This is a genomic window from Mycobacterium sp. ACS1612, from assembly GCF_001667505.1.
Lineage (GTDB): Bacteria > Actinomycetota > Actinomycetes > Mycobacteriales > Mycobacteriaceae > Mycobacterium.
In genome coordinates, this window is the sequence record NZ_LZHZ01000034.1 from 57,672 (window position 1) to 100,404 (window position 42,733).

Annotated in this window: 42 protein-coding genes and 2 pseudogenes (1 of these 44 running past the window's edge); 19 read left to right on the forward strand and 25 right to left on the reverse strand. The window is 64.6% G+C overall.

Annotated features, from left to right (window positions below; translation table 11 throughout):
- Both A5724_RS33125 and A5724_RS15085 read right to left on the reverse strand, forming a co-directional pair.
- Positions 1-58 (reverse strand): annotated as a pseudogene (locus A5724_RS33125) (helix-turn-helix domain-containing protein); its annotated part reaches 188 nt to the left of the window's first position; the annotation flags it as partial.
- A 10-nt stretch (positions 59-68) separates the two neighbouring features.
- Complete coding sequence (locus A5724_RS15085) at positions 69-251, reverse strand: helix-turn-helix domain-containing protein (RefSeq protein WP_232004850.1); 183 nt, start codon at positions 249-251, stop codon at positions 69-71.
- Positions 252-757: 506 nt separating this feature from the next.
- On the opposite strand from A5724_RS15085, the gene A5724_RS15090 reads away from it, so the two are divergent.
- Complete coding sequence (locus tag A5724_RS15090) at positions 758-1,006, forward strand: hypothetical protein (RefSeq protein WP_067803062.1); 249 nt, start codon at positions 758-760, stop codon at positions 1,004-1,006.
- Positions 1,007-2,068: 1,062 nt separating this feature from the next.
- Here the strand turns inward: A5724_RS15090 and A5724_RS15095 are convergent.
- Positions 2,069-2,785: a GAF and ANTAR domain-containing protein gene (locus A5724_RS15095; RefSeq protein ID WP_067803065.1), complete on the reverse strand. Its 717-nt coding sequence runs from the start codon at positions 2,783-2,785 to the stop codon at positions 2,069-2,071.
- A 249-nt stretch (positions 2,786-3,034) separates the two neighbouring features.
- On the opposite strand from A5724_RS15095, the gene A5724_RS15100 reads away from it, so the two are divergent.
- The gene (locus tag A5724_RS15100) at positions 3,035-3,310 is read left to right on the forward strand and encodes a hypothetical protein (RefSeq protein ID WP_156752292.1); all 276 of its coding nucleotides are present in this window, start codon (positions 3,035-3,037) and stop codon (positions 3,308-3,310) included.
- A gap of 832 nt (positions 3,311-4,142) precedes the next feature.
- Here the strand turns inward: A5724_RS15100 and A5724_RS15105 are convergent.
- The 4 genes from A5724_RS15105 to A5724_RS15120 all read right to left on the reverse strand — a co-directional run bounded on the left by A5724_RS15105 (position 4,143) and on the right by A5724_RS15120 (position 6,447).
- Positions 4,143-4,946, reverse strand: coding sequence for a transglutaminase family protein (locus A5724_RS15105; RefSeq protein ID WP_067803070.1), 804 nt, complete (start codon positions 4,944-4,946; stop codon positions 4,143-4,145).
- Between the two features lie 187 nt (positions 4,947-5,133).
- Positions 5,134-5,328, reverse strand: coding sequence for a hypothetical protein (locus tag A5724_RS15110; protein WP_067803073.1), 195 nt, complete (start codon positions 5,326-5,328; stop codon positions 5,134-5,136).
- Entirely contained in the window at positions 5,325-5,843 is a 519-nt protein-coding gene (locus tag A5724_RS15115) for a DUF5994 family protein (RefSeq protein WP_067803075.1), read from the reverse strand. Before A5724_RS15115 ends, A5724_RS15110 begins: the two co-directional genes overlap by 4 nt.
- Before the next feature lie 400 nt (positions 5,844-6,243).
- Positions 6,244-6,447 (reverse strand): cold-shock protein, encoded by a 204-nt coding sequence (locus A5724_RS15120; protein ID WP_067803077.1) that lies wholly within the window; start codon positions 6,445-6,447, stop codon positions 6,244-6,246.
- Between the two features lie 334 nt (positions 6,448-6,781).
- Here A5724_RS15120 and A5724_RS15130 point away from each other — a divergent pair, with 334 nt between their 5' ends.
- Positions 6,782-7,270, forward strand: a complete 489-nt coding sequence (locus A5724_RS15130; protein ID WP_232004851.1) for a DUF5994 family protein — start codon at positions 6,782-6,784, stop codon at positions 7,268-7,270.
- 455 nt (positions 7,271-7,725) lie between these two features.
- A pseudogene (locus tag A5724_RS33130) lies at positions 7,726-8,161 on the forward strand (long-chain fatty acid--CoA ligase); the annotation flags it as partial.
- An 88-nt stretch (positions 8,162-8,249) separates the two neighbouring features.
- Here A5724_RS33130 and A5724_RS15140 read toward each other — a convergent pair.
- Entirely contained in the window at positions 8,250-8,618 is a 369-nt protein-coding gene (locus tag A5724_RS15140; RefSeq protein ID WP_067803082.1) for a hypothetical protein, read from the reverse strand.
- Positions 8,619-9,045: 427 nt separating this feature from the next.
- Complete coding sequence (locus A5724_RS15145; RefSeq protein ID WP_067803084.1) at positions 9,046-9,522, reverse strand: MarR family winged helix-turn-helix transcriptional regulator; 477 nt, start codon at positions 9,520-9,522, stop codon at positions 9,046-9,048.
- A gap of 97 nt (positions 9,523-9,619) precedes the next feature.
- On the opposite strand from A5724_RS15145, the gene A5724_RS15150 reads away from it, so the two are divergent.
- Positions 9,620-10,234, forward strand: coding sequence for an NADPH-dependent F420 reductase (locus tag A5724_RS15150; protein WP_067803087.1), 615 nt, complete (start codon positions 9,620-9,622; stop codon positions 10,232-10,234).
- A 73-nt stretch (positions 10,235-10,307) separates the two neighbouring features.
- Positions 10,308-11,207, forward strand: coding sequence for a TIGR03619 family F420-dependent LLM class oxidoreductase (locus tag A5724_RS15155; protein WP_067803092.1), 900 nt, complete (start codon positions 10,308-10,310; stop codon positions 11,205-11,207).
- Between the two features lie 99 nt (positions 11,208-11,306).
- Here A5724_RS15155 and A5724_RS15160 read toward each other — a convergent pair whose 3' ends face one another.
- From A5724_RS15160 to A5724_RS15205, 10 genes are all read right to left on the reverse strand, one after another.
- A complete protein-coding gene (locus A5724_RS15160) occupies positions 11,307-11,651 on the reverse strand; it encodes a Fur family transcriptional regulator (RefSeq protein ID WP_067803095.1) in 345 nt (114 codons plus the stop codon).
- Positions 11,635-12,552, reverse strand: a complete 918-nt coding sequence (locus tag A5724_RS15165) for a metal ABC transporter permease (protein WP_232004852.1) — start codon at positions 12,550-12,552, stop codon at positions 11,635-11,637. The genes A5724_RS15160 and A5724_RS15165 overlap by 17 nt, the downstream gene beginning before the upstream one ends.
- A complete protein-coding gene (locus A5724_RS15170) occupies positions 12,549-13,415 on the reverse strand; it encodes a metal ABC transporter permease (RefSeq protein ID WP_067803098.1) in 867 nt (288 codons plus the stop codon). The genes A5724_RS15165 and A5724_RS15170 overlap by 4 nt, the downstream gene beginning before the upstream one ends.
- Positions 13,412-14,209 carry a metal ABC transporter ATP-binding protein gene (locus tag A5724_RS15175; RefSeq protein WP_082965038.1) on the reverse strand — a complete coding sequence of 266 codons (798 nt, stop codon included), beginning with the start codon at positions 14,207-14,209 and terminating at the stop codon, positions 13,412-13,414. Before A5724_RS15175 ends, A5724_RS15170 begins: the two co-directional genes overlap by 4 nt.
- Complete coding sequence (locus A5724_RS15180; RefSeq protein WP_232004853.1) at positions 14,210-15,151, reverse strand: metal ABC transporter solute-binding protein, Zn/Mn family; 942 nt, start codon at positions 15,149-15,151, stop codon at positions 14,210-14,212.
- Positions 15,152-15,367: 216 nt separating this feature from the next.
- A complete protein-coding gene (locus tag A5724_RS15185) occupies positions 15,368-15,769 on the reverse strand; it encodes a heme-binding protein (RefSeq protein ID WP_067803104.1) in 402 nt (133 codons plus the stop codon).
- 88 nt (positions 15,770-15,857) lie between these two features.
- On the reverse strand, positions 15,858-16,271 hold the full coding sequence (locus A5724_RS15190) for a DUF6319 family protein (protein ID WP_067803106.1): 414 nt from the start codon (positions 16,269-16,271) through the stop codon (positions 15,858-15,860).
- A gap of 119 nt (positions 16,272-16,390) precedes the next feature.
- Complete coding sequence (locus A5724_RS15195; RefSeq protein WP_067803108.1) at positions 16,391-19,285, reverse strand: RND family transporter; 2,895 nt, start codon at positions 19,283-19,285, stop codon at positions 16,391-16,393.
- Between the two features lie 21 nt (positions 19,286-19,306).
- The gene (locus A5724_RS15200) at positions 19,307-19,735 is read right to left on the reverse strand and encodes an MmpS family transport accessory protein (RefSeq protein ID WP_067803115.1); all 429 of its coding nucleotides are present in this window, start codon (positions 19,733-19,735) and stop codon (positions 19,307-19,309) included.
- Positions 19,736-20,356: a TetR/AcrR family transcriptional regulator gene (locus tag A5724_RS15205; RefSeq protein ID WP_082965039.1), complete on the reverse strand. Its 621-nt coding sequence runs from the start codon at positions 20,354-20,356 to the stop codon at positions 19,736-19,738.
- 148 nt (positions 20,357-20,504) lie between these two features.
- On the opposite strand from A5724_RS15205, the gene A5724_RS15210 reads away from it, so the two are divergent.
- On the forward strand, positions 20,505-21,224 hold the full coding sequence (locus tag A5724_RS15210; RefSeq protein WP_067803119.1) for a carbonic anhydrase: 720 nt from the start codon (positions 20,505-20,507) through the stop codon (positions 21,222-21,224).
- Between the two features lie 3 nt (positions 21,225-21,227).
- Here the strand turns inward: A5724_RS15210 and A5724_RS15215 are convergent, their stop codons facing one another.
- Entirely contained in the window at positions 21,228-22,889 is a 1,662-nt protein-coding gene (locus tag A5724_RS15215) for an acetolactate synthase large subunit (protein ID WP_067803126.1), read from the reverse strand.
- A gap of 571 nt (positions 22,890-23,460) precedes the next feature.
- Here A5724_RS15215 and A5724_RS34605 point away from each other — a divergent pair.
- The 3 genes from A5724_RS34605 to A5724_RS15230 all read left to right on the forward strand — a co-directional run bounded on the left by A5724_RS34605 (position 23,461) and on the right by A5724_RS15230 (position 24,875).
- Positions 23,461-23,721, forward strand: a complete 261-nt coding sequence (locus tag A5724_RS34605; RefSeq protein ID WP_067803129.1) for a hypothetical protein — start codon at positions 23,461-23,463, stop codon at positions 23,719-23,721.
- Positions 23,722-23,820: 99 nt separating this feature from the next.
- A complete protein-coding gene (locus A5724_RS15225; RefSeq protein WP_067803132.1) occupies positions 23,821-24,114 on the forward strand; it encodes a putative quinol monooxygenase in 294 nt (97 codons plus the stop codon).
- 86 nt (positions 24,115-24,200) lie between these two features.
- Positions 24,201-24,875 carry a DUF5995 family protein gene (locus A5724_RS15230; protein ID WP_067803135.1) on the forward strand — a complete coding sequence of 225 codons (675 nt, stop codon included), beginning with the start codon at positions 24,201-24,203 and terminating at the stop codon, positions 24,873-24,875.
- Here A5724_RS15230 and A5724_RS15235 read toward each other — a convergent pair.
- The 4 genes from A5724_RS15235 to A5724_RS15250 all read right to left on the reverse strand — a co-directional run bounded on the left by A5724_RS15235 (position 24,868) and on the right by A5724_RS15250 (position 30,068).
- On the reverse strand, positions 24,868-27,135 hold the full coding sequence (locus A5724_RS15235; RefSeq protein WP_067803138.1) for an FdhF/YdeP family oxidoreductase: 2,268 nt from the start codon (positions 27,133-27,135) through the stop codon (positions 24,868-24,870). The genes A5724_RS15230 and A5724_RS15235 overlap by 8 nt on opposite strands.
- A gap of 131 nt (positions 27,136-27,266) precedes the next feature.
- Positions 27,267-28,691 (reverse strand): NAD(P)(+) transhydrogenase (Re/Si-specific) subunit beta, encoded by a 1,425-nt coding sequence (locus A5724_RS15240; RefSeq protein WP_067803140.1) that lies wholly within the window; start codon positions 28,689-28,691, stop codon positions 27,267-27,269.
- On the reverse strand, positions 28,688-28,987 hold the full coding sequence (locus tag A5724_RS15245) for an NAD(P) transhydrogenase subunit alpha (RefSeq protein WP_067803142.1): 300 nt from the start codon (positions 28,985-28,987) through the stop codon (positions 28,688-28,690). The genes A5724_RS15240 and A5724_RS15245 overlap by 4 nt, the downstream gene beginning before the upstream one ends.
- A gap of 1 nt (position 28,988) precedes the next feature.
- The gene (locus A5724_RS15250; protein WP_067803146.1) at positions 28,989-30,068 is read right to left on the reverse strand and encodes a Re/Si-specific NAD(P)(+) transhydrogenase subunit alpha; all 1,080 of its coding nucleotides are present in this window, start codon (positions 30,066-30,068) and stop codon (positions 28,989-28,991) included.
- Between the two features lie 183 nt (positions 30,069-30,251).
- On the opposite strand from A5724_RS15250, the gene A5724_RS15255 reads away from it, so the two are divergent.
- Entirely contained in the window at positions 30,252-31,271 is a 1,020-nt protein-coding gene (locus tag A5724_RS15255; RefSeq protein WP_067803149.1) for a 2-dehydropantoate 2-reductase, read from the forward strand.
- A 13-nt stretch (positions 31,272-31,284) separates the two neighbouring features.
- Positions 31,285-32,706: a pyruvate kinase gene (gene pyk / locus A5724_RS15260; RefSeq protein ID WP_067803199.1), complete on the forward strand. Its 1,422-nt coding sequence runs from the start codon at positions 31,285-31,287 to the stop codon at positions 32,704-32,706.
- A gap of 95 nt (positions 32,707-32,801) precedes the next feature.
- Here the strand turns inward: pyk and A5724_RS15265 are convergent, their stop codons facing one another.
- Positions 32,802-33,263, reverse strand: coding sequence for a PAS domain S-box protein (locus A5724_RS15265; RefSeq protein ID WP_156752294.1), 462 nt, complete (start codon positions 33,261-33,263; stop codon positions 32,802-32,804).
- 104 nt (positions 33,264-33,367) lie between these two features.
- On the opposite strand from A5724_RS15265, the gene A5724_RS15270 reads away from it, so the two are divergent.
- The 7 genes from A5724_RS15270 to A5724_RS15300 all read left to right on the forward strand — a co-directional run bounded on the left by A5724_RS15270 (position 33,368) and on the right by A5724_RS15300 (position 42,636).
- Positions 33,368-34,300 carry a LysR family transcriptional regulator gene (locus tag A5724_RS15270; protein ID WP_067803152.1) on the forward strand — a complete coding sequence of 311 codons (933 nt, stop codon included), beginning with the start codon at positions 33,368-33,370 and terminating at the stop codon, positions 34,298-34,300.
- 151 nt (positions 34,301-34,451) lie between these two features.
- The gene (gene oxc, locus A5724_RS15275; protein WP_067803155.1) at positions 34,452-36,194 is read left to right on the forward strand and encodes an oxalyl-CoA decarboxylase; all 1,743 of its coding nucleotides are present in this window, start codon (positions 34,452-34,454) and stop codon (positions 36,192-36,194) included.
- Between the two features lie 46 nt (positions 36,195-36,240).
- Positions 36,241-37,497, forward strand: coding sequence for a formyl-CoA transferase (gene frc / locus A5724_RS15280; protein ID WP_067803158.1), 1,257 nt, complete (start codon positions 36,241-36,243; stop codon positions 37,495-37,497).
- 75 nt (positions 37,498-37,572) lie between these two features.
- Positions 37,573-38,031: a formate dehydrogenase subunit gamma gene (locus tag A5724_RS15285; protein ID WP_067803161.1), complete on the forward strand. Its 459-nt coding sequence runs from the start codon at positions 37,573-37,575 to the stop codon at positions 38,029-38,031.
- Entirely contained in the window at positions 38,028-39,602 is a 1,575-nt protein-coding gene (locus tag A5724_RS15290; RefSeq protein WP_067803163.1) for an NADH-quinone oxidoreductase subunit NuoF, read from the forward strand. Before A5724_RS15285 ends, A5724_RS15290 begins: the two co-directional genes overlap by 4 nt.
- Positions 39,599-42,421 carry a formate dehydrogenase subunit alpha gene (gene fdhF, locus A5724_RS15295; RefSeq protein ID WP_067803165.1) on the forward strand — a complete coding sequence of 941 codons (2,823 nt, stop codon included), beginning with the start codon at positions 39,599-39,601 and terminating at the stop codon, positions 42,419-42,421. The genes A5724_RS15290 and fdhF overlap by 4 nt, the downstream gene beginning before the upstream one ends.
- Before the next feature lie 2 nt (positions 42,422-42,423).
- A complete protein-coding gene (locus A5724_RS15300) occupies positions 42,424-42,636 on the forward strand; it encodes a formate dehydrogenase subunit delta (protein WP_067803168.1) in 213 nt (70 codons plus the stop codon).
- Positions 42,637-42,733: the final 97 nt, after the last annotated feature.

Here is a 42,733-nt window from a genome sequence, read left to right on the forward strand (position 1 = left end):
GCTGGTAATTGTAAAACGTCTGTCGACTGATCTGATGCTCACGGCAGAGCGCTAGTAGACTGAGCCCTTCATGACGCCATCAGCTCACGCAGCCCGGCGGTCACGATGTACACCCGGCCGCCTAGCCGTCGAACCGGCAGCTCGCCGGAGGCCACGAGGCGATACGCTGCAGCCCGGCTGATTTCCAACAGCTGCGCCGCCCGAGGTACCGCGAGCAGAAGTGGGAACTCGTTGAACACGTTGTCTTCCAATTTGATTCACCACCTTCGAAGTGGATCGCCTGGCAGATGCGCAGCAGGCGCGGTGTGAGGTTGTCGCTCAACAAGCTCTGAGCCGGATGGGCGTCGGTCGCCTAGGTCGAATCGAGGCTGCCAACACAACTGTAATTCTCCGCAGTGACAACTCCGTACGGTGTTTTCGCGCTGCGTTCTACCGTATCCGCCTGGCCCGTCACGCCCGTCGACTGGACGGACGATCGCGCAGTCGAGAGCGCTGACTCATTGCTCCTTCATTCATTAACCACTCCGTCGACAAGCACCATCACAGCTCCTCGCCTCCACAGTGTCACCGCATCTCAAAACCATTGTCTTCGTTGCACTTACACGGAACCGTTCCATCTTGTCTCACCCCTACCACACTCCGAAATTTCCGTCTGGCACATTTGTACAGGGGTGCGAGAATGGTTGTGGCACAGCAGGTGCCGCAACCTCGGTCGCCGGATTCGGTGCGCCGGGGTCACCATGCGTTAGGTGCAACAGTGTTGACGATCTCCAAGCTCAAGCGGTGGTCGATCAACTACTACATCGACACCGCCCAGAGCGCCGAAACGGCCACCCGGGATCTCGCACGGGTCGTGGGCGGTTTGGGAGACTACTCCGAGCGCGAGACCCGTACCCCGACATGGCTGCTGGCCGGTGAGACCCACAGTGTCGCGAAACTGGTCGGGCCCAGCGACATCAGCAGGCCGGGGGACAGGCCGCCCCGGCCGTGGTGGCTCGCTGGATAGGTCGTCGTCTCACTCCGATGGGCGGGGCCGGGCGACATGGAACAGCTTGTCGCAGTCGCTACACTCCCACAGTCGCGTCCTGCCGGCCCGGGAGTCGTCTACTGGATAGGTGTTCGCGCTGCCTCAGCGAGCGCATCTCGGCGCCGACTGATCCACCATCAAATTATCGGCCCATCCGACATCCCGTTCGTGCTGCGCAACGCCGGCCCGCTACCCGCTGCTGTTCGAGGGAACGGATCGGGTGGCGGACCGACTGGGGGCGGCGTTCCGCGGGCCAGGCTCGCTGCTGAACTCTCAGGGTCACCCCGTCGAACGCCTCCACGCCGAACCGGGACGTGACCAACCCCAGCGCCGACGCTGACGGGCGCATTCCCACCGTAAGCGAGCTGGAAACGCCGAAACACGTCCACGCGCGTCGTCTCATCGCGGATCAGTCCGCGCAATTCGGTTAACGCCCATCGTCGACGCGACCGACACGTCGAGAGGACTCTTGGTGCCCATTGAGATTTCGCCGCTACCCCCGACCGGCGCTGTCGCGTCGAGTAGATCATCGACTGCTTGACGCAGTAGCCACCCCTACGGCGCGCGAACCGGTGGCGTGCTGAAATTGCAGGCTTAATGCCTCGCCGCACGCTGACGTGGTATCCGCTCTGTGGGTCCGCCGCCAGATCAGCGCCCACGATAGACATTGCCCGTTGCCCTGACCACCTTTGGAAATCCAATACGGCGACTAGTGGCCGAGGAGGACGCAATCGAGCCCACGGAGGTTGGCTCTATTCAATGCGCGTACAAGGCCCGAAGGACCTAGCTAGGGTTTTTGTTGTCGGGCTCTAGAAGATGGGCTGAGACAGTATCGCTGGTCCATCCGACCAGGAGCCGTGAAAGCGGCGGCAACATTGTGCACCGCCGCGACCAAGTTGACTGCGCTTTGCTCAGTCCACCGGCCGCGGTGGTGCCACCTGCGGCGTCAGGCGAAGAAGATACGCATGCGCTGGGTGCCTATCTCTTATCTCCGGCAGTTCGCACGCTGTGGCCAGGCCAATCACCGGTCAGCGTGGAGTATCAGGCGATCGAAGTCCGATGGAGGCGGTGATCTGGTCCGCGGGCGACGACCTCTGCTGCGACGTCAGCTACCCGTGTATTGGAGTTTTGGGAAACTCTGACCAACAACTCGAACGCTCGCACTGGATCGACATCGAATCGTTCCATGATCATGCCTTTGGCTTGACCGATGGTGTCTCGGCGGGCCAGTGCCGACCGAAACTCAAGCTCCTTGTTGTGAGCTATGAGCGCAGTCGCGGCGTGGGTGGCGATTATCGCGGCCAATGCTTCGGCTTGCATGGTGAAGGCGTTGCGTTTAAGGCCGAACAAATTCATGGCGGCGCGGCGCGGCCCGTGGGTGTAGAGCTGAAACGATAGGACACTGTGAACCCCGGCTGCGACAGCGGACTTACCGAAACGGGGCCACCTGGGATCGTTACTGAGGTCGTCGCATCGCACCAATGTTTCGCCGTCCATCGCGTCCACACAGGGGCCTTCGTGGAAGTCCTGCTGGAAGGCGTCGATTCTTGGAGGCAGCGGCGAGGTCGCTGCCACTGACTCGAACCCGTCAGGGGCTGAAAACATCAGGATATCCGCGCTGTCGATGCCGGGAATAAGGCGCACGGCGGCCTGCGTCACGCCCGAGAGGGTGACGTCCAAATCTGTTGAGCCAGCGTATTTTTCGGTGATATTACTCATCGTCTGGCGAAGCATGTCCGCGAACTGGTTGTCGACCATGGGTGGCCGCCTATCACTTGCGAGTGAAGCGAGGCGGGCAGGGGCGGTCCCGTAGATGGGACCTTGATACAAGTTCGCAACGCACGGCTATCTGCCGTCCCCATGCTGAGCCTACTCCGGCCGTGGACAACCGTTGGCCGAAGCGGCAAACCCGATTCATCGACAAACTCGATTGACCGGCGCCGTTGGCAGGAGAATCCTGGGGGTAGTCGCCGGACGCAGCCAACCCATCAGGCGAGGTGGAGGGTAATGAGTTCTGAACATGCAACAGAGCAGGTGCCGCTGGCAGAGGTCCAGGAGGGCGACACGATCCAGGATCCCCAGTCCGGTCAGTGGTTCACCGTCACCCGAACGGCGGATGGCACAACCACTGTCACCAATAAGCACTCAGATGGCGATACGACGGTCATCGAGGGATATCGCGTCTACTACGGCGACGAACGACAAGGTGAGCAGGTCGATTCCCGATGCGTCATCGATTCCCGGTCCACGACAGGCCTCATCACCCGCCAGGTGCGAGAGTGATCGCGAGCGCCCACGCGACCGGTTAGACCCTGCCGAGTAGGCGTCTGAGCCGACCCCGATTGGTCAACGGATTGCTGAACGAGAATTCTGTGAGACCGTCGAGACCAGGCCAGTCATGCGTGACACAAGCTTTCACCGGCACGGACCGTTCGGTGTGCTCGCTTTCAGTTGCCGTTCATTCGGCGAGAACGAGCCAGATCCGACCGGAATCGGCCAGTCGCCACGAAATGTCAGTCACAGCCATATCGCCTGTGTTGCAAGAAGTCTCGATATTGCATGAGGGTTTTGCGCGGATTGCAGTTTGGTCATCCATAGTATGCGGCCTGGAGTGCGCGGCTGCCCAGCGATGGGGCACTTGGACCGTGGACGCGCGTGGATGCCTCCCGCTCAGAGGCTGCCATTGTGGTGATCGGTGCGGCCGGCGCCCCCAAGGCCATGCCGCTGCGCGAACGGCCGCAGCCGAGCCTTGACCGCTCCCGACGCACCGCACAACCGGCCGCTATCAGGAAAGGCCCACTGTAGGCGGGACAATGGGCTGACCCGCCACCCGCTCAACGATAGAGTGCTCGCCACTCCGCTCGTAGCCGCGCGACTTCTTCTGTGATCGCCAATGAAACGGACTTGCACCGTGGACGGCTACCGCAGTTCTTAGCTTGGAGTGGCCCTGGATCGTCTCTCTTACCAATTCGGACGATGTAGGTCGGGTGTACGCAAAGGTGCCGGCGTCACCATTGAATTTCCCTGTAACCGAGCATCCTGACTTGCGATCGAGCCGCTCGATGCCGCCAACCTACACCCTTGTCCATCGCGCGGTCGGCACCCGGCGGTGTTGTCAGCCGATCGAGGTCAGTTGGTCGATCGAGTCTTTCGGAAGGTCTCCGTCAACGACTGCCGTCACCTCGAACTTGCTCAGATTGATTGCGCCCTTGTGGTTGTCGAGGAACGCGGTATCGGCGGCGTCACGCCCGGTGGCGATGCGCACAAGCGTCTGTCGCGGCGCCAGCAGCGTGGCGTCGACCACCCGCCACCGTCCCTCGACGAAAGCCTCGGCCACCGCATGGAAGTCCATCGGAGACAACCCCGGCGCATAAACGGAGACAAGTCGGGCCGGCACGTTCACCGCGCGCAGCAGCGCCACCACCAGGTGGGCGAAGTCGCGGCACACTCCTTCGCCTGCGAGGAGCGTGTCAACGGCGCCGTCGATGGGGTCGCTGGATCCGGGCACGTAATTCAGCCGAGTGCCAACCCATGAGGACACCTTCTCTAACAGAGTCGTCGAGTCGATGTACTGACCGAATTCGGTAGCTGCGAAGCCGAAGAACTTGTCGGCCTCGGCGTACCGGCTCGGGCGCAGGTACATCGACAAGTCGTACGCGGTCACCGGCGCCGGATCCGTCCGTCCCACAATGGTGGAACTGTATTCGACCTTCAGCACACCCGCCTGCACGTCCAGCTTGTGGATCCGGTTTCCGTGCGCGCCGCTGATTTCCTGAGGCGCCACGCTTGTGCCGTCCAAGTCGAATGTCAACGCCTCGGCGACGGCGGCACCGGGGTGCGGTGCCACCGCGATCTGGAATTCCAACGTCGATGCTGCAGTGACCTCGACCTCGAGTTGCGCGGCGACCTCTCGCCTCATGTGCTGTGTCACCGGTTCCGTGCGGTTGACTGCTTCTCGGGACGGTCCGAGAACATCGGAAACTCAACGGGTTCCGAATCATGCTCGGGGTTCGAGGCCGACTCCGGTTCTTCAGGATGTGAAAACAGATCGTTCGATGTCATAAGGATCCTCAAATTGGGCTCAGATTGGCGTTCGTCGACGTCGGCTAGACCCAGAACTTTGTCTTGAACCTTTTCTGGTCGCCTTCGACGTCGGTCCACTGCCCGGCCGCGTAGCTGTAGGGCTGTCTGACGCCGGTGCGGAGGACGTCGAGACTGCCGTCGTGATGCTTGATGTAGACGTCACCGAAACGCATGAACTGGTCGGTGCCGCCACCGGCGAGCGTCACTTTGACCGTCATGAACGAACACCCCTCGCCCGGTGACGAAATGTCGGGCGGCGATAGTCGTCAGAGGCTTTTCCGTCGTGCGCCCCGATCGCGAGCAGGTCGGCGACCGGCGTAGCGTCGTTCGGTGCAGCCGCGGTCATCATCGCCTCGTGCGCGATATCCGGATCAGTATGTGGAGGCACCACCAGCAGCAGGATCTTCTCGCGGTTCAGCCCCAGTACTTGGAGGGTATTGGCCGGCTGTATCCGGTAGCCGTCGAGTCGGACGGCTCGCCCGCCGGTGATCAGTCGCTTCGGCATCTTCGCCCATTCGGCCAGGTTGTACAGGACGCGGTCCACTGTGCCGAGGCGCACCGAAAGCACCGCCAGCAGATCCGGCAGCTCAGCTGTCAGATCATCCGTTAGCGGCCACCACGCCCCGTCCACATGCCCGGATATCGGCGCCTTGGGCTTCAACCGCAACCGCGGTGTGTGTTCTGGTCCTGCGTGCCGCCCGTTGGAGTCGGACCGGCTTTCGTGTCGTGTCATGACGACACTCCCGTCTTGACCGCAGTACGGCCATCCACTCGAGTCGGCAACGGCGCGATCTGAACTGTCGCGCACCACATACCACCGACTCTTTGCATCACATCCAGAGTGGACATGATGCCAGCTCTACTCAATGAAAGCCGTGGTGTCTCAATGCGGCTGACGATGGAGCACGCCAGTAATCGACGATGAACCCGCGCCGCTTGGCACGCTTCCGCGCTCGCTTCTCTTTCAGCGACTTACCGAATTTCTTGATCATCGTTTGTCGGGGAGACTTATCAGCCATGTTTACCCCTAAAAGCGGAGCCTGAATGGCCCCGACTTTTTCAGTCTACGCCCAGTCACCGAAAGCAATGTGGGCTGGCGGAAAATCCACCAGCCCACATTCGCTAGACGTCGTTTAGAGGGCAGCCACTCCGACTGCCTGCGGGCCCCTGGCCCCCTGCTCGATGTTGAACTCAACCCGCTGGTTCTCCTCGAGCGATTTGAATCCGCTCCCCTGGATGGCCGAGTAATGGACGAACACATCGTCTGCGCCACCGTCGGGGGCGATGAAGCCGAAGCCCTTGTCGCCGTTAAACCATTTCACAGTTCCCTGTGTCATACTTTTCAACTTCTCTCATTCTGAACGAATGCCGACGGCATCCGTGGCAACCTTAGCATGATTAGCGTGAGAAATATCTTCGGTTGCGCTGCAACGCTTTTCAATATTCTGTGGACCCGATCTAACTGTTGGGTGCTCGGTCGGCGAGTCCCGGGTGTAGCCTCAAGGTGAACCGTTTCGTCGTCAGCGGTGATCCTCGTCCGGAACCCGGCCGAACCGATCAGCGTGCGATCCGATTCGTAAACCGACCCCTCGTCGGCCTCGAAATAAAGGAAATCTCCTTGGATCACACGCGCTGTCATCTCAACTCGGTTGTGCGCCAAGCGGTCCGGGCGTGACCGGCGGCATCGACGGGCGGCGCTTGCGCAGTCCTGTGCGCTTCACCCTGGCGTTCACACTCGGCAGCGGCTTGGACGGAGCGTGGTGGCCTCACACGGTCTCGATCGCGCGCGAACTCGCCGACCTGACCGACGCTCTGCAGGAACCACTGGGCAAGGTGCTCGATATTGCCGTCAACTGGTCGCCGTTGCAGGGTGTCGCCAATTTGGACCTACTCAATCGTCGCGGCATCCCGGCGGCCCACGGCGGCGACAACCGCCAGCTGCGCCTGATGACCTTCACCGGTAGCAGCGCCAGCGCCGATCTACTCGTCGTGCCCTGCGGGACGAGCATGGCCCTGGCGGTCATGCTGCTGCGCCAGGCCGCCGATCTCCCCATCCGGTACGCGCACCAGTACACGTCGGCGTACGCAACCGCCGGCGCCATCGTCCAGGCCGCCCGAGCCCAGCATGCACCGCCGCGTCAACACCTGGCATCGACGTAAGCCCATTCGATGTAGGCCAAGGGTCCGTCACGAGATCGATCAAGCAGCGGCGCGTGCAGTCGAGGATGACAGGATCCTCAGCCCAGCGAGCTCAACGCGTCATTCAATGACGGATAGACACCGAAAAGCTGATCCAGCCCGGACCGCCGATGTCGACCGCCGCGGATTACACGTCGCTAGGGGTAAAGGGCTCGGAGCTTGTCGGCTGCCGCTACCTGGCGCGGTGTCGAGGAGTTGACCGCGGATCGCCAGCCATGCATCGGCCAGAAAATGCGCCCGCAATTGTGCTGCCATCGCGTTGTGGATGACGTCGCGGAAGCGATACCTGAGCTGTTGGGCGGCTAGGCATTGCGCGTGTACGGCAACAGTGAGTTCATCTGACCGAGCCGCAATGAGCGGCCAATCAGCCATCCCCGCAGTCGAATCAGAAGGAGCGTCGATCACCCAAGGCCTGCCCCGCGGCGATCATCCCCGTCTACGGGATGGCCGAGACAACGGTGGCCATGTCGTTCTCCGAGTGTGGCGGCGGCATGGTCGTCGACGAGGTGGACGCCGACCTGCTGGCGGTCCTGCACCGCGCAGTGCCCGCGACCAGAGGGCACACCCGCCGAATCGTGTCTCTCGGCAAGCCGCTGCGCGGCCTCGAATTACGTGTCGTCGACGAGGACGGTTCGACGCGCGGCTGTCCCGGGAAACCTTCGCGGTCGCCGTAGAAAGCAAAGAGTACGACGATCTCCTCGACGTGCGCCGCATCCAGCACAGGGGGCCCACGAAGTGTTCGCCGAAGTCGATGTCCGGCCCCGCAACGTGACGGTGTTGTGGCCCGGCCTGATTCCCGAGACACCCTCGGGCAAGCTGCGGCGCACGCACGCGATGTCGTTGGTGAACTGATTGCGCCTTCGAGCCGAGCGCGTCAAGCTCCCCACGGTGCGGCCATGCGAGTCACCAGTCCAGACAGCGGACCCGCGACGGCAGTCTTCTAAGAAGTATTCGGAGCGCGCCCGGGGTCGTCGACACCTTTGACTGTCCATGCCGACACGTCAGACAGGCGGATGCGAAGCGAGTCGTGCTGCACTACCTCGCCCGCGACGTAGCACTTTGCTCTGCGCAGATGGACGAACACCCGGTCCTGCTCCGCGTCGAGTGCCGCAAGTCGTTCAGTGATGTCGCCGGCATCGTTTCTGGTGAAAAAGTGAGCGACGTAATTGCCGAAGTACGAACCCGGGACTGTAATTCCGGTTGCGATGCCCCAGGGCAGGTACAGAGTCAATTCGATGCTCGTGCGATCGGATTCCTCGTCGAGGTGTCGAAGGATCGCGTCTACGCCGACGCCGCTGTGAGAGGCCATAACCGGATCGTAAAACCGCTTCGCCCGCGCCGGTAGGGTCCCTCCGTCGACGATGGGTCCGCGTCCAGAGCGGTGAGCAGGGTCTGAGCGCATCGTGTGAACGCCCGCGGCGCATCCGTAGCGTCATCTTAATCTGCGCCCACCGGCCAGAATTGTGAACGGATTTGTGAACGAAACGCTGCGAGACAGGGGAGAGTCAACCACTCGCGGCGGAACGCGTAAGACCGTCCACCCCGTGTGAACGGCACGTATGCGACGAACGCGCTTGGATGCAACGCCGGGTCACTAGCTCATAACCCAGAGGTCGCAGGTTCGAATCCTGTCCCCGCTACTAAGTGGAACGGCCCCCGGAGATCACTCCGGGGGCCGCTTTCATGTCAGATGCGTGGCGACGTACCTGCTCGCGAATCTTGTTGGTAGAAAACGGCTATGCGGGTTCGTCTTCGGCGGGGGCGTCGCTGGTCAGGTGACGCAGCACTCTTTCATTGAGGGCGGTCAGCATGTCGAGCTCAGCCGGAGTGAGCAGGTCGATGAAGTTCCGGCGGACGTCGTCCACATGCCCCGGCGCCGCCTTCTCGATGGCGGCGCGGCCGGCAGGCAGCAGGCGGACCATGGTGCTGCGGGCGTCGTCGGGGTTGGGCTCGCGGCCGATCAGACCATCCTTCTGCATGCGCCGCACCTGGTGCGACACACGGCTTTTCTCCCAGCCTAAGGTGGTGCACAACTCGTGTGCCGGCATGCGGTCGCCCTCGCTGCTCGAGAGCACCGCCAGGATCTCGTAGTCCGCCCCGGACAGGCCCGATTTCTGCAGGCTCCGGTTCAGGTGCACGTCGAGCTCATGATGCGCGTGCTTGAAGGCCCGCCAGGCCCGGTCTTCACGGGGGCTCAGCCATTTCGGTTCCATCAGCCTCCACACTCCCACCGGTTTGGTTGACGCATCAACAAAACGAGCTTAGGGTGAGGAGTCAACCTTTTGCCCCTCAGTTTAGACAGGACACCCCATGAGCAGCATCAGCATCATCGGCACCGGCAACATGGCGCGCGCCATCGGCGCGCTGGCGGTAGCGGGAGGCAACACCGTCGAGGTCATCGGGCGCGACCCGTCGAAGGCCGCCGACCTCGCCAGCGAGCTGGGCCCCAGCGCCACGGCACGAGAGTTCGGCGCCGTCCCCGCCGGCGACATCGTCATCGTGGCCCTGCTGTACGCCGACGTCGTTCCGGTTGTCGCCCAGTACGGCGATGCCCTGGCAGGCAAGGTCATCGTCGACATCAGCAACCCCTTCAATCCCGCTGCCGACGGGTTGGCCATCCCCGATGGCACCTCGATCGCGCAGCAAGTTGCCGAGGCCGCCCCCGCCAGCGCCAGCGTGGTGAAGGCGTTCAACACAATCTTCGGTGTTGTCCTGGCCAAGGGCAGACCCCTCGATGTCTTCATCGCAGGCGACGATGCCCAGGCCAAGGCGGGCGTGGCGGAGTTCATCGCGAGCCTGGAGTTGCGCCCATTGGACGTCGGCGGTTTGCACATGGCGCACTGGCTGGAAGGAACGGGCCTGGTCGTGATGGGCCTCGCCCGCTACGGCGTAGGCAATTACGACTTCGCGCTAAGCGCCGCCTGAGTTCCCCCGTATGCAGGCCACGGGCGACATGCCGCCGCGGAATGGTTGATAGATCACCGAAAGGATTTTCGTGATGAAGCTTGGCTTCGCACTTCCCATCGTCGGCCCCGCAGTCAGCAGCGCCGCTGGCTTGAGCGCGTTCTGCCGCGGACTCGAGGACCTTGGCTACGACACGCTGTGGGTGGGCGATCGCCTGGTCACGCCCGTCAATATGCACAGCACTTACCCGGGCAAGGAGCAGCCCTACCCGCCGCAGATGACCCGCTACCTCGATCCGGTGCTGCTGTGGACGGTCGCCGCGACGGCCACCAATCGGGTGCGGCTGAACGCCAGCACGCTCAGCACGTTCTACTACGAGCCGGTGCACCTGGCCCGACTGCTGACCACGCTCGACGTGCTCAGCGATGGCCGCCTCGACGTGGGCGTGGGAATCGGATGGATGAAGGACGAACACGACATCGCCCGCAGCGCCAACTGGCGCCGGCGCGGGCAGATGCTCGACGACCTACTGGCGTTCCTGCACGAGTGGTGGACGACCACCCCGGTGTCCTGGGAAAGCGAGTTCTTCTCGCTGCCGCCGGTCCATGCCGACCTGCGCCCGGTCCAGGCTGGGGGTCCGCCCATCTGGATCGGCGGTGCCAGCGAGGCCGCGATGCGCCGGGTCGGCCGCAGCGGTACCGGCTGGCTCGGGGTCGAGGGGCTGCAGGACGAGGTCACCGACCACTTGTGGTCGATTGCGCGCGGTGCGGCGACGGACGCGGGTCGCGATCCGGATGCGCTGAAGTCGGTCATGCGGATCAACCTCGATGCGGGCACGTCCGTCGACTCTGTTGTCGACAAGCTCGAGCGCCTCGCCGGCTCCGGTGCTGACGAGGCGATCATCGATGCCTTCGCGATGTTCTCCGCCCTCGACCAGATGCTCGACTTCGCCGGCCAGGTAGTCGCGCGATGGAGTGATCAAAGGAAAGCTTGACGGCAAGGTAGCGGTGATCACGGGCGGATCAAGCGGTCTGGCGCTGGGCGGTGCCAAGTTGTTGGTTGACGGCGGCACGACGGCAGTCTGAGCACGCAGTCATTGACACGTTGGGCAGGTGCCGTACAGGTCAACGTGATGGGTGACATCGCGGTAGCCGTGCTCACCGGCTAATCGCACACAGATGTGCTCGATGTCGTCGGCGGTGAATCCGACGGCACGGCCACACCGCCGACACACCAGATAGTGCTGGTGCCCGGGCGCGGTGAGTAGGCGGTAGAGCAGTTCACCGTCCTCACTGCGCTGGGCTTCTGCCAAGTTCTCCTCGGCGAGGTTGCGCAGGATGCGGTACACCGACGAGAGTCCGACCCGCAGATTGTGATGAGTCCTGATGTCGGCGTGCACCTGTTGGACGGTGCGAAACGTCTCAGTTCGGCCGAGCACCTCGAGGACCGCCTGGCGTTTGGGTGTTCGTCGCCGGCCTTGCGGGGAAGCCATTGCGGCGCTCCTTGATCATGGTGAGGACGGCGGTCAGGCCGTAGATCGCGGCGGCGGTGGCCATGATCATGAAGCTGGCCGGAGCTTTAGGAACGGCGTAGGCCAGACCGATGCCGATCCACAGTGACGCCGCGGAAAGCATTGCCGCAAGCCAGAATCCGCGCCAGGGCCGGGTGGTCAGCCTGCCGGCTGCGGCCGCCGGTGCGGCCAATAGCCCGAGCACGAGCAGCGACCCGATGGCGGGGGTGGCGGTCGCTACGGTCGCGCCGACCACAGCCAGGTACAGTGCGGCCAACGCTCGGGTCGGCACCCCGGCGGATCGCGCGACGACGGGGTCGATGGTGGAGAACAGCAGCGGTCGCGCCATCACCAGCAGCGCGACAATCACCACGATCCCGATTTCGACAGTCATGGCGGTCGCAGCGCTGCTGAGCCCAAAGATGCTGCCGAACAAGACATTGACGTTCGCCACGCCGTTGCGCGTACTGCCGTGAACGGTGTAGTAGGTCAAGAACAGCACGCCAAGCCCCAGCGTCCAGGCGAAGAAGGACCCGATCCCGACGTCGTCGGCACCCCGGTGGCCGCCGTAGCCCAGCGCCAGGCCCGCGCCGATCGTGGCGACGAAAAGCCCCGCGCGCAAGTCGAAGCCGACGGCGAGAGCCGCCATCGCGCCGGTGTACGCGACGTGGCCGAGGGCGTCACCGGCAAACACCTGTCCGCGCAGCACCAGGAAGTAACCCGCCAATCCGCACAGCACCGCCACCGCGGTGCCGGCGATCAACGCGCGCTCGATGAAGGGGTGGCTCAACATGTGCGCCAGCCCGGCCACCGGCCCAGCTGCGATCACGGTGGCAGTAACGTCGCGCGATAGCCCGCGGCGGCCAGGTAGACGGCGAATGCGAATGTGGCGACCCAGAATCCGATCGGATACGGAGTGAAGAACGCGCAGCCGATGCCAACCCACGTCACCGCCAGTGCGATGAGCACCGAAGCCGTCATGCCCCAACCGGGGTGGGCTGTGAGGTGAAATGCCGCGGCGGCGGGTGCCACCAGCAGCGCGAAAACCAGTAAGCTGCCGGTGATCTGGCTGGCGCCCGCCGCAGCGACACCGAGCACCATCAGGAACGCCGCGCTGACGAGGCGGGTTGGAATGCCGTTCGCCGAGGCGGTTTCGGGGTCGATCGACGCCCACATCAACGGACGGCCGACCGCCGTCATGGCGACCAGGCAGGCCAACGCCGCGGCGAGGAGCACGCGAAACTGCGCGGTGCTCACGCCGGTGATGGTGCCGAACAGCAAGTTCGTCAGCCCCGACAAAAAGCCGTGGTAGAGGCTGACGAACAACAATCCGGTGGCCAACGCGAGTGCCTGCACGGTGCCGATGACCGCCGGTTGTTCGGTGAACCCGGCCAGACCGCCGGCCCGGGCCAACGGCGGCAGCATCGCGATCGCCGCGGCAGCCACGACGCAGGCCGCCAGGTAGCCGTAGCCGGTGGCCATGCCCAGCCAAGCGGCGGCCGCCGCGCCGGGGAAACCGGCGACTGCAAGGGTGTGTCCGGCGAACGCTTCTCGGCGCAGCACCATCATCCAGCCGACGACGCCGGCCAACACGGCTATCACGGTGCCTGACCAGAGCGCTGTGACCATGAACGGGTACGCGGTCATCTGCCGCAGATCGTCGAGCAGATTCCAACTGGGTTGCGGGTTCATCGGACGTAGCCGCCATGGCCCGGCGGAACGTCGGGCTGGCCCACCACGAACATTCGGCCCGTCCGGTCGCGCAGCACGTCGATCGGCATGCCGTACAGCGACGTCAGTTGGTCCGCAGTCAGGATCTGTTCGGGGGAGCCACCGACGGCCATCCCGCGCGCGATATACACGACGCGGTCGAGGTAGGGCAGGATCGGATTGACGTCGTGGGCAACCGTGATCACGGCCACCCCGTCGCGACGGCAGATGTCGCGCACCAACGCGCTGATCGCCGCTTGGTTTGGCACGTCGAGGCTGTCCAGCGGTTCGTCGAGTAGCAACAACTCAGGTTGTCGTACCAGTGCCTGGGCCAGCAGCAGTCGTTGTTGTTCGCCGCCCGAACAGCGGCCGATGGGCCGACGTGCATACTCGCCGGCGCCCACCGATTCGACCACCTGCTCCACTCGGTGACGTCGCGTGGCGGTGCGCCACGGCATCGGCGTACCCCATCGTGCGCCGTCGAATCCCATTCCTACGACGTCGATTCCGCGGATCCGCAGGCTGGCGTCGAACGGTCGTCGTTGCGCCACATAGCCGATCCGGCTATTGCGCCTGCCGGGATGCGCACCAAGGACTTCGATGGTCCCGCGCGCCGGCGTCAACCCGAGCAGCACCTTCAGCAGAGTCGACTTGCCTGCGCCATTGGGCCCGAGAACGGCGACGAATTCGCCTGGGGCCACCTCGAGGTCGACGCCCGACCAGATGGTACGGCCGCCGACCGCAGCGGCGGCGTCGCGCAATCGCACCGTGGTCATTTACTTCCCCGTGGCCGCGTGCAGCGCATCCGACAATTGAGACAACTGGGCAGACTGCCAGTCCTGGAACGACGCAGTGGCCGGCGACAGCGTCTCGGTCACTGCGGTGACGGGAATGCCTTGCTTCTTCGCCTCGTCGACCTGGGCCGCCACGTCAGGGGTGCTGTTCTGAGTGTTGAACACATACACCTTGATCGCCTTGGTCGAGATCTGTTGGTCCACAGTCGATTTGTCGGCTGGCGACGGGTCAGTGCCCTCGCTGATCGCTTTGAGGAAATCCGCCGGGGTGATCAGGTCGAGGCCCAACGCATCCGACAGCGGTGAGAAGATCGACTCGCTGGCTCCCACTGGAGTGCCCGCGTACTTGGTTTTGATCGTGGCGACCAGGTCGTGGTAGGCCTTCAAACCTTGGTCGAGGAACTGCTGACGCTGGGTGTCGAAGTAACCGGCATCGGTAGGGTCGGCCTTTTTGTACGCCGCGGTGATCGCGTCGACGACCTTGGCGACTGAATCGGGGGAGTACCACTGATGGGGATTGCCCCCGTCGGGCACCCCGACCACGTCGCCGACGCGCAGCACGGCGCGGTCGGCGGTCGGGTTGGCGGCAAGCAGTTTGTCGGCCCAACTGTCGTAGCCGATTCCGTTGTCGATGAACACCTTTGCGTCAGCGACAGTGCGGGCGTCAGCGGGAGAGGGTTCGTAGTCGTGCGGATCGGTATCGGGATTGGTGATGATGCTGGTTTCTTGGACATGGTCGCCGCCCAGCTGGGCCGCGATGCTGCCCCACGCGTTAATTGTCGCTACCACAGCGATTTTCGCCGTCGATGCGGGCGATGTGCTGGCTCCGCCGGACGACGAATTCGTCGACCCGTCGCCGCAGGCCGACAGCGTCAGCGCCGCTGCGGCGATTGCACCAAACCGGACCATGCGTGGACCTGCCACCGTGACTCCTCACCTTAATGAAAACGATTTCCATTATCGGTTGGAACCTAGCAGCACGGGTCAGGGACCGGAAACCCTCCGGTCCGCACTCTCAGTTGACTGGCAGGATCGAGGCCGTTAGAGGCTCAGCAACGCGCCGAGGCTACGGTTTTTGACGAATTCGGGTCAGATCCCATCAGAAACCGCAGTCTCGGCGTCGGCGGCCGATGGCTGGCGTCAGTCGAGACACCGGAGCGCCGCGGCGGCGCAGGATTCGTCGTCGGCGGCACTGGCACCGCTGACACCGACTCCGCCGACTATCGCGCCGGCGTGCGCGATGGGAAGGCCGCCGCCGAAGATGACGAGTCGACCACCGGCGTTGGCGTGCAATCCGAACAGCTCACCGCCCGGGGCGGCAAGAGTGGCGAGTTCCGAGGTGGCGATGCGGTTCGCGACCGCGGTGTACGCCTTGTCGATCGCGAGAATCGGCCCCGCGATCTCCGCGCCGTCCATCCTGCCGAACGCGACGAGGTTTCCGCCCGCGTCGACCACGGCGGCGGACACCAGGATCGAGCGTCGTTCGGCTTCGGCGTGAGCGGCGGCGATCATGCGGAGCGCAGTCGCCAAGTCAACGGTCATGCTTTGCATCACCGAGCCAACATAGCGTGATGACGGCGTCCGTGATGACGCCGTCATCCAGGCGATCCGCCTTGCGTAAGCGCCTATTTCAGTCCAAGTCGGCGAGTGCCTTGCGGGCGGCTTCCAATTCGGCCTCGAGCGCGGCGACCTTGGCGGCCTGCTGAGCTCGTGCCTCTTCGATGACCTGATCGATGGGAACGGAGAGGTCCTCGTGAAGTTCCTTGGCTGCCCGCGACACCGCAGCGGCCGCGACCGCGAGGTCGCGCGCGAGGTAAGTGCCGCCCTGCTTGAGTTCGGCGTGCCATTCGCCGTCGGCGGTCCCGGTGACGGTCAAAGTCAGCTCGAGAGTCTTGGCCTTCTTCCCGGCCGCCTTCTTCGCCGGGGCCTTCTTCGGCTTGTCCTCGGCGGGAGGGACAGCGGAGAGTCCGGGCGTGCTCACGGCCGGCGGGGGAGTGTCGGAGTCGACGGACAGCGCTTCGGGTGCAAGAGTGTCTACGGTCATCGTTGCGGCGATCTCCTTGTCGAAACATCGCCCGCAGTCCGCGGGCTGGCCTTCAGATTCATTAGAACATATGTTCGACGCCCTGGCCAACTCGCCACGCGGTTTCAGCGCTGCAGTGTCTATTTGATTGGGCCCGTTGGATTTTCGTCACCGCCGCCGACGCTCACCGGCGTGTCGGCCGGATTTCGCGGTTGCGGCCACGGCGAGGGTTTCGGCCGCATCCGCACGACCTGCGGCCACCAGAACCACGGGCCCATCATGGCCGCGATCGACGGCGTCATGAACGACCGGATGATCAGCGTGTCGAACAGCAAACCGAGGCCGATCGTGGTGCCCACCTGCCCCGCCACCACGAGATCGCTGACCATCATCGTCATCATGGTGAATGCGAATACCAGGCCCGCTGAGGTGACTACCGCGCCGGTGCCCGCCATCGACCGGATGATGCCCGTCTTGATGCCCGCGTGGATTTCCTCTTTGAACCGCGACACCAACAACAGGTTGTAATCGGAGCCCACCGCCAGCAGGATGATCACCGACATCGCCAGCACCAGCCAGTGCAGGGGAGTCCCGAGGATGTGCTCCCAGATCAACACGGACAACCCGAACGATGTGCCCAGCGACATCAGCACCGTGCCGACGATGACTGCCGAGGCGATCACCGCCCGGGTCAACAACAGCATGATGATGAAAATCAGGCAGAGCGACGCGATTCCGGCGATCAGCAGATCCCAGTTGGCGCCTTCCTGCATGTCCTTGTAGGTCGAGGCGGTGCCCGCCATGTAAATCTTCGAGCCTTCCAGCGGCGTGCCCTTGATGGCCTCGAACGCGGCGCTCTTGATCTTCGGGATCAGCGCGATGCCCTCCGGGGTCGCGGGATCTCCTTCGTGAGAAATGATGAACCGCACCGACTTTCCGTCGGGGGAGACGAACATCTTGAGGCCGCGTTTGAAGTCGGCGTTGTCGAAGACCTCCGGCGGCAGATAGAACGAGTCGTCGTTCTTGGATGCGTCGAACGCCTGGCCCATGGCGTTCTGGTTCTCCTGCATCGCCTTCATCTGGTCCTGCTGGCTCTTCTGGCTCTGATACATGGTCAGCGTGATGTGCTGCATGCTCTTCATGCTTTCGATCTGCGCGGGCATGATCGCGATCAGCTGCGGCATCAGCGTGTCCAGCTTCTCCAGGTCCGGCATCAGGTTCTTGATGTCGTCGGTCATGGTGTCGATGCCGTCGAGGGTGTCGAAGATGGACCGCATCGACCAGCAGATCGGGATGTCGTAGCAGTGTGGTTCCCAGTACAGGTAGTTGCGGATAGGCCGGAAGAAATCGTCGAAATCGGCGATGTGGTCCCGCAATTCCTCGATGTCGACCGTGGTCGTCTGCATCTTGGTGACCATGCTGTGCGTGGTGGCCGCCATCTGCACGGTGATGTTCTGCATCCGTTCCATCGTGTCGATGGAGGTCTGCATGTCATCGGCCTGCGTGAGCATGTTGGCCATGACCTTGTCCATGTAGTCCTGGTTCATCTGCTGGGTGGTGCCCTGCGCGCTGATCATGAACGGAATCGAGGTGTGTTCGATGGGCACGCCGCGCGGCCGGGTGATCGCCTGCACCCTGCCGACCCCCTGGGTGTGGGCGATTGCCCGCGCAATCCGCTCGATCACCAGCATGTCCGCCGGGTTGCGCACATCGTGATCGGTCTCGACCATCAGCAGTTCCGGATTCATCCGGGCTTGCGGGAAATGCCGGTCCGCGGCCGCGTAGCCGATATTGGCCGGGATGTCGGGCGGAAGGTAATTGCGGTCGTTGTACCCGGGCCGGTATGACGGCAGCGCGAGCAGCCCGATCAGCGCCAGCGCCACCGACGCCGCGAGAATCGGTCCCGGCCAACGCACCACGGCGGTACCGACCCGCCGCCAGGTCCGGGTGTCCGTCTTGCGCTTCGGGTCGAACAGGCCGAACCGGCTGCAGATGGTCAGCAGCGCGGGCGCCATCGTCAGCGCGGCGAAGGTCGCGACCAGCATGCCGATCGCCAACGGAATTCCCAACGACTGGAAGTACGGCAGCCGCGTGAAGTGCAGGCAGAACGTCGCACCGGCGATCGTCAGCCCGGAGCCCAGAATCACGTGCGCGGTGCCGTGATACATGGTGTAGAAGGCGGTTTCGCGGTCCTCACCGTTGTTGCGCGCCTCGTGGTAGCGCCCGAGCAGGAAGATCGCGTAGTCCGTACTCGCCGCAATCGCCAACGTGGTGAGCAGGTTGACCGCGAATGTGGACAAGCCGATCAAGTCGTAATACGCCAGCGCGGCAACGATTCCCCTGGCGGCGGACAGCTCGATGAACATCATCACCAGGACGAGCAGCACGGTGACGATCGACCGGTAGACCAGCAACAGCATCACGAAGATCACGCCCATGGTGATGGCGGTGATCAGCTTCACGCTCTTGTCGCCGGCGTGGTGCTGATCGGTCGACAGCGGCGTGGCACCCGTGACATATGTTTTGAGTCCCGCTGGCGGCGTTGACTTGTCGATGATGTCGCGCACGGCCTGCACCGACTCGTTCGCCAGGCTCTCGCCCTGGTTGCCCGCGAGATAGACCTGGACGTAGGCGGCTCTGTTGTCGGCGCTCTGTGCGCCGGAGGCGGTTAGCGGATCGCCCCAGAAATCCTGGACGTGCTGGACGTGCGTCTTGTCGGCCTCGAGCTTGTCGATTAGCCCGGCGTAATACTTGTGCGCGGCATCGCCGAGTGGCTGGTCGCTCTCGAGGATGATCATCGCCGAGCTGTTGGAGCTGAACTCGTTGAAATTCTGACCGATCCGCTCCATCGCCTGCATCGACGGGGCGTCCTTCGGGGCGAACGAGACGGCGTGCGCCTCGCCGACCACCTCCAGTTGCGGGACCGCCACGTTGACGAGCACCACGAGCGCGATCCAGCCCAACAAGATCGGCACGCAGAACAGCCTGATGAAGCGCGGGATCATCGGATGCGCCCCGACATGCCTATTGCTCATTCGGCGACCTCGCTGGCTCGGTCATGCGGATTTCACCAAGCAGAACGTCTGGGCGTTCACACCGTCAGTGGTCCTCTCGTCCTTGACCACGCCGTCCACGCTGATGCGGCAACCGATGGTGCCGCCGTCACTCTGCGCGATGATGTTCGGGCTGGCCGCGGGCGCGGTGGTGGTCAGGGTCAGCTCCCACGGCAGCGGGGCGTTCAGTGCCTTCTGCGGTTGGGCGTCAAGATCGAGGTAGTTGATCGTGGCGATGCTGCCGTCGCCGAAGATCTCGTACTTGACGACTTTGGGGTTGAACGGTTCGGGGTCGTTGACCAGGCCTGCACCCGGCTTCGTCAGTACGGTCTGGCCGAAGAAGCCGCGGAAGCGGTCGACCACGAACACCGCGACCGCCACCACCAGCACGATGACCAGCACGACCCAGAAACGCTTGGCGACACGCAGCATCTACCGGCGCTCCATCTCCGGGTCTCCGTCCCACGCAGGCATTTCGAAGCGATCAAGCCATCGCTCGATGAAGGCCGTGGCCTCATCGTGCCCGCGCGTGATGCCAAGGCCCTTCTCGTGCAGGACCATTCGCGCCAAACCGCCCATGATCATGGTCATGACGACTGGCGGGAACTGTTCGAGATCGAGCCCGCGCGCCTTCAGCGCCAAGGTGACGACGCCCTCCTGCAGATCCCGAAATCGCATGGCGTACGCCACGATCTCGCTGCGAATCGCCTTGCGGTGATTGGCCATCGCCAAGAACTCGGTGAACAACTGCGCGTCGAGCGTCTCGTTGAGCTGCCACAGGGCATGCACCGGTTGCGCCTCGGCGATCGCCTCACGCTGGTGCGCCATGTTCTCCTCGGCCTTGTCGCGCAGCACCGCGACGAACAGGTCGTCCATGCTGGGGAAGTAGTAGTGCACCAGGGCCGGCTTGACGCCGGCCTTCGCCGCGACGCGGCGCGACGTCGCCGCCGCATAGCCTTCGTCGAGCATGATTTGGGCGGTTGCCTCGATCAGCGCAGCCCGCGTCACCTCACGTCGGACGCGGGGTCGCTCGTCAGCAGCTGTGCTGGACACCAAGGCAGACTAAGTGCTGAGCGGCCGCCCAACAAGCGTTTCGTCGGGAATCTGCTCTCCGACTCCTGCCAGAGCCCTGTGCCATTGAGCGAATATCGTATGCAATCCGTTGGTTCCGAGTGACCGTTCGGACCAACCAAGGAGTCGCATGACCCTTTCTCGCGAGCATTCCCGCCGAAACCTCCTTCTCGCAGCTGCGACAGGCGCGGGAGCCCTGGCCGTCAGCTCGTGTTCCGCTCCGGCGAAAGGCGGTGCCACGGCCAAAGCGGCCGTCGAACCGCTGGCCACCGACCCCGACCACGCGCTGCAGCTCCTCACCGAAGGCAACCGGCGCTTCGTCGACAACCACGCCGAACATGTCGACGACAGCCTGGCGCGGCGCATGGCCGTGCGCACGAGTCAGCGACCCTTCGCGACCATCCTCAGTTGTGTGGATTCCCGCGTGCCTGTCGAGCTCGTTTTCGACCGCGGCTTCGGGGACCTCGTCGTCGTCCGGTCTGCCGGGGAAGTGTTGGACCACTCGGTGATCGGGAGCCTTGAGTTCGGCGCGGCCGAACTCAACACGCCGCTGCTGATGGTGCTCGGTCACCAACGATGTGGCGCATTGACGGCCGCTGTCGACGCCTTTGACAAGAAGTCGACCGAACAGGGTGACCTCGGCTACCTCGTCGAGGCGCTGGCCCCCGCGGTCCGCCAGGTCTCCGGGCAGCCCGGCGACCGAGTGACCAACGCCGTTCGTGCCAACGTGACGTTGACCCTTGCCCAGCTTCGGCGGTCGCCGCTGCTGGGCCAACTGGAGAAGCAGGGCAAGCTGAAGATGGTCGGCGGTTACTACGCACTCGATACGGGCAAGGTCGACATGATCTGACTGTCAGGACAACGACTCGTCCAACTCGCCCAGCGAGGCGATCAGGGCGCTGTTGGCCGAGTAGTCGACGGGGCACGCGATGACGGTGACGGTGTCGTCGGCGAGCGCCGCGCGCAAAGTCGGCAGCAGCTCGTCGGCCGCCGAGATGCGGTAGCCCTTCGCGCCGAAACTTTCGGCATAGGCGACGAAGTCGGGATTGTCGAAATGGGTGTCGACGTTGTGGCCGATCTCGAGGTCCATCTTCCAGCTGATCAGGCCGTAGGCGTTGTCGTCCCAGATGAGGATCACCATTGGCGTGCGCAGCCGCAGCGCGGTTTCGATCTCCTGTGAGTTCATCAGGAACGCGCCATCGCCGGTCGCGACGAGAATCTTCGCCTCTGGGCGGGCGATCTTCGCCGCGATCGCCCCTGGCAGCGTCCACGCCATGGTCGAGAGCCCGTTGGAGATCAGGCACGTGTTCGGCTCGTACGTCGGATAGAGCCGGGCCATCCACATCTTCAGCGCACCCGTGTCGACAAGCGCAATGTCATTGCGCCGCAACGCTGCTCGCGTATCGGCGACGATGCGGGCCGGAGCCAGCGGAAACCTGTCATCGGCGCGCCCGCGTTCGAGTTCACCGGAGAGCAGCTCGCGGATCCGTTCGTGACCGGACAGCGACGGATGCTCGCGCGTCACCCGTTCCGCCAGCGCATCGAGCGTGCGCGCGGTGTCGGCGTGCAGGCCCACCGCGACGTCGTAGTGCGCGTCCACCTCGGCCGGGAAGCGGTGGATGTGGATGATCTTCGTCTCCCCGCTCGGGTTGATCCGGACGGGATCGAACTCCTGCAACTCGTAGCCAACGGCGACGATGGCGTCAGCCTGGTCGAAGCCGAAGTTGACGTAGTCATGCCGCATGAAGCCGACCGCCCCGAGCGCGAGTCGATGATCGTCGGGCATGACACCCTTACCGTGGAAAGTGGTGGCCACCGGGATGTCCAGGGATTCGGCGAATCGGCACACCGCCTCAGCCGCCCCACTGCGGGCCGCGCCGTGGCCGGCCAACAGGATGGGATTTCGCGCGGCGCATAAAATTTCTGCCGCCCGCTCCAACTGGGCGTCGGAGGGATCGTCGGGCCGCGGAACGTTGATGGGCAGCGGGCCGAACCCCTCTGGCGCCTCAGCGTCTTCGACATCCTCGGGCACTGCGAGATAGACCGCTCCCGGGCGCTCCGTCTGTGCGAGTTTGAAGGCTTTGCGGACCATCTCCGGCACCGCCTGCGGTGTGGCCACGAGTGCGGACCACTTGGTCACCGGAGCGAACATCGACACGAGGTCGACCCCTTGATGGGATTCCTTGTAGCTGCGCCGCATTCCCACCTGTGCTGAAAGGGCAATCAGCGGTGTCGAATTCGTGGTGGCATCCGCCACGCCGAGCAAGAGGTTGATCGCGCCGGGACCCAGTGTTGCCGAACAGACACCTGCCAGGCCCGTCAACCGGCCATAGACCTCGGCCATGAACGAGGCACCCTGTTCATGTCGCGTCAGCACGTACTCGATAGACGACTTCGACAGCGCTTCGACCAGTCGAATGTTCTCCTCACCGGGGATGCCGAAGACGTGCGTGACGCCCTCGTTCTCCAGGCACTCGACGATCAGTTCAGCTGTGGTGCGACTCGGTCCGTCCATTTCAGCGAGACTAGTCGCGCCTGTGAATCTGGTTCAGTGTTGAACGCATTCGGGAGCCTCCGCGGGTGAGCTGGATATACATCGCTATACCCAGAAGCTTGGCGGCCAATGTGACCGCCGAATTGAAGCCGAGCTATGACGTTGTCGTCTGTGGCGCGGGACATCCGGACCGGTGCTCGCCAGCCGACTGGCGGAGAACCCCGACCCGAAGGTTCTACTTCTGGAGGGGCGGAGGCGAGTCACCGGCCGCCGAACCTGATCCGCAGCTGTATGGGTTCGATTCCGTTCTCGATGGGCGAGGTGCTTGGCGGCGGATCGAGCATCATCGCCATGATCTGGGCGCGCGGGCACCGCAGCCTCCGAATCCGGTCGGACCCACCGGGTCGGGGCGGTTGAGATCTTCGGACAGTCGGCCCCGGACGTCCGGTGTCGGCGACGAAGGCGAGTTGCGTCGCGTCAGGGTTGCCGTGCGTCAGCACTTACCGGGGGTGGTCCGAAACTTCCAGGACCACTTGGCTTTGACTGCGGCCAGCATATCGGAGCGTCCGCAAAAGCCACCCTCGAGAACGCCGTGAAATACGGTTCGCCGCAGAACAGCTGGACAGTGTTCGGTGCGCCGACACACGCGAAACGCCGCAGCCGGTTGCGGCTGTCAGCACCCGACCCCGCCGATCCCATTCGGATTGAGGCCAACGCTCTGCGCGAGATCGGCAACTCCGCCGAACTCCGGCCACACGTCGTGCGTGAGGTGATGCCGGCCAACACCATGGCTCCGTGCATAGTGATCGGCGAGCGCGCAGCGCATTTCACCAAGGCTGAACGTCGGTTGTGAACCGCCCAGCATGGTGAATCGCCGATGCACGGGTTCGGGCGACCCGCACGTTGTAGGAGTGGATCGCGCACCGTGGAACAACTACGAAGGACAAATCCGATGACAGTCACCGTGACATTCGAACTGCAATTCAAGCCCGAGTCGGTTTCAGCGGGCCGCGATCTCATGAGTCAAGCGCTGAAAGACACTCGCGCCTTTGCCGGGAACCGTTTGATTCAGGTCCTCATCGACGAGGAGGACGAGGCGCACTGGCTCGTCTACCAGATCTGGGACACCGTCGAGCATGACGAGGCATACCGCAGGTTTCGCGCCGCGGAGGGAGAACTCACCGACCTTCCGCCATTGCTCGCCAAGCCTGCCGTGAAGAAGCGGTACGTGACAAGCGACATCTGATATACCGGCCGTGTTCGTGCGAGCCCAGCAGCATCGATATGCGCGTTCGGGCTCCCTGCATCGAGGCGTCTGCTCTGATTGGACTCATGGGGTCGGGTTCCGTGGCAGATGTGCTCGCACGAATGCGTGTCATCGATTCGCAGACGTCCGCAGGTGACGGTGTCGCCGTGTTCAATCGGGTCTATCTTCGGGTCACCGAGATGATCGCGGACCGCTTGGCCTCAGGCGGTGTGTTCCATGACGATGCCTTCATCGCCGATCTCGACGTGCGATTCGCCGACTACTGGTTTGCGGCGTACGACGCCGCTGATGCGAAGCCGAAAGCCTGGGCGCCGTTGTTCGACGCACGGGGGAATCCCAAATTATTGCCGATTCAATTCGCACTCGCCGGCATGAACGCGCACATCGAGCACGATCTGGCGTTCGCTGTGGTCACCACGTGCGCTGCGCGTCGGCTGACGCCCGAAAGCGAGGGCGTTCAGCAGGATTTCGACAAAGTCAACGAACTGCTCGCCAGCGTGGAGGCGGAGATCCGTCGGTCGTTTCTCACCGATGTGGAACAGTCCATCGACGACCACCTGGGACCGATCGCTCACTTGGTCACGTCGTGGAACATCGAAAAGGCACGCGACTTCGCCTGGTTGAGCGCGCGGACGCTGTGGGAGTTGCGCCGGACCCGCTACCTGTTCGACGCCTATGCCGCAACCCTGGCCGGCACCGTCGGAATGGGATCACGGCTACTTCTGACCGCCCTCAACTAGACGGCTCGAAGCGGACGAACACGCCTTTGGAGGTGGGGGTGTTGCTGATGTCGGCGACGCTGTCCAGCGGTACCAGCACGTTGGTTTCAGGGTAGTAGGACGCCGCCGAACCACGTGCTGCGGGATAGGCCACCACGCGGAAGTTCTCGGCTCGCCGTTCGACACCGTCTTCCCAGGTGCTCACCAGGTCGACCATCTGCCGGTCGGCCAGCCCGAGTTCCTCGATGTCGGCGGGGTTGATCAGCACGATGCGACGGCCGTTCTTGATGCCGCGATACCGGTCGTTCGGTGCGTACGGCACGGTGTTCCACTGGTCATGGCTGCGCATCGTCTGCAACACCAGATGGTTTGGCGGAACCTGGATTCGGTCAAACGTGTTGCAGGTGAACTGCGCCTTGCCCGACGCCGTGTTGAACCGGTGGTCGTTGACCGGATTGGGCAGCCGGAACCCGCCGGGTCGGCGCACCCGCTCGTTGAAGTCCTCGAAGTCGGGCACCACACGAGAGATCGCGTCGCGGATCATGTCGTAGTCGGATTCGAACTTTTCCCAGCCGATTTCGTGGCTGTCTCCCAGGGTGCGGCGGGCCAGTCGGCAGACGATCGCCACTTCGCTGAGGAGATGCTCCGACGCGGGCGTGAGTCGGCCGCGGGACTGGTGCACGATACTCATCGAGTCTTCGACCGTGATGAACTGCTCACCCGTCGCCTGGACATCGCGGTCGCTGCGGCCGAGGGTGGGCAGGATCAGAGCCGTCTCACCGCACACCGCGTGCGACATGTTCAGCTTCGTAGAGATGTGCACGGTCAGCCGGCAGTTGCGCATCGCGCGTTCGGTCAATTCGCTGTCGGGGGTGGCGCGCACGAAATTGCCTGCGAAGCCGACGAACACCTTCGCCCGGCCGTCGCGCATGGCCCTGATCGAGTCCACCGCGTCGAGGCCGTGGTGCGTCGGGGGAGCGAAGCCGAACTCCCCCTCGAGCGCATCGAGGAACGACTGGGGCATCTTCTCCCAGATGCCCATCGTGCGGTCGCCCTGGACGTTGCTGTGGCCGCGAACCGGGCATACCCCTGCGCCCGGCCGGCCCAGGTTCCCGCGCAGCATCAGGAAGTTCACGATTTCGCGCACCGTCGCCACACCGTGCTTCTGCTGGGTGACGCCCATCGCCCAGCACACGATGACCTTCGAGCTGGCGAGCACCCGATCGACGACCTGCTGGATCTCCTCTTGCGAAAGACCCGTCGCGTCAAGCACATCCGGCCAGGAGATCTGCCGCGTGTGGGCGGCGAACTCGACGAAACCCGTGGTGTGGGTGTCGATGAAATCGGAATCCAACACCGTTCCCGGCGCATCGTCTTCGGCCTTCAACAGCAGGGCGTTGATGGCCTGGAACAGCGCCAGGTCGCCACAGGGCTTGATGTGCAGGAACTGATCGGCGATCGCGGTGCCGCGGCCCAGGATTCCCCTGACCTTCTGCGGATTCTTGAACCGGATCAGTCCCGCTTCGGGCAACGGGTTCACCGCGATCACGTGTCCGCCGTTGCGTTTGGTTTCCTCCAGCGCGGACAGCATCCGAGGCATGTTGGTCCCCGGGTTGAGCCCCACCGCCAGCACCAGGTCGGCGGTTTCGAGGTCCTCGAGGCTCACGCTGCCCTTGCCGATTCCCAGCGTCTCGCTCAGTCCGGCGCCGCTGGACTCGTGGCACATGTTCGAGCAGTCCGGCAGATTGTTGGTGCCGTACGCGCGTGCGAACAGCTGCAGCAGAAACGCCGCCTCATTGCTGAGCCTGCCCGAGGTGTAGAACAGCGCCTCGTCGGGTGAATCCAGCGCGCGCAGTTCGGTGGCCAGCACGTCGAAGGCGCCGTCCCAGTCGATCGGCTCGTAGTGGTCCGATCCGGGCCGCTTCACCATCGGCTCGGTCAACCGGCCCTGTTCGTTGAGCCACATGTCCGACTTCGTGGCCAGCTCGGAGATCGGGTGCTCATGGAAGAACTCTCGGGTGATCCGGCGCGTGGTCGCCTCGTCGTTGATGTGTTTGGCGCCGTTTTCGCAGTACTCGTTGCGGTGCCGCTTGCCGGCCTCGGGCTCCGGCCATGCGCAGCCCGGGCAGTCGATGCCGTCGGCCTGATTGATGCTCAGCAGGTTGAGCGTCGTCCGCACCAGCGACGTCTGCTCCAGCGAGTACTCCAGCGCATGCATGACCGCAGGCACTCCGGCTGCTGACTTCTTGGGCGGCTTGACCTTCGGGTTCTCGACGCCCATGTGTTCAGTTGCCTTTCGTGCTCGCGCGGACAAGCCGACTCTCGTTGCTGCCCTTCATCATTGCGGGCTGCGCCCACAGCCGTCCAACAGAAATCTGTTACCGGCCGATAGCGAGATGTTATCAGCGCCGCTCAGAGGACCTTCAGTTCCTCCGCGACCTCGGTGACCGACTTCTTGGCATCGCCGAACAGCATGGTCGTTCCGTCGGCGTAGAACAGCGGGTTCTCGATGCCGGCGAAGCCGGAGTTCATCGAGCGCTTGAGCACGATGACCGACTTGGACTGGTCGACGTTGAGGATCGGCATGCCGTGAATCGGGCTCGACGGATCGTTGCGCGCCGCCGGGTTGGTGACATCGTTGGCGCCGATGACGATTGTGACGTCGGTCCTGCCGAATTCGTCGTTGATGTCGTCCATCTCCTTCATCGCGTCGTATTCGACGTCAGCCTCGGCCAGCAGCACGTTCATGTGTCCGGGCATCCGCCCCGCGACGGGATGGATCGCGTACTTCACCGGCACGCCGCGCTGTTCGAGCATGCCCGCGAGGTCCTTGACGGCGTGCTGGGCCTGTGCGACGGCCAGACCGTAGCCGGGCACCACGATGACTTGGTTGGCGTAGGCCATCTGGATCGCGGCGTCGGCCGCCGAGGTGGCCTTGACCACCTTGTCGGTGCCGTCGTCGCTCGAGGCCGCCATGCCGCCGCCACCGAAGCCGCCCGCGACGATCGCCGGGATGGAGCGGTTCATCGCCTTGGCCATCAGGTTGGTCAGAATCGAACCTGAGGCGCCAACGATCATGCCCGCCACGATCATCGCGGTGTTGTTCAGCGCCAAACCCGCTGCCGCAGCGGACAATCCGGTCAACGCATTGAGCAGCGAGATCACCACGGGCATATCGGCGCCGCCGATCGGCAGCACCACCATCAAGCCGAGGACGCCCGCGGCGACGAGCAGTCCGACCATCCACCACAGCGATGCGCCACCGCTTCCCGGATGTGCGGCCAGTCCGATCGCGATCGCGGCGGCCACCGCACCCGCGAGCAGCAACAGGTTCAGCGGCTGCTGTGCCTTGCCGATTCCGATCGGGCGGCCCGGCAGCACCTCCTGCAGCTTGCCGAACGCGATGATCGAACCCCAGAACGACACCGACCCGATGATCGCCGCGAACAGTGAGGCCACCACGATGTGCACCGTCGGCGACTCCCCGTGCTGGAAGTCCGAAAAGCCTGCCGTGTCAATGAATTCCGACAGCGCGATGAGCGCCACCGTGCCGCCGCCGACCCCGTTGAACAGGGCGACCAACTGCGGCATCGCGGTCATCTTCGTCATCCGGGCCGGTGGCACCCCGAGTGCCACCCCGAGCAGGAGGCCGGCGATGATCAGGCCCCAGTTCTCGCTGTGCCGGATCGCGATCAGCGTCGCGAGCACCGCGACGGCCATCCCCGCACCCGCGATCCAGTTGCCGCGCACCGCGGTCTTGGGCCCTGTCAAACCCATCAGGCCGTAGATGAACATCGCAAACGCGATGATGTAGAGCACCGTGACGAGATAGTTCATCGCGCAGCCTTCTTGCCTTTGAACATGCCGAGCATGCGGTCGGTCACCACGAAGCCGCCGACCACGTTGAGCGTTCCGAATACGACGGCGACGAACAAGATGATCTGCTCGGCGAGGTTGGGGTGCTCGACGCGGCCAAGCACCACCAGCGCACCGATCAGCACGATGCCGTGAATCGCGTTGGTGCCCGACATCAACGGGGTGTGCAAGGTGTTGGGCACCTTGGAGATCACCGAGAACCCGACGAACCCTGACAACACCAGGATCGCCAGATTGGCCAACAACTGGTCGTACATCTCAGTTGGTCTCCTCACGTGTGACGCAGGAAGCGGCCACGACTTCGTCTTCGAAATCCGGTGCCACTTCGCCGTCCTTGATCAACAGGTCGAGCAGCGACGCGATGTTCTTGGCGTACAACTCGCTGGCGTGTTCGGGCATGGTGGCCGGCAGGTTCAGCGGCGACGCGATCGTCACATCGTGTTTGACAACGGTCTGCCCGGGTTCGGTCAGCTCGCAGTTGCCGCCTGTCTCACCGGCCAGGTCGACCACCACACTGCCCGGCTTCATGCCGCGCACCGCGGCCGCCGTGACCAGCCGGGGCGCGGGCCGGCCGGGAACCAGCGCGGTGGTGATGACGACATCGAAACCGGTGATCGCCTTCTCCAGCGCGTCCTGCTGCTGGGCCCGCTCGGCCTCGGTCAGTTCGCGCGCGTATCCGCCCTCTCCGGCGGCGTCAATGCCGAGGTCCAGCCACTGCGCACCGACCGAGCGCACCTGATCGGCGACTTCGGGCCGCACGTCGTAGCCGGTGGTCTTGCCGCCGAGCCGCTTGGCCGTCGCCAACGCCTGCAGACCGGCCACGCCGACACCGAGCACCAGCACGGTGGCCGGCTTGACGGTGCCCGCCGCGGTGGTCAGCATCGGGAAGAAGCGGGTGGCCTCCGAGGCCGCCACCAACACGGCCTTGTAACCGGCGACGTTGGCCTGCGACGACAACGCATCCATCGCCTGCGCGCGCGAGATCCGTGGAATCGCTTCCATCGCAAAGCCTGTGACGCCCGCGAGTCGCAGATCCTCGGCAACCTCGGGATGTGTGCGAGGTGCCAGAAAGCCGACGACAGTGGATTCGGGCTTCAGCAGCGCGATTTCGTCCTTCGTCGGCGGGTTGACCTTCACCACCAGATCGGCGGGCCACGGGTCACCGATGGTGGCGCCCACCCGTTCGTATTGTTCGTCAGGAATCAAAGCCCCTGTGCCGGCGCCACTTTCGACGACAACGTCGAGACCTGCAGCGCGCAGTTTCTCGACGACCTTGGGGACCAGCGCGACACGGCGTTCATCTGCCGCGTTCTCGCGCGGCACTCCGATCAGCGTCATATTCCTCTTCCTGGCTGTGGCCGGGCAGAAAGTTCGTACGCCGATAACGGCGACGCCCAGGCGCGGACCATTGCCACAGTAAAGGAGATCGCATACTGTATGCAACCAGATCCGAGGAACCCGCGCGGCTGTCGTGGCCGCGCGTGGCTGTACATATCAGTATCCACAGTCAGGAGAGTCGCCATGAAGATTGCAGTCGTCGGGGCCGGAGCAATTGGCGCTTACTGGGGTGCTTCGCTGCACCGAGGTGGTGCTGAGGTCCACCTGATCGCACGCAACGAGCATCTGCGGGCCATGCGGGAGAACGGAGTGCAGGTGCTCAGCCCGCGCGGTGACTTCGTGGCCCACCCGCACGCCACCGACGACCCCGCCGAGATCGGCCCCGTCGACTATGTCTTCCTCGGGCTCAAGGCGCACAGCTATCCCTCCTGTGGCCAGCTGGTGCAGCCGCTGTTGGGCGAGCACACCGCAGTCCTGCCCGCCCAGAACGGAATTCCGTGGTGGTACTTCCATCAACTGCCCGGGCCGTACGAGGGCCGTCGCATCGAAGCCGTCGATCCGGGCGGCGCCACCAGCGCCGTGCTGTCACCGGAGAGGGCGATCGGTTGCGTGGTCTACCCGGCAACGACGATCGAGGCGCCCGGCGTGATCCGGCATCTCGAGGGCACCCGGTTCTCGATCGGCGAGCCGTCCGGGGAGATCTCGCAACGCTGTAAAGACTTGAGCGATGCGATGATTGCCGGCGGACTGAAGGCCCCGGTCGAGGCGAACCTGCGCGACGACATCTGGATCAAGCTGATGGGCAACGTCGCGTTCAACCCGCTGAGCGCACTCACCAGGGCCACCATGGTCGAGATCTGCCAGAACCCCAACACCCGCACGATCGTCACCCAGCTGATGGAGGAGACGCTCGACATCGCGGCCAGAGTTGGTAGTACACCGGATATTTCGATCGAGAAGCGACTGCGCGGCGCGGAGAACGTCGGCCACCACAAGACGTCCATGCTGCAGGACCTCGAGGCCGGTAAGCAGCTGGAGCTGGACGCCATCGTCACCGCGGTGGTGGAGATGGCCGACCTCACCGGCGCCCCCGCGCCGACGCTTCGCACCGTGCACGCCGCCGCCGATCTACTCGCCCAGACCTGCGCGCCTGCGACGTCGCATGCCGCCGTTGTCCCGCAGCCCGAACCCGCGCTGCGCTGACGAGAGGAACATCGTGATCCGACGCGCCAAGATTGTCTGCACATTGGGTCCGGCCACCGCGACCGCTCCGCGGCTGGCCGAACTCATCGACGCCGGAATGGATGTGGCCCGGCTGAACTTCAGCCATGGTTCGCAGGCCGAGCATTCGGAGGTCTACGACACCGTGCGCCGCATCGCCGCCGAGCGGGGTCGCGCCGTGGGTGTGCTCGCCGACCTGCAGGGCCCCAAGATCCGGCTCGGCCGGTTCGCAGAGGGGCCGGTGTTCTGGGCCGACGGCGAGCAGATCGTGATCACCACATCGGCGTGCGCCGGCGACCACGACAGGGTGTCGACGACGTACGACGGGCTGGCCGCAGATGTGCGCGCCGGTGACCGACTGCTGGTGAACGACGGCAAGATCGAACTGCGGGTGCTCGACGTGGACACCACGGATGTGCGCTGTGAGGTCATCCACGGCGGACCCGTCAGTGACAACAAGGGCATCTCGCTACCGGGTGTCGCGGTCAGCGTGCCGCCGCTGTCCGAGAAGGACATCGAAGACCTCAAGTTCGCACTCGAACTCGGTGTCGACATGGTGGCCATGTCGTTCGTGCGGGCCCCCGAAGAGGTCAAGCTGGCGCACGCGATCATGGACGAGATGGGCAAGCGAGTTCCCGTCATGGTGAAACTCGAGAAACCGGAAGCGGTTTCGGACCTGCCCGCGATCATCGACGCGTTCGACGGCTTGATGGTCGCGCGCGGCGACCTCGGCGTCGAGATGCCGCTGGAACAAGTTCCGCTGGTGCAGAAGCGGGCGATCAGCTTGTGCAGGCAGGCGGCCAAACCGGTCATCGTCGCGACGCACATGCTCGATTCGATGGTCGCCGACACGCGCCCGACGCGGGCCGAGGTGTCCGACGTCGCCAACGCGATCTTCGACGGCGCCGACGCGGTGATGCTGTCGGCGGAGACCAGCGTCGGTGCCTACCCTGCGCACACCGTCGAGACGATGGGCCGCATCGTCATGACGGCCGAAGACGCACTGCGACAGGGCAAAGCGACCGAACAAGCGCTGCGCGAAGACGAGGACGCGAGCATCAGCGATGCCGTCGCCGCCGCCGCGTGTGGGCTCGGCAGGCGGATCGGCGCGGTGGCGCTGTGCTGCTTCACCCGGTCGGGGGACACCGCGATGCGGTTGGCCAGGCAACGGTCGCCATTGCCGCTGATCGCATTCGCGCACAACGAATCGGTCAGGGCGCGGTTGGCGTTCACCTGGGGGATTCAGTCGGCGGTGTTGGCCCCGACAAGCACACCGGAGACCATGCCTGCTGTGGTGAGCCGTGGTCTGGCCGATCTCGGTATCTCGCATCCGGGCAGCCTGGTGGTCGTGGTGTCCGGGAGCCGTGACGGAGTCGCCGGCTACACCGACCGGATGCGCGTGCTGCGCATCGAGTGACGTACCGCGGCCGAACGTTCCTTACCGCTCGAGATTTTGCCGATTTTTCGAGCGGTAAGGAACGTTCGCCGCAAACCGCGCAGACCGGGGGCCGGTCAGGCCGACGCCACCCGGCTTTCGAGTTCGGAGATTTTGGCGCGCAGTTCCCGCTCGGCATTGCGGCGCTCGGTGACCTCACGCATGATCGCCGAGATCCCGACGATCTGGTCGGCATCGTCACGCAGCAGTGCGACACTGAACTCAATCGACAGCCGATGCCCGTCGCGGTGGGTAGCAGGCACGCTCAGCAGTTTGTCGCCGTACCGGGTGTATCCGGTTGCCATGGTCTGGAAGTAGCCCTTCCAGTGCCGCTCACGCAGCTTCTCCGGGATGATGATGTCCAGGTTCTGGCCCATCGCCTCCTCGACCGGGTAGCCGAATATTCGCGCGGACCCCTCATTCCACAACCGGATGATTCCGGCCGGATCGGTGACCACGATGGCCTCGGCGGACTCCCTGACGACCGCGGCGGCAAGCCAATCCTCGGTCACACCGGTCACGTTCGAACCTTCGGCCACGTCACGCTCCGTTCCTCATTCGATTGCTCGCTGGACATAGTCGCAGCAGACCTCTAGCATACGCAATATCGAATACTGAATACAATCTGTGCCGAGGAGGGCCTGTGCTGCTGCGCCAACTGGAGTACTTCGTGGCGGTGGCCAGGGAGCGACACTTCGCGCGCGCGGCCGAGAGCTGCTACGTGTCGCAGCCTGCGCTGTCCACCTCGATCGCAAAGTTGGAACGCGAGCTCAGCGTCACCCTCATCAATCGTGGCCAGAACTTCGAGGGGTTGACCCCCGAGGGCGAACGGTTGGTCGTCTGGGCCAAGCGCGTGCTGGCCGAGCACGACGCTCTGAAGGCCGAGGCGGCCGCGATGCGCTCCGGCATCTCTGCGACGTTGCGGCTCGGGACGGGGCCGACGGTGTCGACGACCGCGGCCCTTCCGGTGGCGGCATTTTGCGCGCTTCACCCGTTGGCACGGGTGAAGGTGTGCTCGCGGCTCTCGTCCACCGAGTTGCTCCGTCAACTCCGCGACTTCGAATTGGATGTGGCCATCGCGCATTTCGGCCCTGACGACCAGTCGGGGCTCGAGGTGGTACCGCTGTACGAAGAGCAGTATGTGCTTCTGGTGGCGGGTGATCAGCTGGTGCCGTCGGCGCGGACCATCACGTGGGCCGAGGCGGCCCAGCTGCCGCTGGCGCTGCTGACGCCCGATATGCGGTTCCGCCAGTTCATCGACAAGGCGTTCGCCGGCAGCGGAGCGCTTCCCGCTCCGCAGGTGGAAACCGATTCTGTCGCATCACTTTACGCGCACGTCGCGACCGGCGCATGGGCCAGCGTGGTGCCGCACACCTGGCTGCGGGCCATGCCGGTGAACGGCGCGGCGCGGGTGATCCGCCTGGTCGGGCCGGACACCACAGCACAGATCTCGATGGCGATTCACGCCGGCATGCCCGGTTCTGTTGCCGCGCGGGCGTTCCTGAATGTCGCCGTCGGAACGCCGTTGAACGACATCTTCGAACTGCACGGAAAGGATCTCGTCCACGTCGCATAACGCCGGCGGTGGACGTAGGTCCGCCTTCGGCACGTCGTGATAACCGCCGTCTATCGGGTGATTGGAAACAGGTGTTGGACTCACCCGTCCGCGACGCGGAAAGTTAACTCCAACAAGGGAAAAGCGCGAACAGCCAGGAAGGGCCCACATCATGACCATTGCTTCCCTGCCGGACACGGAGGTAGAGAGCGCCCCCGAGCCACAAGAGCCGGGTGCTCTCACCGATGGGATCCACCTGGTCGTGGACGCGCTCAAGCTCAACGACGTACACACCATCTACGGTGTGGTCGGCATCCCGATTACCGACCTGGCCCGCCTCGCCCAGGCATCGGGCATCCGCTACATCGGCTTTCGCCACGAGAGCGACGCCGGCCACGCTGCGGCCGCGGCGGGCTTCCTGACCAAGAAGCCCGGCATCTGCCTGACCGTCTCGGCCCCCGGCTTCCTCAACGGCCTTGTGGCGCTGGCCAATGCGACCACGAACTGCTTCCCGATGGTCCAGATCTCCGGCTCCAGTGAGCGTCACCTGGTTGACCTTCAGCGCGGCGACTACGAGGAGATGGACCAGCTGGCGGCGGCCAGGATGTTCGCCAAGGCGGCCTACCGAGTATCGCGGGCAGAGGACATCGGCCGCGGTATCGCCCGCGCCATCCGCACCGCGGTTTCCGGCCGTCCCGGCGGCGTGTACCTCGACATCCCGGCCGCCGTGCTGGGCGAGGTGATCGACGCGGCCGAGGCCTCCAAGACGTTGTGGAAGGTCGTCAACCCGGCGCCGCGGCAGCTGCCGGAGACCGAGATGGTCGACTCCGCAATCGATCTGCTGGCCAACGCGAAGCGGCCGCTCATCGTGCTCGGCAAGGGTGCGGCCTACGCGCAGGCCGACGAGCAGATCCGCGAGTTCGTCGAGACCACCGGCGTGCCGTACCTGCCGATGTCGATGGCAAAGGGTCTGCTGCCTGATGACCATCCGCAGTCGGCGGCTACCGCCCGCTCGCTCGCCCTGAAGCGTGCCGACGTCGTCATGCTCGTCGGAGCCCGGCTGAACTGGCTGCTCGGACACGGCGATGCGCCGCAATGGAATCCGGATGCCAAGTTCATTCAGGTCGACATCGCGGCCAACGAGATGGACAGCAACCAACCCATCGCGGCTCCGCTTGTCGGTGACATCGGCTCGGTGATGGATGCGCTGCTCGAGCGGGCGAAGCCCGGCCAGATCAGTGTGCAGGCCGAGTGGCGCGAAGAGCTCGAGGCGAAGTCGACGGCGAACGTCACCAAGATGGCCGGTCGCCTCGAATCGGCCCTGACCGCGCACCCGATGAAGTTTCTCGGCGCGCTGCAGGCCATCCGCGACGTGCTGCAGGACAACCCGCAAGCCTATGTCGTCAACGAGGGGGCCAACGCACTCGACTTGGCGCGCAACACGATTGGCATGCAGGTGCCCCGGCACCGGCTGGACAGCGGCACGTGGGGCGTGATGGGCATCGGCATGGGTTACGCGATTGCCGCCGCCGTCGAGACCGGCGACCCGGTCGTCGCGATCGAGGGCGACAGCGCGTTCGGGTTCTCCGGTATGGAACTGGAGGCCGTTTGCCGCTACAACCTGCCGATCGTCACCGTCATCCTCAACAACAGCGGTGTTTACCGCGGTGACGAGACGAGCAACAACGGAGACCCGGCGCCGACGGTACTGCAGGCTCGACACGAATACATGATCAAGGCCTTCGGCGGCAAGGGATATCAGGCCACAACGCCCGCGGAGGTCGCCGCGGCCTTGCGTGAAGCCCTCGCCTCGGGCAGGCCGGCGCTTATCGACTGTGTCATCGACCCCTCGGACGGCACCGAGAGCGGCAACATTGCCCACCTCAACCCCAAGGGAATCACCGCAAAGCACTGAGCTCGCTCGCACCGACACGACAACAACCGACGAAAGGAAACGTGTCATGACCGATTTGCCGCTCTCCGGGATCAAGGTGATTGACTTCACCGGGGTCCAGGCGGGCCCGGCGTGCACCCAGATGCTCGCCTGGCTCGGAGCCGACGTTCTGAAGGTCGAGCGTACGAGCGGGGGTGACGTGACGCGTAATCAGTTGCGGGACATCCCCGAACTGGACGCTCTGTACTTCACGATGCTCAACAGCAACAAGCGCTCGCTGGCGATCAACACGAAGTCACCCGAGGGCCTCGAGGTGATGGAGAAGCTGATCCGCGAGGCCGACGTGCTGGTCGAGAACTTCGCGCCCGGCGCCATGGACCGTATGGGCCTGTCGTGGGACAAGATCCAGGAGTGGAACCCCCGGCTGATCTTCGGTTCCGTCAAGGGATTCAACGACGATTCGTCCTGGAATGACCTGAAGGTGTACGAGAACGTCGCGCAGTGCGCTGGCGGCAACGCCTCGACCACCGGCTTCTGGGATGGCCCGCCGACCGTGGCCGGCGCCGCCCTCGGCGACAGCAACACCGGTATGCACCTGCTGATCGGCATTCTGACCGCGCTGATTCACCGGGAGAAGACCGGCAAGGGCCAGAAGGTCTCTGCCGCCATGCAGGATGCGGTGCTGAACCTGTGCCGGGTCAAGCTGCGCGACCAGCAGCGCCTCGAGCGCGTCGGCTACCTGGAGGAGTACCCGCAGTGGCCGAACGGCGAGTTCGGTGAGGCCGTTCCGCGCGGCGGCAACGCAGGCGGCGGTGGGCAGCCCGGTTGGGTGGTCAAGTGCAAGGGTTGGGAGACCGACCCCAACGCCTACATCTACTTCACCATCCAGGAGCAGAACTGGAAGCGCACTGCCGAGGCCATCGGTCGGCCGGAGTGGGTGGATGACCCGGGCTACAGCACCGCACGCGCCCGTCAGGACAAGATCTTCGACATCTTCGCCGAGATCGAGAAGTGGCTGGCGGACAAGACAAAGTGGGAAGCGGTCGACATCCTGCGCGAGTGGGAGGTGCCGTGCGCACCCGTCATGTCCATGAAGGATCTCGCCGAAGACAAGGATCTGCGCAAGAGCGGAAGCATTGTCGAGGTCGAGCAGCCAGGCCGGGGCACCTACCTGACCGTCGGCAGCCCGATCAAGTTCTCGTCGTTCAAGCCCGACATCAAGGGCGCGCCGCTGCTCGGTGAGCACACCGACGAGGTGCTCGCCGAACTGGGCTACGACGCGGAGACCATCGCCGCGTGGCACGAGAAGAAGATCGTCGTTTAATCCCGCCCGCCCGGGCGTGAACCGCCCCAGGCGCCGTCCTGGGGCGGTTCAACCCGTTTCGTTAGGAGTCGCGGCATGAACACCGCCCTTGTTCGAGACATCGTCACGACTCACAAAGGGCAGCGAGGCGCTTTGCTTCCGATCCTGCACGCCATCCAGGAAGCACTGGGATGCGTTCCGCCGGAAGCTATTCCGGTGCTCGCTGACGAACTTAACCTGTCCCGCGCCGACGTGCACGGGGTGGTGTCCTTCTATCACGACTTCCGTTCGACGCCCGCAGGGCGTACCACGGTCCGCATTTGCCGCGGAGAGGCCTGTCAGGCCGTCGGTGCGCAACGTCTGGTGGACCACCTGCAAGACAGCCGCGGGCTGCGTCTCGGCGACACCAGCGCGGACGGTTCCGTCACTGTCGAACAGGTCTTCTGCCTCGGCAACTGTGCGTTGGGGCCCGCGGCGCAAGTGAACGGCCGACTGCAGGGACGGCTGGACGAAGCACGCTTGACGACGATCCTTGATGAGGCGGTCGCGCAATGAACACATCCGTAACTGTCTATGTGCCAGGGGATTCCGCGGCCAGATCGGTCGGTGCCGACGACGTCGCAGCAGCGCTGGTGACCGCGGCGACGCGTCGCGGCCGCGCTGTTCAGGTGGTGCGCAACGGTTCTCGCGGAATGCTCTGGCTCGAGCCGCTGGTGGAGGTCCAGACGCCGCAGGGGCGCGTTGGCTATGGCCCGGTGGCGGCCGCCGACGTCGACGACCTAGTGGCGGCCGGCCTGCTGGACGGGGCCGACCTGCCGCAGCGGCTGGGTGTGGTGGACGAAATGCCTTGGCTCGCATCGCAGAACCGGGTCACCTTCTCCCGGATGGGCGTCATCGATCCGCTCTCGCCCGACGACTATCTGCGGCATGGCGGCATCGTCGGTCTGGTTCGTGCGCTCGAGATCTCGCCCGCGGACGTCGTCGCGGAGGTGACGGAGTCCGGGTTGCGCGGACGCGGTGGGGCAGGATTCCCGGCGGGCATCAAGTGGAAGACGGTGCTCGACTGCGTCGACGAGTTGAAGTTCGTCTGCTGTAACGCCGACGAAGGCGACAGCGGCACGTTCGCCGACCGCATGCTGATGGAGGGCGATCCGTTCCTGCTCATCGAGGGCATGACGATCGCCGCGTACGCGGTCGGCGCCACCGAGGGCTACATCTACATCAGGTCGGAATACCCCGACGCGGTCGCCACGATGCGCGCAGCGATCGAGATCGCTTATGACCGAGGGTGGCTCGGGGACAGCGTGCTCGGCTCGTCACTGAACTTCGACCTGTTCGTGCGCGTTGGCGGCGGCGCCTACATCTGCGGCGAGGAAACCTCGATGCTGGAGAGTCTGGAGGGCAAGCGCGGCATGGTCCGCGCCAAGCCGCCGATTCCGGCGATCAACGGCTTGTTCGGCAAGCCGACCGTCGTCAACAACGTGCTCACCCTCGGCACGGTGCCGACGGTGCTCGCGCACGGCGCCAAGGCCTATCAACAACTTGGTGTCGAGCGGTCACGCGGCACCCAGGTCTTCCAACTCGGCGGCAACATCAAGCACGGCGGCATCGTCGAGACCGCGTTCGGCATCACCCTCGGCGAACTCGTCGACGGTTACGGCGGCGGCACCCTGTCCGGTCGCCCTGTGCGGGCGGTACAGGTTGGCGGGCCGCTGGGCGCATACCTGCCAAGGGCGCAGTTCGACCTGCCGATGGACTACGAGGCGTTCGCCGCGGCGGGTGCCATGGTCGGGCACGGCGGCGTCGTGGTGTTCGACGAGACCGTCGACATGGCGGCGCAGGCCAGATTCGCGATGGAATTCTGCGCCGCGGAGTCGTGCGGCAAGTGCACCCCCTGTCGGGTCGGCGCGGTGCGCGGCGTGGAGGTCATCGACCGGATCACCGCTGGGGAGCACCGTGACGAAAACCTCGCGCTGCTCGAGGATCTATGCGACGTGATGACCGAAGGTTCGTTGTGCGCGATGGGCGGGCTGACGCCGATGCCCGTGCGCAGCGCGATCAACCATTTCCCCGATGACTTCTCTGCCAAAGAACCCATCAGCGCGAGGACGGAAGGCCAGCCATGAGTCTGCTCAAGGAACCCGACTTCGGCACCCCCGCCAAGACCGGGCCCGCGACGATCTCGCTCGAAGTGGACGGATTCCCGGTGTCGGTGCCGGAGGGCACGTCGGTGATGCGCGCGGCCGCGACGGCCGGTGTCGACATCCCCAAGCTGTGTGCGACCGATCGGCTCGACGCGTTCGGCTCGTGCCGACTGTGCCTGGTGGAGATCGACGGCCGCCGCGGCACGCCAGCGTCGTGCACCACCCCGGTGGCCGACGGCATGGTGGTGCGCACCCAGACGCCGAAGGTGGCCAAGCTGCGTGAGAACGTCATGGAGCTCTACATCTCGGACCATCCCCTGGACTGTCTCACCTGCGGCGCCAACGGCGACTGCGAATTGCAGGACATGGCAGGCGTTGTCGGGCTGCGCCAGGTGCGGTACGGCTACGAGGGCGAGAACCACTTCGACGCGGTCAAGGACCAGAGCAACCCGTACTTCGACTTCGATCCGTCCAAGTGCATTGTCTGCTCCCGCTGTGTGCGTGCGTGTGACGAGATCCAAGGCACCTTCGCGCTGACCATCGAGGGCCGCGGCTTCGCGTCGAAGGTCTCACCCGGGGCAGGCGAGTCGTTCATGGACTCCGAATGTGTGTCGTGCGGTGCCTGCGTGCAGGCGTGCCCGACCGCAACCCTGCAGGAACGCTCGGTGATCGAACTGGGCATGCCGTCGCGGTCGGTGGTCACCACCTGCGCCTACTGCGGTGTGGGATGTTCGTTCAAAGCCGAACTGCGCGGCGACGAACTGGTCCGCATGGTGCCCTACAAGGACGGCGGCGCCAACGAGGGTCACTCATGTGTCAAGGGCCGGTTCGCCTTTGGCTACGCCACCCATCCCGACCGCAAGCTCAAGCCGATGGTGCGCGACGCGATCACCGATCCGTGGCGCGAAGTGGAATGGGACGAGGCGATCGACACCGTCGCCCGCAGGATGCTCGACATCCGGCGCCGGCACGGCGCGGGCGCGATCGGCGCCATCACCTCGTCGCGGTGCACGAACGAAGAGGTCTACGTCCTGCAGAAGATGGTCCGCGCCGCGTTCGGCAACAACAATGTCGACACCTGCGCGCGGGTGTGCCACTCGCCGACGGGCTACGGCTTGAAGCAGACCTTCGGTGAGTCGGCAGGCACCCAGGATTTCCGGTCCGTCGCCGAAGCCGACGTGATCATGGTGATCGGCGCCAATCCCACCGACGGTCACCCCGTCTTCGCGTCCAGGATGAAGCAGCGGATCCGCCAGGGCGCAAAGCTCATCGTCGTCGACCCCCGTCGTATCGACCTGGTGCGCTCTCCGCACATCGAAGCCGATCACCACCTGCAGTTGAAACCCGGCACGAACGTGGCCGTGGTCAACGCGATCGCGCATGTGGTGGTGACCGAGGGGCTGGTCGACACGGCGTTCATTGCGGACCGTTGCGAGGGCTTCGAGGAATGGGCGGAGTTCATCGCGCGCGAGGAGAACAGTCCTGAAGCGGTGCAGGCGATCACAGGTGTGCCCGCCGCCGAGGTGCGCGCCGCGGCGCGGTTGTACGCGCAGGCCCCCAACGGCGCCATCTACTACGGGCTCGGCGTGACCGAGCACAGCCAGGGCTCGACCATGGTGATGGGCATGGCGAACCTGGCGATGGCGTGCGGCAACATCGGCCGCGACGGCGTCGGGGTCAACCCGCTACGCGGTCAGAACAACGTGCAGGGCTCGTGCGACATGGGGTCGTTCCCGCACGAATTCAGCGGGTACCGGCACGTATCCGATGACGCGGTGCGTGAGGTCTTCGAAAACCTTTGGGGCACAGCCTTGTTGCCGGAACCCGGACTTCGCATCCCGAACATGTTCGACGCCGCGATCGAGGGCAGCTTCCGAGGTCTTTTCGTGCACGGCGAGGACATCGCGCAGTCGGACCCGAACGTCGGACACGTCACCGCCGCGCTCGGCGCGATGGAGTTGGTGGTCGTCCAGGACCTGTTCCTCAACGAGACCGCCAAGTTCGCGCACGTGTTCCTGCCCGGTGCCTCGTTCCTCGAGAAGGACGGCACGTTCACCAACGCGGAACGGCGGATCAACCGCGTGCGCGCGGTGATGAAGCCGAAGAGCGGCAAGCACGAGTGGGACATCGTCTGCGAGATCGCGACGGTGATGGGATACCCCATGCACTACGACCACCCCAGCCAGATCATGGACGAGATCGCCTCGGTGACACCGACCTTCGCCGGCGTGTCGTTCGACCGGATCGACGAGGTGGGCAGCATCCAGTGGCCGTGCGACGGCGACGCTCCCGACGGCACGCCGATCATGCATGTGGAGGAGTTCACCAGGGGCAAGGGCAGATTCATGCCGACGCCGTTCGTCGCGACGGACGAGCGCAGCACCCGCCGCTTCCCGCTGATACTGACGACCGGCCGGATTCTGAGCCAGTACAACGTGGGCGCCCAGACCCGCCGCACGGCCAACATCGCGTGGCATCAGGAGGATGTGCTCGAGATTCACCCGCACGACGCCGAGGATCGCGGGATCACCGATGGTGACGAGGTGACCGTCGCCAGTCGCGTCGGCAAGACGAAACTGCGCGCGAAGATCTCAGACCGAATGCCAGCTGGCGTCGTGTACACCACGTTCCACTATCCGGTGACTGGGGCGAACGTGGTGACCACCGACAACTCGGACTGGGCCACGAACTGCCCGGAGTACAAGGTGACCGCTGTTCAGGTGACGCTGGCCCATCCGGCCGTCACCGAGCAGGCGCAGCGCGCGTTCGAAGACGTGCTGACCGCGGAACTGGTGGATTGATCATGGCGACCAACGCTCCCGCGGAGATCAAGATGATCAACAACATCGCCGCGCATTTCGGCTATCTGCGCGACGAGCAGGCCGCCAATGCGGTCGCCGATCACATCCGACGGTTCTGGGATCCGCGCATGAAGCAGCGACTGCTGTTGCTCGCCGCCTCGGACACAGAGGATCTCGATCCGATCGCGGCCACTGCGGCGGGCCTGCTGCGCTGAGGTGCAAACGTCGAGGCCGGGGGGGGGCGCCCCGGCGCCCGCCGGCGCGGGGGGTTTTGGGTGTAATGGGGGTGCCCCCCCCATACCCCGGTGCATC

Excerpts from the sequence above, each read along its gene's own strand:
- A5724_RS15095 (WP_067803065.1), bottom strand. The coding sequence starts at position 2,785 with ATGGTCGACAACCAGTTCGCGGACATGCTTCGCCAGACGATGAGTAAT.
- A5724_RS15100 (WP_156752292.1), top strand. The coding sequence starts at position 3,035 with ATGAGTTCTGAACATGCAACAGAGCAGGTGCCGCTGGCAGAGGTCCAG.
- A5724_RS15105 (WP_067803070.1), bottom strand. The coding sequence starts at position 4,946 with ATGAGGCGAGAGGTCGCCGCGCAACTCGAGGTCGAGGTCACTGCAGCA.
- A5724_RS15110 (WP_067803073.1), bottom strand. The coding sequence starts at position 5,328 with ATGACGGTCAAAGTGACGCTCGCCGGTGGCGGCACCGACCAGTTCATG.
- A5724_RS15115 (WP_067803075.1), bottom strand. The coding sequence starts at position 5,843 with ATGACACGACACGAAAGCCGGTCCGACTCCAACGGGCGGCACGCAGGA.
- A5724_RS15120 (WP_067803077.1), bottom strand. The coding sequence starts at position 6,447 with ATGACACAGGGAACTGTGAAATGGTTTAACGGCGACAAGGGCTTCGGC.
- A5724_RS15140 (WP_067803082.1), bottom strand. The coding sequence starts at position 8,618 with ATGGCCTCTCACAGCGGCGTCGGCGTAGACGCGATCCTTCGACACCTC.
- A5724_RS15145 (WP_067803084.1), bottom strand. The coding sequence starts at position 9,522 with ATGGAACCGAAATGGCTGAGCCCCCGTGAAGACCGGGCCTGGCGGGCC.
- A5724_RS15150 (WP_067803087.1), top strand. The coding sequence starts at position 9,620 with ATGAGCAGCATCAGCATCATCGGCACCGGCAACATGGCGCGCGCCATC.
- A5724_RS15155 (WP_067803092.1), top strand. The coding sequence starts at position 10,308 with ATGAAGCTTGGCTTCGCACTTCCCATCGTCGGCCCCGCAGTCAGCAGC.
- A5724_RS15170 (WP_067803098.1), bottom strand. The coding sequence starts at position 13,415 with ATGAACCCGCAACCCAGTTGGAATCTGCTCGACGATCTGCGGCAGATG.
- A5724_RS15175 (WP_082965038.1), bottom strand. The coding sequence starts at position 14,209 with ATGACCACGGTGCGATTGCGCGACGCCGCCGCTGCGGTCGGCGGCCGT.
- A5724_RS15185 (WP_067803104.1), bottom strand. The coding sequence starts at position 15,769 with ATGACCGTTGACTTGGCGACTGCGCTCCGCATGATCGCCGCCGCTCAC.
- A5724_RS15190 (WP_067803106.1), bottom strand. The coding sequence starts at position 16,271 with ATGACCGTAGACACTCTTGCACCCGAAGCGCTGTCCGTCGACTCCGAC.
- A5724_RS15195 (WP_067803108.1), bottom strand. The coding sequence starts at position 19,285 with ATGAGCAATAGGCATGTCGGGGCGCATCCGATGATCCCGCGCTTCATC.
- A5724_RS15200 (WP_067803115.1), bottom strand. The coding sequence starts at position 19,735 with ATGCTGCGTGTCGCCAAGCGTTTCTGGGTCGTGCTGGTCATCGTGCTG.
- A5724_RS15210 (WP_067803119.1), top strand. The coding sequence starts at position 20,505 with ATGACCCTTTCTCGCGAGCATTCCCGCCGAAACCTCCTTCTCGCAGCT.
- A5724_RS15215 (WP_067803126.1), bottom strand. The coding sequence starts at position 22,889 with ATGGACGGACCGAGTCGCACCACAGCTGAACTGATCGTCGAGTGCCTG.
- A5724_RS15225 (WP_067803132.1), top strand. The coding sequence starts at position 23,821 with ATGACAGTCACCGTGACATTCGAACTGCAATTCAAGCCCGAGTCGGTT.
- A5724_RS15230 (WP_067803135.1), top strand. The coding sequence starts at position 24,201 with ATGGGGTCGGGTTCCGTGGCAGATGTGCTCGCACGAATGCGTGTCATC.
- A5724_RS15235 (WP_067803138.1), bottom strand. The coding sequence starts at position 27,135 with ATGGGCGTCGAGAACCCGAAGGTCAAGCCGCCCAAGAAGTCAGCAGCC.
- A5724_RS15240 (WP_067803140.1), bottom strand. The coding sequence starts at position 28,691 with ATGAACTATCTCGTCACGGTGCTCTACATCATCGCGTTTGCGATGTTC.
- A5724_RS15245 (WP_067803142.1), bottom strand. The coding sequence starts at position 28,987 with ATGTACGACCAGTTGTTGGCCAATCTGGCGATCCTGGTGTTGTCAGGG.
- A5724_RS15250 (WP_067803146.1), bottom strand. The coding sequence starts at position 30,068 with ATGACGCTGATCGGAGTGCCGCGCGAGAACGCGGCAGATGAACGCCGT.
- A5724_RS15255 (WP_067803149.1), top strand. The coding sequence starts at position 30,252 with ATGAAGATTGCAGTCGTCGGGGCCGGAGCAATTGGCGCTTACTGGGGT.
- oxc (WP_067803155.1), top strand. The coding sequence starts at position 34,452 with ATGACCATTGCTTCCCTGCCGGACACGGAGGTAGAGAGCGCCCCCGAG.
- frc (WP_067803158.1), top strand. The coding sequence starts at position 36,241 with ATGACCGATTTGCCGCTCTCCGGGATCAAGGTGATTGACTTCACCGGG.
- A5724_RS15285 (WP_067803161.1), top strand. The coding sequence starts at position 37,573 with ATGAACACCGCCCTTGTTCGAGACATCGTCACGACTCACAAAGGGCAG.
- A5724_RS15290 (WP_067803163.1), top strand. The coding sequence starts at position 38,028 with ATGAACACATCCGTAACTGTCTATGTGCCAGGGGATTCCGCGGCCAGA.
- fdhF (WP_067803165.1), top strand. The coding sequence starts at position 39,599 with ATGAGTCTGCTCAAGGAACCCGACTTCGGCACCCCCGCCAAGACCGGG.
- A5724_RS15300 (WP_067803168.1), top strand. The coding sequence starts at position 42,424 with ATGGCGACCAACGCTCCCGCGGAGATCAAGATGATCAACAACATCGCC.